This is a genomic window from Virgibacillus litoralis (genome assembly GCF_017873675.1).
Lineage (GTDB): Bacteria > Bacillota > Bacilli > Bacillales > Amphibacillaceae > Lentibacillus > Lentibacillus litoralis.
On sequence record NZ_JAGGKK010000008.1, the window covers coordinates 115,343 to 155,904 of the forward strand.

A 40,562-nucleotide genomic window follows, 5' to 3' on the forward strand; every position below is an offset into this window, starting at 1 on the left:
GACAATTTCATAAACGCCTAATGAATGGTTAAAGCGGCTATGTTCTGCTCCATGAAAAGTTAAATTGGTCGTTCCAAGCTGTTTAATCCGGCGTAAACGCTGAAATTCCGGTGCAGCAATTAAATCCCAGATCACACGATCCTTTACGTGAACATATCTATGGACGGGATCTTTAAATACTTTTTCTTCATTTAATTGTTCATCTTTGTACGCCATTTTTCCAACCCGTTTCTTTTCGACATTATTTATTTTATTATATAATGAATAACCTAAGGATAAAAGAGCCAATCTTTATGAGCAAAAGGAGAAAACTATGAAAAACTGGAAGGAAATCATCAGGCACAAGCAGTTTCGCTATCTCGATCATTCAAAAGAAAATTTTTTTGATCAAAAAGCTTATACAGCATTAACGTCGTTTGCAATTGATGATGTACTGGCGCTATCTGTCGGCGGAAAAAACACCGCTCCCGCAATAAGGTTATGGGTACACCCTGATACTGTTGTGTTAGGCATTCCCGATGCACGTATACCTTTTATTGAAGAAGGTGTGGAGCTGCTAAGCGAACAGGGATATCAAGTTGTTGTCCGAAATTCCGGAGGGTTAGCAGTCGCACTTGACGCAGGTGTTTTGAATATTTCGCTGATCCTGCCTGATGTAAAGCATATCTCTATTCATGATTGTTATGAGGCGATGGTCAGCTTTATCCAGTACATGCTACGTGATTTGACAAATGATATAGAAGCATATGAAATTGTCGGTTCCTATTGCCCTGGTGACTACGATTTAAGTATTGGGGGCAGAAAATTTGCCGGAATTTCGCAGCGTCGTGTAAAAGATGGAGCTTCCATTCAAATATACTTGGATGTAGAAGGAAAAGGCATTGAACGAGCAGCATTAATACGTGATTTTTATAGTGTGGGGATTAAAGGCGCTGAAACCAAGTTTTCCTATCCAGATGTTGATCCATCAACAATGGCTTCGCTAACAGAACTTCTAGGGGCAAAAATAAGTGTCGATGGAATGAAGGATCGTGTTTTGGAATCGCTCGAGCATTTTAGCAATATGATTGTAACGGATGAATTTTCTGCTGATGAACTGGAGGCTTTTAAAACAAGATACGAACAAATGGTCAAGCGGAATGAGAAAATAGCTGGGATGCAGTGATTTATCGACTGGAAAAGATCGTTTATCGACCGGGGATTTCATTTATCGACTGCAATAACTGTATATCAACTGGATATTCTGTTTATCAACCTGTATACCCATATATCAACCTGAAAGCTCATTTATCAACCAACCAGCATACGATATCAACTTAAAAAGGCTTACAGCAGATCTTCAACCTGCTGCAAGCCTTTATTTTGGTTTAAGAAACTATAAAATTTAAGTGCTGTGGTTAACTGGACTCCAGAATCAGCCACATCCAGCTTTAGCGCCTTTGTTTTTCCCATTACGCTTGTGCTGCTGTAATGATTGCCAGTTTATAAACATCGTCCGCGCTGCACCCTCGCGATAAATCATTCACCGGTTTGTTGAGCCCTTGCAGGACTGGACCTACTGCCTCAAACTCGCCTAGTCGTTGGGCTATTTTATACCCGATGTTTCCCGCTTCAAGACTTGGAAAAATAAACACATTCGCATCGCCGTTAAGAACGGAATCCGGAGCCTTTTTCGAAGCAACACTTGGAACAAATGCTGCATCAAACTGAAACTCACCATCGATTATGAGTGAAGGATTTTTTTCTTTTGCAAGATCCAATGCGTTAACAACTTTATCTGTTTCTTCCGACTTGGCCGATCCTTTTGTCGAAAAACTAAGCATCGCAATACGTGGATCTACATCAAACAATTCGGCAGTAACAGCACTCTCTACTGCTATCTCAGCCAGATCCTGACTGTCAGGGTTAATGTTGATTGCACAATCTGCAAACACATATTTTTCATCGTTACGAACCATGATAAATACGCCTGAGGTCTTGTTAATCCCATTCTTTGTTTTTATAATCTGTAATGCGGGTCTAACGGTATCTGCAGTTGAATGTGTCGCACCACTAACAAGTCCATCTGCCTGGTTCATGTATACAAGCATCGTTCCAAAATAATTCTCATCAAGCAAGATTTCACGTGCCTGTTCAGCGGTAACTTTTCCTTTACGACGTTCAACAAACGTTTCCACCATTAAATCAAATTCAGCAAAGTCTTTTGGTTCCATCAATTTACATGTAGCAATATCAACACCAATTTCTTCAGCTTTCTGTTTCATCTTGCTACGATCGCCTAATAAAACAGGTGTTAAAATACCAGCTGCACCAAGCTGGCTAGCCGCTGTCAGAATTCGTTCATCCATCCCCTCCGGAAAAACGATAGATTTGTCAGTTGTTTTTATTTTATCACTTAATTGATCAAAAAGATTACTCATGATTGAGCACCTCCTATTAGCGTTATGTTCTAGTTAAAATGATAATTGATTATCCAGTCTATTAAAAGAAATCACCCTTGATTTTTGCAGTAATTTTGACGGAGTGGTGACAAAACCTTATTCCATGATTATCGTTCCCTAATTATGATATAGTAAAAATATATGATGATTAATTTCAAATTGATGAAGGAGAGATATAGAATGGCAGCAGAAGCAGTTGAAACCTTGGATGGCTGGTATTGTTTGCATGATTTACGTACGATTGACTGGACATCCTGGAAATATGCATCCAGTGAAGAACGCGAATCAGCAATCCATGAATTTAAAAACCTACTTACCAAATGGGAAGCAGTTGAAAATGAAGAAAATGGAAGTCATGTTTTATATAAAGTTGTTGGCCAAAAAGCTGATTTAATGTTTATGTTTTTGCGTCCAACTATGAATGAACTGACTGATATTGAAACGGAATTTAATAAATCAAAATTTGCCGAGTTTCTACTTCCTGCCCATTCGTATGTATCAGTTGTTGAGCTTTCGAAATATGGCCCTCAGCATGCGGAGGATGATCCAAGAACACAGGAACGCCTGAAACCGATTCTGCCTAAATGGGAGCATATCAGTTTCTACCCGATGAACAAAAGTCGCGATGGCGAAGATAACTGGTATTCAGTTGATTTTAAAGATCGGGCAAAATTACTTTATGAACATAGTAAAACAGGTCGAAAATACGCAGGTAATATTAAGCAAATTATCACCGGTTCATTCGGTTTTGATGACTGGGAGTGGGGCGTAACCCTTTTTGCTCATGATCCATTACAGCTGAAAAAAATTGTTTACGAAATGCGCTTTGATGAAGTAAGTGCACGATTCGGTGAGTTCGGCGAATTTTTCGTTGGAAATCACTTGGCAAAAGATGATATTGACGCTTATTTACACGTATAGACTGGATGAAATTGTCTCGATACATTCGAGGCAATTTTTTTGTTTAATTGGAAGGTGAAACTTCAAATTCTTCAACCTAAAATAGACAGCTTTAACCACAACTCACACATACACATGTTAGGCTCATTCCTGCAAACTACAAAAATTCCTTTTAGGACAGTCATTATTCCGCCCATACTTACATACACATATTTAGTAGACCTAACCAGCACGAGTACAGAAACGTAGTGTGTTTGGTGTGGCTCTTATTCGATACAATCAAAAATAATGCGTGCTGAAGCTTATTTATACTTTCTTAACTTCCAAGCAAATTATTAGCGGAAAAAGGTACTATGCCCGCCAATGGAACAGAGAGAGATACAAAGCACATTGTTACTTTGCACCAACAGCATCAAAATGTCCAAAAGCATACTAATAGGAGGTTTTTTTATGAGTGAGAACGAGAGAAATGAGAATCAAGGCTTTACAAATTCCTACCAGCAATATCCTTACTATTACTATCCACAATTTTCTCCAGCTTATTATCCAGCTTATGACCCTAGACAAGTGCCTCAGAGTCCGCAAAACCAGCAAGCCCAACAAGCACAACAGGCACAACAGCAACAACAAGCTGATGGCATGGGGCAACTTGGTACTGGCCAACTTCCAATGGAGCAATCGTACATTGAAAATATTCTTCGGCTGAATGAGGGAAAAGCTGCTACTGTGTATATGACATTTGAAAATAATAGTCAATGGAATGCTAAAGTTTTTAGAGGAATTATTGAAGCAGCCGGAAGAGACCATATCATTTTAAGTGATCCTCAATCAGGAAAAAGGTATTTACTGTTAATGATATACCTTGACTATATAACTTTTGATGAGGAAATAAATTACTCATACCCGTTTGGAAATGGAGAATCAGTATACCCATCAAGATAAGCAACTGTTGAGCGTTAGAAAAACTTGGTATTAAACCAAGTTTTTCTATTATCAACAACTGGGGGAAGTTCAAATGAGACATCCTTATGAAAAATTCATTCGCCTTGAATTGATAACCCTTGTTTTAGTTGTGATAATTGGGCTTATTTCTATTTTTCAAGGTATTCTCATCATCATGCTGTTTAGCTTATATTTATTATCTATTAGTATTTTCTGTGAAGCGCTTATTGCTATGAACACTCATAATACTGCAGAGGGTGCGAAACAGTTTGTTAAAGGTGCTATGCTGATGCTTGTCACAACGATCCTTCTCTTCCAACTATAGATACTTCATAACAGCATACCCAAGCAGCACCCAGCCAACTAGAAATGCAACGCCTCCAATTGGTGTAATCATTGCAAAAGTTTTAATGCCGGTAGTTGAATAGATATATAGCGTTCCTGAGAATAATAGAATACCAACCAGGAACATCCAGCCTGCCCAGACCATGCCGCCGCTCTGTAATTTCGCTAACAGTAATCCAGTTATCAGTAGTGCCATTGTATGAAACATTTGATAGTTTACTGCTTTGTCCCACGTTTTTAATGCCTTTTCGGACAACTTCCCCTCAAGCCCATGTGCTCCGAAAGCTCCCAGGGCAACCGCCAGGAACCCGTTTATTGCTCCCAGAATTAAGAATAACTTCATATTTATGCCCCTCTCTTTTTCAGCAGTTAAGAAAGTATAAATACTTCCTTTCTGCATAAGTGCAACTAAGGCTTATCTATATAAAGGCTGCGATAAGCTAAGTTTTCTAATGTTGTTAAAAGTCGAATATAGAACTTCCATTTGCATCGTCACTATCTTCAATTTCACGATGTGTTGTGCTTTCTTTTCGACCATTATTGCTATGTCCGATCATCGCTTTCATTTCTTCCGTTGAAATCTCACTACTATTAGATTTTGGCTTTTCTTCCAATATTAGTTCACAAAGAAGCTGTACATTAGCAATATGTTTTTGCACCACAGCATTATCATTGTTTTTTTGCTGTGCTTGCGTTAATTCTTTCATCATTTTCTGAATGATTGTATCAGTTTCCACTGCCATGATGACCACTCCTTTTTTCAATCTGAACTCAATTAATTATAACACTTTCAGCAGAATTACAAAAAGCCTTGAATGCTATCTCCAAGACTTTTTGGGCTTAATCCGATATATCGTTCAAATGTTCATTATGTATGTTTAATGGAAAACACCTTAAGCATTCACCTGCTGTTGTTCCCTCGTATAGCGCTCATAAACCCATTGTAAAAACTCTACTTCGTTCTTATACAATCGCCTTCCAAGCTTTTCTTCCGTATCCTCCAGTAGATGCAAAAAGCTTTTCATAACGCTATATCCCCCCTATTGTGGTGCAACCGTATTTTTCCCCTTTTTTAATTGTACCGTTAATTATAAAGGTAATCAACAGAAAATTTGCTAAATTGTTTAATTTACTGATAAAATATCCCTATATTTTACCGTTTCAGGAATAATGATGGTAATTATTACCTATTATTCAAATTCTACACTAGGTAAGGGAGATAAACAAGAATAACAATAAACACCCAAATAACATCAACGAAGTGCCAATAGTACGCAAATATTGATTGTTTTTCTGTATAAAGTCCATATGGTATTTTCCTAGTGTATTGAATAAGCAGCAGTATCATCCAACATATGCCAAACATAACATGTGCTGCATGTAGTCCAACAAGTACATAAAACGATGAAAGGAAATTATTCACTCCAATGCTGTAACCTTCCTCTGCATATTTATAAAACTCATGAATTTCAAGACTTAAGAATAGTAGTCCGAGTAATAGTGTTACGCCAATGCCAACTACAATTTTAGCAGTTTGATGATGTTTTAAACCCTTTTCTGCTATTATCAATGTACCACTGCTGGATAATAGAAAAATCGATGACAGAATAACACTGTTTGCCTCGAATACTTCACTCGGCTCAGGCCCCCCAGAAGATGGCGTGAAGATCAAATATGTCGCAAATAATGTAGCGAACATAATGCTCTCGACAAATAAGTAAATGTAAAATCCGAACTGTCTATCCTTAAATAAAACCGCTTGCTGTTCATTCATGTGAATGTTCCTCCCTATAGTACGCTTTCCGTTCATCATTCAAAAAACGAACAATTAGTAAAAGGAAAGTGAAGGTACCTCCAATGACTGATATCCAATACCATGTATAAATCATGCCAATACTTATAACAAATAACGAAAATGCAAACAGTACTGGCAAAATAGTATTTACCGAAATAGGTGCTGGGCGTACATTAGCAGTTGTTCGTATTCTTCGTTTGTTAACTTTTGCATACCAATATGGATCAATTTCTCTCACAACCGGCATCGGTTCAAATGGATGTTCCGGTGAAGGAGACCTCACAGTCCATTCCAGCGTACGTCCGTTCCATGGATCATTACCAGTGTTTAAACCATATTTATGAGTTTTATAGATATTCCAACCGAGAAATAGCATACTGCTCCCCATTAAAAACGCGCCAATTGTACTTGTCAGATTTAAAAGGAATATTCCGTCACTCCATTGGTATGTGAAAACGCGGCGTGGCATCCCTTCCAGACCAGTAATATGCATCGGTAAAAAGGTTAAATGAAATCCAATCACAAATAGCCAGAAATGCCATTTACCCAGTTTGTCATCGAGTACTTTGCCAGTAATTTTTGGATACCAATAGTACAGACCAGCAAAAATACCTAAAATAGTACCTCCAATTATCGTATAGTGAAAGTGTGCCACAACAAAATGACTGTCATGGTACTGAAAATTCGCTGCTGCAACTGAGAGCATAACCCCTGTTACGCCACCCATAACGAAAGTAGGGATAAAACCAAGCGCAAAAAGCATTGGCGTGGTTACCCTGACAACACCACCTCGAATCGTAAAAAGCCAATTAAATATTTTAATTCCAGTTGGAACAGCAATAAGCATCGTCGTAATAGCAAAAAATGTATTAGCCATTGGTCCTAATCCTACGGTAAACATGTGATGTGCCCAAACCATAAAGCCAAGAAACCCTATTAAGGCAATCGACACGACCATCGCCGGATAGCCAAATATCCGTTTTTTCGAAAAAGTTGAAATGACGTCCGAGAAAATACCAAACGCAGGCAGGACAAGAATATACACCTCAGGATGACCAAAAATCCAAAATAGATGCTGCCAATAGACAGGTGAACCTTCATTACCAGAGAAGAATGCTGTACCAAACATCCGATCAAACATTAATAAGTATAGAGCAATCGACAGGACACCAAAGGCGATTAGCATTAAAAATGACGTGATTAAACTTGACCATGGAAAAAGGGGCATACGAGTAAGCTTCATACCAGGAGCACGGTTTCGTATAATGGTAACGATCATATTAATCGCAAAAAAAATCGTTCCAAGGCCCGATACCTGAAGACCAAACACATAGTAATCATTACCAACATCTGGTGTGAAAACTTCTGTAGAAAGAGGTGCATAACCAGTCCACCCAGCATTCGGGGCAGTATTAAAGAAAAATGACATATTAAATAAGATAGCACCAGCTAAAAACAGCCAGAAGCTAACCGCGTTCAAAAATGGAAATGCCAGGTCTCTGGCACCTATTTGTAACGGTACAGCGACATTCATAAGCCCGATTAATAATGGCATTGCCACAAAGAAAATCATCATTGTGCCGTGTGTTGTAAAGAGTTCATTATATTTATCGCCTTGAAATACCCAGAAATCATTATTTGGAACTGCTAACTGGGTACGAATTAACAATGAATCTATTCCAGCTCGAAGAAAAAATAGAATACCAAACAATATATAGAGCGTTCCTATTTTCCGATGATTTGTAGTACGCATGAATTGCCATATAATTGGCCATTTCTTTTTTTTAAAAACATATATCGTTAAAAATGCTCCCATGATAATCGTCAGAATCCATGCCGATATGACGTCTGATGGCAAAGAAAATAGTTGATTCAAAAATGGTATGGACATTTGTTACACCTCTATTCCGAATTCCATGCTGTCTTTTCGTTTATTTTTTCAGCCATTGATTATAAGATTCTTCAGAAACCACCTTTGTGGTAAAACGCATTTTAGCGTGTTGTGTCCCACAAAACTCAGCACACTTCCCTGCATATGTTCCGATTTCTGCATCTTTGATTTCATAAATGAGCTCTTTATTCGGCAGAACATCGGTCTTCCCTGCCAACTCTGGAACCCAGAAAGAATGTATAACATCTTTTGATTTTAAATGGAAAACAATCGTCTCTCCTTCTGGAATAACTAATTGATTAATTGTTTCCTTTCCATTTTCATACGTGAAAGTCCAAGCAAACTGTTGTGCGGTAACTTCAACATGTGTAGCTTTTTCCTGTGTTTCTACAGATTTATCAGGTGATTGTTCATATGTAATGGCAACTGTAGGAACAGCAAGTACCACAAGTAACAAAACTGGCAACACGGTCCAAGTTATTTCTAGCTTTTTATTTCCTTTTACATCATCTGGAATAGTCCCCCTATTTTTATCTGTTTCACGATATTTCCAGACAAACCTTGCAAACAATAAAACGACAACAGTCATAACAATCATCATTAGTGCAAAACTGAACACGATTAAGAACGCCTGATCATTTCCTGTCTCACTATTTGGGTTGAGTACAGTAATCTCACAGCCTGTTAATAATAGAAATATAGGTATTAATACTAATTTTTTCATCGGGATCATCAGCCTTCTGACAAGTTGTCATTTTAATGGACTATTATCCTTTCTTTTGTGGTATTAAACATTTACTTAGGGAAACCACTTTTATCCACCAAAAACATTGAAAACTTGGTTGTTCGCCAACCTTTTATTTTCGGACACAGCAGCCCTTATTTCACCTTTCATAATTCAACAATAAAGCAGTAAATCTAAACTATTTGTAAATGTACTAAGCCTGTTGATTTCCACTGCAGGCGGACGCTTTCCGTTCCAATCAACGATCGTAGTACTTTGATAAAACATTAGTTCGTAAAATGGCTCGGATAAATGATACTCACAAATATTTATGCATCTATCAAAAAAAGAGCAAATTCCTATTTGGAAAATGCCCTTTTGACAAAAAAAGCAGTTCAATTAAGAGTACGAATTTTACCCTCGTACTCCGAAACTGAACCACTTAACCTTCAGAAACCTGCTTTCATTCTATTCTTCATCCAGCTTTTCTTCTAATACTGAGATGCGTGCACGTAATTCGTTGATCTCTTCTTTAGTAGCTATACCAAGTTCCTTTGCCATATCTTGCGTTTGTTCAAATTGCTTCGTGCTCCATTCGTCTGTTTTCATTTCACCCTTTTCAACGAAGTTACGCATGACAGTCCTTGCTTGCTCCTGTGACAACTCATTTTTGTCAACGAGCTCCTGGAGTTTTCTATCAAGCTTTTCCTTCCCACTTACTGCTGCTCCAAGGCCTAACAAAAATCCTTTTCTTAAAATATCACTCATTCTATACACCCCCTACTGGCTTCTAATTATAAATTAATAGTGTTTTTTTAGCAGGTAAGAAAGTATAACACCTTTTCTTACTGCATAAGTGCAAACTAAAAAGCGTTACTAAAGATACTCCTGCAAAGGTGCCACCAATTATTTGCTGATTACTGAGCATATAATTATACAAGCACCTACCACAATCATCGCAAAAATAATTTTCTCTAGCAATAAATAGAAATGGTATATCAGCTTTATATGCTGCTCTTTATGCCATTGTTAATAGCTTTCCCTATTTTTCAGTCAGTCTAACATAGCCCCGGTAATGAAAGAATCGTCTTTGTTAGCTAAGTTTGGCAAAAATCCATCGTTTCAATAATTGTATCATAATTATTCATAATTAATCTTTAAATGTGTATCCTGATTTAACCCTCACCCAAAACATGTACAGTTCTGTCGATAAATTGATTTTTCTGCGCAACAAATGAGTCTTTATGCCTATACAGGTGAGAAAATAGTCGGTAAAATAGGCACAATTAACTATTCCTAATATTTTGAAAATTAGTAAAAGCTTGTTTATAATAGAAGTATGTAGTGAATTTCTACTATATAATACTATGAATCCAGGGAGGTTTTTTATGAAGAAGTTAGTAGCATTTATTTCAGCAAGCGCATTGATTTTATCGTTGGCAGCTCCAGCAGCAGCTAACGATGCATCAGGTCAGGCAGATGAAGTAACCAATTGGGACAAAGAACGTTATGGTGATACAGTAGATATTACGTCTCACCTGAACAAGTTGTCTGAGGATGAGGATTTCCAAAAAGAATCGGCACAGATCATCAGGGAATCTGCTAAAGAATTAAATGATGGTGAAGAAGATGACGGCTCAGCTCAAAATACTGATGGAAATTTCACCTATGATGGTGGAACCAAACTATTCTTAGATCGTGATCTTGCGTTTAAGAATTTTACTTTACGCAGTGTTGGTAATAATGTAGAGATTTGGGTTGCTAATGACCTTAGTTTTCCTGAAGGTGACCCTCGAGATCCACAAGTTGTCACACAAGAACAAGTAGACAAGTTACGTGACGAATTTGATTCGAATATATATTCGACCGTAACAGGTTTCTTTGGAACACCAGATTCGCTAGATGGAAGTAATTCACCATTACCTGGGATGGTTGGTCTGCCAGAGGGCTATTATCAATCAGAGGATGGCACCGATAAAGTAATCATGCTGGTGGATAATATTAAAGATGACAACTACACGGATCCTACCTATCCATTCTTTGTTGCAGGATTCTTCTGGCAAACATTAGAGATGTATATGGATCGTAACATAATTACAATCGATGCGAATAATTGGGAAGAACGATTAGAAGGTACATTCTTCTCCACCACCATTCATGAAATGCAACACTTGATCCATGCTGACAATGACCCTACTGAAACATCATGGCTGAACGAAGGATTCTCAACATTTTCCGAATACCTAGGCGGTTATGGCCATGATGCTGGATCAATCAATTTCCTGCTAGACCACCCAGAGAATTCATTAACAAGTTGGGATGACCATGTAAATGCTGAAACAGGTCCGGAAACAATTGCCGACTATGGATTAGTTTACTTATTTACCCTTTACAACTATGAACAATTTGGACAGGACTTCATTTTAGATGTTGCCAAAAGTCCATTGACTTCAATTGAAAGCTACAACCAGGCGTATCAGGACAACGGAATAGACGAAACATTCCAGAGTGTTTACGAGAAATTCGTGACAGCTGTTTTGATGGACGAACCTGATAATGTGAAAGGTAAAAAAGGTATTTATGGCTTCGACCTAATTGACTTACGTGAGCTTCCTGTTGATGACGAAGGAACTGAACGTGGCACAACGGTCAATTTTGAAAAAGCAAAACAATATGAGAAAGATGGTGTACCAGCATGGGGCGCTGACTATAAGGTATTAGATTTTGACAGTAAAATTAAGGATATCACTTTTAATGGCATTGACTTCTTACCAATGAAGTGGGAGACTGTTGCAGATCCTCTTGGTTCAGAGAACGATGTGTTCTGGGGTAATGAAGGACATGAAGCTGATCATAATTTAATTTTTGAGGCTGATTTGTCCAATGTATCTGAGGCAACACTTAATTTTGATCACTTTATGGACATTGAAGAACAGTGGGATTTCGGTGCTGTCCAGGTCTCCACTGACAATGGCCAGACATGGACTAGTCTTGCTAATGAAAACACCCGTTCCGACATAGTTGCTGAGGGCTATCCAAAAATTAAGGAAAACCTGCCTGGATTTACTGGACATTCTGAAGACTGGGAGCAAGAAAGCTTTGACCTTTCCGAATATGCTGGTCAGCAGGTTCACATCTCCTTCCGCTATTTAACAGATTGGGGATACAATGACACCGGATGGTTTGTTGACAATATCGCAATCCCGGAAATCGGTTTAAGTTTTGATGGCTCTAATACGGATGATTTCCTGTCGAAAGCAGAGCTAGCAGAAGACTACGTTAACTACTCCGTTACATTTGTCAATAAAGACAAGCATGGAAAATACAAAGTAAAACATGTAGATCCATTTAATGTTATGGAAGAAGATGCATTACAATTAAGACAATTATTCAAAAAGGGAACCAACTACATGACAACCTGGTATTCAGCACCTTCCGATCAAACAGACCCAGTTCCATTTGAATATGAGATTAAGTTAAAATCAAATAACGGGAAAAAATAACTCATACGAAAGGCTGATCATCCATCTGGATGATCAGCCTTTTGTCCTTCCTAGTCATATCTTTTCGAATACTTTATAATAGAAATATAAGATTTTCACTTAGGGGGATATCATGAAAAATAACTCGTATGAAATTAGCAACCATTTAAAATTTATTATCCCATCGCTTCTTGGAATATTCCTGTTTATGACTCCTGTTGGTACTGATGGTGGCATGACAATTCCGATTGCTGTTTTAGCTGATTGGATACAGGAATTACTTGGTAATCAGTTATCAGCGATCATGATGATAATTATTACGTTAACTGCAATCATGACCATTGTCGCCAGGTTGCTTGGTAAAGAAGCTTTTAGCAAGACACCATTTTTTCAACAGTTATTTCATGTAAGTACATTTTGGGTAATAACTCGTGTCCTTGCAGCCATTTTTGCAATCATGGTTTATTTCCGAATAGGTCCTGAAGCAATACATGGACCAGCTACGGGACAACTATTATTAGGTGACTTACTGCATGTACTTTTCGCTGTATTTTTATTTGCTGGCCTATTTCTGCCATTATTAATGAATTACGGTTTGTTAGACTTATTCGGTACATTGATGACTAAAATAATGCGTCCATTGTTTAAACTGCCAGGACGCGGGTCAATTGACTCCCTTGCATCATGGATCGGTGACGGCACAATTGGTGTACTTCTGACGAGTAAACAGTATGAGGAAGGATATTATACGAAGCGTGAAGCTGCCGTTATTGGTACCACGTTCTCGGTTGTTTCAATTACATTTACCTTGGTAGTTATTAGTGAAGTGGACCTAATGCATATGTTTATTCCGTTTTATTTAACAGTAATTGCAGCAGGGTTTGTTGCAGCACTAATCATGCCACGAATTCCGCCACTTTCCACAAAGGCAAATACGTATATTACAGAAGCTCAGGGCGGTATTGAAGAAGATATACCCGAGGGTTATAATACACTGACATTCGGCTATAAAAAAGCATTGGATCGCAGTAAAAAAGAAACAAGTATTACTAAATTCTTTAAAGAAGGCGGACAGAACATCCTCGATATGTGGATGGGAGTTGCACCTATCGTAATGGCATTCGGTTTAATTGCCTTAATTATCGCGGAATATACTCCAGTATTTACCTGGCTTGGGCTTCCGTTCATTCCATTATTGGAATTGATGCAAGTCCCATATGCTCAAGCAGCGTCTGAAACTATTCTAATTGGCTTTGCCGATATGTTTCTTCCTGCCATTATTGGATCTTCCATTGAAGCGGAAATAACCAGATTTATTATTGCGGCCTTATCGGTAACACAGCTAATTTACATGTCAGAGGTTGGTGGGCTTTTACTTGGCTCCAAAGTGCCTGTCTCATTTAAAGATTTATTTATCATCTTCCTTTTAAGAACACTGATAACATTGCCGATCATCACCTTAATAGCGCATATGTTATTTTAAAGAAAGGCTGAATTCTAAAAGTTCGTTGTTTTTGACAGAAAAGACATTAGAAAACTTGGCATTCGTTAAAGGGATTCTTATGAAAGCGTACTTTGCTTTCTTAGAACCCCTTATACTCTGGGGTGCAAGCCTTTGGGCGAATTGCCTTAGTTGCACTTATGCAGTAAGAAAGTAGTTATACTTTCTTAACTGCCAAGTAAACAACCCACCATTTCATAATGGTGGGTTGCTTTAATTTATAAATTAATAAAAGGGGGTATTATAGTATACGTTTTAACTAAATTTTTGTTTCGTTATTTCCGTAATTTTTTTGGTATCGAGTGAAGTATTTTTCGGTACTTCCTGATTCACTACCTCTTCCTCTGATTCCTTTTCGACAAGATTCATATCGTAGCCAAATTCCTCTGCCTTTTGCCGCATGAATTCATAGAAGCTTTGACTCTTGTTCGGCCCAACATGATATACACCTGTAACATCATTTTGAACCAATTCAACAACTACATTCGCCAGGTCATCAACATAAACAAACGTACGGATTAAATCATCCCGAAAAGCAATTCGTTTATCTGACCGAAGATGATAAGCTAATTTATCAGTTCGTTCGTCAAGTTTACCTATTTTATTCTCACCATAAATCGGCCCAGCGCGCAATATAGCATAATTGGTCAGTTCTTTCGTTATAAAACGTTCTGCCTTTACTTTTGCATTCGCATAGTTAGCCAGCAAATGGTCATCAGGCAATTTTGACATTGGATGATCCTCATTATATGGCCCTTTACCTTCTGCAAATACAAAATCCGATGAAATGTAAACTAGTTTTGTTTGTGGTGTGAGATGCGTTATTAAGTGCATAAGCCCTTGATCTACTAGTTCATGCTCATTTGGCCCACTCATCACTGACCATACTACCACATCGGGTTGAGCTTTTTTAAAGAAATCAGAAAATGACTCTGGCTGATTAATATCTAGTTTATATAAATCATCAAACATAGTCGGTTCTCTTAAGAATGTTCCTACCACTTCGATATCATGTTTATCTTTTAGCAACTGATATATCGAAGCGCCTGTGTAGCCACTTGCTCCAAATACACATACTTTCATCACTCTTCACCTTCCTTTTCCCATATACTTTGTCTTAAGCATGATGTTGGTGATCTTTATTTTCCGGTCGACTAAACAGCCTTTTCAATTTTGAAATGTTTCCTTCAATAATTGGTTGACTTACTACTTGGATTGGTTTGCTAGATAAAACAAGAACAATTGCCGCCGAAATAGCAGCCAAACCTACTAGATCCAGTACGTTATTTATCTCAAATAATCCTGCTTGCCTGAAAAATTGAATAAAAAACCCATGCAACAGATAGACATATAATGTTCTTGTGCCCAACTTTGTGAACTTATTATGAGCTTTAGGAATCCATGCTAATACGCTGATTGCCATAATAGCTGACGTAAGATATACGAGTAATCGTGCAAACAAGCCAAACTCTGGCTGACCTAAATCACTATACGATTTAGAAGCAAGCAGCCACCCTGAATTAAAATCAGGCGCAATATATATAGCTACTGCTACTGTTGCTATAATTGCAACAGATGCTATCTTTGCACTCTTATGCTTTATCCACATTACATGATTCTGTGTTAGCCAGTAACCTATCAAGAAAAATGGGAAAAATACGAATGTGCGAGATAAACTAAATGTGTGTCCAATTTCTCCAAAATAGCCAACTGCCAAGCCAATACTTATAGCAGTGATTACGCTTAGAACTGCTGGAATCTTTTTGAACCAATACAGCAATATATGCCAGCTGAATAAACTAAACAGAAACCATAATGACCAGTGCGGATAGAACATACCCGTCTGCCAGCCTTCTTTGCCAATGAAAAAGTAATAAACTGTATATAGTACCTGAAAAATAATATATGGTACTAATAACTTTTTAGCTAAATTCAATATATATTTCTTGTTCCCTGATCCTTTTGCGAAAAAACCTGCCAGGAAAATAAATGCTGGCATATGAAATGTGTAAATCCATAAATAAAATGAACTCATTCCCCGTGAATCATCCGTAAATGGCTGTATCATATGGCCAAATACGACGAGGAAAATTAAGAATACTTTCGCGTTATCAAAAAATGCATTTCGTTCCATGCTTCTCATCCCTTTTACGTTCATAATCATCCAACCCTATAATCTTTATACCCGTTTCAAAACAGTAATACGTTAGTAAACCAGTAATTTATTGAGGTTGTTATTGAATTGTAAACGGAATGAAAAAATGAAATATGAATGTTAGGAACTTGGTAAAGGGATTGCAACAAAAGACTGCTAAAAAGAAACATGCCCCTTCCTTATAGGATAGGTGACATGCTCGAATTATTTAGCCGCCTTTTTCTTTTGTGTTGACGATTTAGTCTTCTGTTCTGGTTTCTTTTTCGTCTTTTCTTTTGTCTTTTTTTGCTCACTTTCCTGAGTACGATCGAGTGAAGCCTGCAGTGCGTCCATTAAATTAGTTGCTTTCTCAGGCTTCGGCTTGTCTTTTGCAGTTGTAACTTCTTCCTGATTTTTCTTTTCCTCGATTAAATCTAATAAAGCGGAACGGTATTCATCTTTATATTTTTCTGGATCAAAGGTTGTCGTTAATTGATCAATTAGCATTTTGGCCGTATCCAGCTCTTTCTTTGGTGTATCGGCTTCTTCTGGAACATTTGGCACGTCCTGGACATTACGAACTTCATCTGGAAAATGAATTGTTTCCACTACAAGTGTGTTTTGATAAATACGGATAACCGCCAGCTGTTCTTTTGAGCGTATAATCATTTTTGCAATACCGATTTTCCCTGTGTCCTCAAGTGCAGAACGCAGCAGACTGTACGCCTTGCCTCCACCTTCACTCGGTGATAGGAAATAACTTTTTTCAAAATAGATTGGGTCTATTTCTTCTAATTTTACAAAGTCAACAATTTCTACGGCCTTATCAGCCTGTTCCTTCTTTAAGTTTTCCAGCTCTTCATCATCCAGAACAACAAATTTATTTTTGGCATATTCATATGCCTTTACAATTTCATCATTTTCAATCTCCCTATCACATACTGGACACGTACGTTCATACTTTATCGGAGATTGACATTCTTTATGAAGCTGTCGTAATTTCACGTCTTTATTTTCAGTCGCCGCATGCATCTTTACAGGGATGTTTACAAGTCCGAAGCTGATGGTTCCCTTCCACATCGTGTGCATTAGCATAACCTCCCTTTTTACCATAGTGTACCGCCATAGATTTTTTTTATCCTTTTGATATTTTTCTATTGTATGAGCAACATTAATATAAAGGAGTGTGTTAGCCGTGAATATAATGAAGCCAATTGCCAGTGAGCAAATTCCAACCGGGGCTGAATGGGTTTATGAAGTAAAGTATGATGGATTTCGTTGTGTTCTGCATTGGGAGAAAGAGACTATCCGTTTAATAAGCAGAAACGATACAGATCTTACTGTAAATTTCCCAGAAATCATTCAGGCTTGTCAGGCCAAGCAATCGTCAATTGAGGATTACCTTCCACTCCGAGTTGATGGTGAATTGGTTGTTTTGAATAATGAGTACCAGGCCAATTTTTCCTGGATTCAAAAGCGTGGACGTCTTAAAAAGAAAGAGCCAATTCAAAATGCTGCTGCAACTCGTCCAGCAAGCTTTATGGCGTTTGATTTACTGGAAAATGAGGGTAAATCACTAGTCAACGAAAAGTTTGCTGAACGCAAAAAAAAACTTGCTGTCATTTTTGACAAGGGACAGTTTGAGAGCCTGTTACGTTATGTACCTTTTACAAATGATGCAGATGAATTGTGGGCGAGGGTATTTGACTATAAAAGTGAAGGCATAGTCGCTAAACGTTTGAATAGCGTCTACGGAGATAAAAAGAAGCATAGTGATTGGTTTAAAATCAAAAACTGGCGTAAAATTAATGGGTTTTTAACTTTTTATAATACTGAAAATGACTATTTTACTGTTTGCGTTTTTGATCATGATGAAGTGCTTACTATCGGCAAATGTAAGCACGGACTGGATGATGAGGAATCTAATACTTTGAAGAAACTATTTCGTTCAAATGGGGCAAAAGAAGGCGACGGTTTTAGACTGCCTCCTGCAATATGTGCTGAGATTAATACGTTAGACTTATTTAAAAGTGAGTTACGGGAGCCTGAGTTTAATCAAATATTGCCAAATATGGATGCCTCCGATTGCACATTGGATAAGTTAAAGCTCGATATCACCTTACCTCCAAATACAGTTGAACTTACAAATACAGATAAAATTTTCTGGCCACAGACTAGTATGACAAAGGGAGATTTACTTATATACATAAGGGAAGTTTCTCCTTACATGCTGCCCTTTCTTAAAGATCGTCGTTTAACTGTTATCCGCTGTCCTGATGGGGTACATAAGGAATCTTTTTTTCAAAAACATCTACCTGATTACGCGCCATCCTTCATAACAAGTGTCTATGTAGAGGATGAGGAGTTCTTTATTTGCGACTCATTGAGTTCATTGCTGTGGTTTGCTAATCATGGAGCTGTCGAATTTCATATTCCATTTCAATCGGCTGACAATGACACCCCAACGGAAATAGCTTTCGACTTGGATCCACCTGACAGAGAGGCATTCCCACTAGCTATTAAGGCTGCCAATATACTGAAACAATTGCTTGATAACCTTGAATTAGTTTCATTTGTTAAAACATCTGGCGGAAAAGGGCTGCAAATACACATTCCTATCCCTATCGAAAGCATGACGTATGATCAGACAGGGGTTTTCACCCAAGCAATCGCCTGGACAATTGAAAAGGAACACCCTGAATTATTTACTACTGAACGACTCAAGAAAAACAGAGGAGACCGCCTGTATATTGATTATTTACAGCATGGCAAAGACAAAACATTAATTGCCCCCTATTCACCACGAAAAAGAGATGATGCAACAGTTTCAGCACCATTATTTTGGGAAGAAGTTAAGGAAGGACTCACGCCTGATTCGTTTACAATTGCTAATGTTGTTGAACGTGTGAAAAGGGACGGATGCCCGTTCGATGGTTATTTTGACGTGGGTAAAACCCAAGTAATGGATAAAATCTTGGGGCTTGTGGAGAGGTAATCCTGGTTGGAGTGTTGGCTCGCTCGAGTTTGGGGTGCTGTCGCTCGAGTTTGAGGTACTGTCGCTCGAGTTTGAGGTGCTGTCGCTCGAGTTTGGGGCGCTGTCGCTCGAGTTTGAGGTGTTGTCGCTCGAGTTTGAGCGCTGCTCGCTCGAGTTTGAGGTGCTGTCGCTCGAGTTTGGGCGCTGCTCGCTCGAGTTTGGGGCTGCTCGCTCGAGTTTGAGGTGCTGTCGCTCGAATTGCATGCCAAATCGCGCGAGTTGATCTACTTTTAAAGCAATAAAAATAGTCGCCCCAATCTGGAGCGACTCTTTTTAAAATTATAGTGATGTTTCTTGTTCGATTGCTGTTTTATCGTTAAAGGTTTTCAGGTTTAATTTTTTCATTATACGTGATGTTAAGGTACCTGAAAGCATCGAATCATTTACATTTAATGCGGTACGACCCATGTCGATTAGTGCTTCAATTGATATTAATAGTCCGGCTAATGCAACAGGAAGACCCATTGATGAAAGCACTATTAATGCGGCGAATGTTGCGCCACCACCTACACCTGCTACCCCAAATGAACTTATACCTATGATTAACACTAATTGCGTGATAAATCCTGGTGTAAACGGATCGATTCCAACTGATGGTGCAATCATAACAGCTAACATGGCTGGGTAGATTCCTGCACAACCATTTTGCCCAATCGTAGCACCAAAGGATGCAGACATATTGGCAATTCCGGAATCAACACCAAGTGAGTTTCGTTGCGCTTGAATGTTCAGCGGAATTGTCCCTGCACTTGAGCGTGAAGTAAATGCAAAACCAAGTACTGGCAACACTTTTCTCAAGTAAGTCATTGGATTCAATCCGAATACGCCTACCATAACAAGATGGATGATAAACATGACGGCTAATGCCACATATGAAGCAATAACAAACTTACCTAGTTCCATAATCCCAGCAACATCTGTGTTGGCTACTGTATTTGCCATTAATGCGAGTATACCAAATGGTGTTAAGCGTAAAACCAGTGTTACAATTCGCATAACCACTGCATATATCGAGTTCATTATATTCGTAAACATTTCTGCTTGTTCCGGATTTTTTCTTCGTAAACCGAGAACGGCGATACCGATTATTATCGAGAATATTACAACTGCAATTACAGATGTAGATCGTTGCTGCGTCATATCCAGGAATATATTTGACGGGATAAAGCTTAGAATTTTTTCAGGTGTAGACAGATCCTCTATATCACCTAATCTTGATTCCAGCATTGTTCCTCGATCGTTTTCTGCTTGACCTGCCTCAATTTCACTAGCATTCAAGTCAAATATTGCGGCACTTCCTATCCCTACAAGTGCTGCTATCATTGCGGTTCCCACTAAGATACCAATAATCCAACCTGCCATTTTCCCAAGTTCTGAACCTTTTTCCAAATTAATAATCGATTGAATAATTGAGACCATAACCAGAGGCACGACAATCATCATTAGTAAGCTAATATATCCCCTGCCTACAATATTATACCACTCGGTTGTCTGTGATAACACTTCCGACCCTGCACCGTATACAGCCTGTAAAATGGCACCTAATACGATACCAAGTCCCAAACCTGTGAACACACGTTTACTAAATGAAAAATGTTTCTTTTGCATGTAAATAAGAAGTCCAATGATTGCTGCTAATGCCGCGATGTTCACTAAAATATATGCTAAGTCCACGATAATTCCTCCTTTATCCTTTTTGTTTTTATTGTTCTTTATGCTTGTAGCATCATTATATGATGCCGCACATAAAAACGATACACACTAATATATATTATTCCTATCAAAATAGTATGTTTTAATACTATACAATTGGACGGAATAAATTGTCAAGAGATGAATTACTAGTGGTATCGACAAAAAAATAACAAGGCCACAAAATGCGACCTTGCTACGTTATATCTGCTTGTAATTCTATTTCAACATTACCTTTTAATGCACGTGAAATCATGCAGCTTGCTTCTGCTTTTTCAACTAATTTTTCCAGTTTATTATATTCATCCTGGCTCGCATTTTCCTGTAACGCAACTGTTGGCTTATGAATAATTTTTTTATACGTAATAACACCTTTTGTTACGTCAACAATGCCCTCTGATTCTAATCCCATTTCCTTTAATGGAAGTTTTGTTCGCTCAATCATAGCCGCTAATGTAATCAGATAGCACGTTGCAGCTGCACCTAATAGCATCTCGTCAGGGTTTGTCCCTACTCCAGGACCATCCATTTCAGGTGGTATAGATACTTTCGTTTGTAAATTCCCTGCTTCAATTGAACCTGTACTATTTCGTCCACCAGGCCAATCTGCTTTTAATTGAAAATGATGCTCAGCCATCGAATCACCTCAAGTTTAAAAAATATAACTTATTCCAGTTCCAACTATAACACCAATAATTATGATTAGCCACGCAGGTGTTTCCCAGAAATGGAGCAGTCCAAATAGGATTGCAGCAAGTCCAAAGTCAGCTCCGTTATTAATCGAGCTCGTAAAAAGAGGGGCATAGAGTGCTGCAAGTAAAATTCCAACCACACTTGCATTGACACCAGTTAGAATCCCTTGAAAACTTGAACGTTTACGTAATTCACTTAAAAAGGGAAGTGCGCTTCTTTAAAATAACCTAGATGTGCGACCGGGCCACCGAACGAAGTAAGTCCAAGCTTAAGCGATGCACCTAAGATTTCAATCAGTGAACGTTGCTTTTTCATATTAACCTTTCCTCCTACAAATTACTTCCTACTAAAATAACATATTTACCACATGAAGGCAGTTAAATTTACAAAAACTTTATTAGAAAACTTGGCATTCGTTAAAGGGATTGTTACAAAAGCGTATTTTGCTTTCTTAGAATCCCTTATACTTTGGAGTGCAAGCCTTAATATAGATAAGCCTTAGTTGCACTTATGCAGTAAGAAAGGATTTATACTTTCTTAACTGCCGAAAAAATCCCCACTAAATTAATAGTGGGGATTTCGCTTATTGCCGGTCCAATATTTCTTTTAAAACGCGTGCCTGATTGTATTGTTCATTTTTTGCTGCAAACAATAATGTCAGATTTTTGTTATGCTGTTTTGTTAAGTCTTTTAGTCTTTGGAGTTCCTCCTGCTGATCACCGTTCTCAAGTTCTTCTTTATATTTCTTTTTGAATGCTTCATATTTATCAGGGTCATGCCCAAACCATTTACGCAATTCATTCGACGGTCCAACTTCCTTCATCCAGTGATTAAGATGTGCATCTTCTTTTGACATTCCTCGTGGCCAGACTCGATCTACCAAGACACGTACACCATCATTTGTTTCAACTTTTTCATAAATTCGCTTTATTTGTACAGGCATTGAAATACTCCTTTATGAATTTAATCCTTTTCCTCTACCTCTTTCTTACCTGACATAAACCACCCAGCAGCTGCAATAGCAACTAACACTGCATAGAAAATCAGTTTCCAGATTGTAGAATGCGGGAAGTCGTGTGGAATCCAAGCAATGTCAGGATGGGCAAGTACAATTAATGCTAGTTTCACACCTACCCAACCGACAATAACAAATGCTGCTATTTCAAGGCCAGGCCGTTTATTCAGTAATTCAACAAATACATTTGCAGCGAATCGCATAATGATCAGACCAATCATACCACCGGCAAGCACTACAGCAAACTGCCCGCCGTCAAGGCTGCCAACGTTGGGCCAGCCTGTTGGTGGTAGAGCAACCGCAAGCGCTACCGCTGCCAGAATAGAATCTACCGCAAATGCAAGATCGGCAAATTCAACCTTTACCACAGTCATCCAGAAGCCACTGCCTTCTTCTTTTGGCTTCTTTTCTTCCTTATTAGACCAGAGCTTGTCATATAAATGCTTGATGGAAATGAATAGCAGGTATGCTGCGCCTAATGCTTGTACTTGCCATACATCAACTAGAAACGAAATAATAAATAATGAACCAAATCGTAAGACAAATGCCCCTGCAAGTCCATAAAATAATGCTTTTTTACGTTTTTTTGGCGGTAAATGTTTCACCATTATTGCTAATACTAATGCATTATCCGCAGCCAAGAGACCTTCAAGACCGATTAATATGACTAATACCCATAAATACTCAACTAATAACTGAATATCCAATTAAATCTCTCCTCAAAAAAATGGTCCTCACCAACAGGTAAGAACCAATTACAAAAGACCCTTACCTGTTAATGGTAAAGGTCTCGCTAACAACGCACGTTGCCAATTAAGCCGGAGATACTATCTCGAAATGACGGCTATAATTGTCCAGCTACTCCCCTTTAGGAATATTATATTACTTAAATTAAACCTTTTTATCCGTTAAATGTCAACTATTAGGTCAGTTCACTACTTTACCATTACATATATTGTTTCTTATACAATACCCGTATTGGCAAAAAGTATTCTTAAATTTTATCTATTACTTCATTCATATGTGACTTCAATGCAGCCAGGCGATCGCCGCTTTCCTGTTTACTCGACCCGCAAACACCAAAGTAACATTTAATCTTGGGTTCAGTTCCAGATGGTCGCAAGCAGACCCAGCTATCTTTTTCAAGCTTGAACTTCACTACGTTTTCTTGTGGCAGATCAATTTGTTCAGTCGATTGTTCACTTCCTAATATTGTCCGCTCGCCAGAATCATAGTCCTCAACCTGCTGAACCTGTAAACCTGCTATTTCAGTAAGCGGCTCTTTTCGAACAGTTTTCATAATAGCAGCGATTTTTTCGGAACCTTCTTTACCTTTTAACGTTAAAGAAGACATCCCTTCCAAGTAATACCCGTGTCTTTCATAGAGTTCATCTAACGCATCATGCAGCGTTTTCCCTTGTTTTTTCCAAAAATAAGCCATTTCACTTGCGAGTACAGCTGCCTGGACAGCGTCTTTATCGCGTGCAAAACTACTTATCAAATAGCCATAACTTTCTTCATAACCGAACACAAATGTTTCACCTGTTGCATCAAATTGGCGAATTTTTTCACCAATAAATTTAAACCCTGTTAATGTATCAATTGTCTTCACACCATAATAATCGGCAATTTCCCGACCTAGTTCTGAAGTAACAATTGTTTTTAACATACGTCCATTCGCAAGTAATGCCTGTTCACTATGTGAAAGGATATAGTCCAATAATAATGAACCCAGTTGGTTTCCGGTTAGAACATTATACTCCCCGTAATCATTTTTGACAGCGACACCTAGTCTATCTGCATCAGGATCTGTACCAATTAAAATATCCGCATTTGACTGTTTCCCTAGTTCAATTGCCATACTAAATGCCTGATGTTCTTCTGGGTTTGGTGAATCAACGGTTGAAAATTCCGGATCTGGTTCAGCTTGTTCTTTCACAACCTCCACCTGATTAAAGTTTAATTGCTGTAGACCTTTCATCACTAAATCATAAGCTGTTCCATGTAAGGGAGTGAATACAATTTGCAGGTCTTTATCCTGCTCTCGCTCATCCTCATTTAAATTGGAAATTTGCTCCAAGCATTCCAAATAAGCATTATCAATTTCACTGCCAATCCATGAAAGTAACTCTCTTTCTTTCAGCTCGCTCTCTTCCATGTACGGAATAGACAACTCATCATCGGCTTTTTGAATCGCAGCAGTGATGTCGCTTGCTTCATCTGGAGTAATCTGTCCCCCGTCCTCATTGTATACTTTAAACCCATTATATTCAGGCGGGTTATGACTAGCGGTGATCATCACTCCAGCGACTGCTCCAAGGTATCGCACAGCAAATGACAGCACTGGTGTCGGGTGCAATGTGCTAAATACGTGCGCCTTTATGCCGAATTCACCAAGTACCTTTGCTGTTTCGAGTGCAAATTCTTCAGACATATACCTGGAGTCATAGGAGACAACTACCCCTCGGTCTCTAACATTCACACAATTTACTTTTAAGTAATTAACAAGGCCATACACGGCTTTTCGAACTGTATAGATATTCATACGGTTTATACCAGGTCCCAGTACCCCGCGCATACCACCAGTACCGAAAGCTAATTCTTTATAAAACGCATCTTCTAACGATTTGTTATCCTTAATGTTTTCCAGCTCTTTTTTTAATGACGGTTCAAGATGCTGAAACGTTCTCCATTTTTCATATGCTGTTTTCCAATTATCCATAAGGTGTAATCCCCCTCTTCTAAACGAATACATTTGCTCAAATTCTAGCATACTTTGTGCCCATATTCTATTTCTCTATGAAAAATTACGTTTATTCGAAACTGCTTCAGGTGAAAATAATGAAGTAAGCTTCCTATTATTGCCATAAACAGTTAGAATAGAGAATAATGAATTTTAAAAAGAAAGTTGTGATAATGGTGCTCGACAAACGCTGGTTTCAACTATTAACTATGTTTATACTTATTTTTCTATTAATCTTACTTATTTCTGTTACCGATTTTATTTTCGATCCTATCTTTAAATATATGGGTGCTGTTGCTGTACCTATTGTAGGCGCTGGTATCCTATTTTATTTAACAAAACCTGTGATGCATTTTTTAGAGAAATATAAAATTAATCGTGTGTTTTCGATAATTATTGTATTTCTGCTCTTAATTATACTTGGGTTTTTAATTTCTACTTATATTGTACCAATTGCACAAAAACAATTCTCAAATCTGATTGATAATATACCTAAAATGGTTTCTGGTGCCGAGGATATCATAACATACTGGCAAGCAAACCAAAATCTGATACCTCCAGAAGTAAATAATACCATCGATAATTTTATGTCAAACATACAATCACACATAGAATCTGCCATGTCATTTATTTTTGGTTTTGTCGGTCAGCTAATTGGATTTGTTTTTGCATTAGTGCTTGTACCGTTCTTCTTGTTTTTCATGTTAAAGGATGGCGAAAGGTTCGCACCATTTATGACGCAAATCTTTGAAAAGAAAAAGGCTGAAAACATTCGTGCATTAATGCACAAAATCGATGATGCTTTGACTTCATATATCCAAGGTCAATTGATTGTCAGCTTTTGTATTGGTGTCTTATTATTCATAGGGTATTTAATAATTCACCTGGAATATGCGTTAACACTAGCACTATTTGGTATGATCATGTGTGTTATCCCGTTTCTCGGGCCATTTCTTGCTGTTATTCCGGCTATCATCGTTGGCTTTTTTCAGGACCCAATGATGGCAGTATGGGTAACAGTTGTAATGATTATTGCACAGCAAATCGAAGGTAACTTTGTGTCGCCGAATGTAATGGGACGTGCATTAAAGCTGCATCCATTAACGGTTATTACCTTAATCCTAGCTGCTGGAAGCATTGCAGGTTTTCTGGGAATTCTTTTTGCAGTACCGTTTTACGCAGTTGTAAAGACCATCATTGTTCACTTTTATAAAACATATCAGGAATCCAAAGTTAATCAGGATGACGCATTAATTTAATTAGGTTTATTTATATATTAAAAAGTAGCATGAATACTTCATGCTACTTTTTTTAGGCTCTTCTAGTAATTTATTGTTGTTTAAGACACAAAACCTATAAGTTAGTTACAAAAATTTACGAATGGTGCCTATTGTTAAATGTATACACAACTGAGGAGCCTACTTCATAATAACCAATCTTTTTATAAATATTGTTAGAAGTTGAATTGGCTAGATCCGTGTATAAACTGCAAAACTGAAAGCCATCTTCCAGCAGTTTTTCTGTTAATTTCGCTACAGCAGCAGTTGCATATCCATTTCTTTTCCATTCATCTGGAGTAAACACAGCATTAAGTGTTGCACCGTTCTTCGTTTTCCTTGACCGATTAACCATGGAAACAGGTTTGCCGTCTACCATCCAGAAATAGAGCGTCCTATTACAAATAAACGATTGAGCCATCTGGTCAGCATCTTCCTCAGAGATATTTTCACTTGCTGCTACACCAAATTGGATTAGCCAATTTTTCACGAGAGGACGATCTTGGGGTTTAGCTTGATGCAGCTGCCCTTTTGTCTCTGGAATTATATTCACTTGATCAATCTGATATATTAATTGCCTCATATTGATAGTAGCATGTGTATGCGTCAGCCTTTCCCATTCATTCCTAAAAATTTCTGTTTCCTCAGTCGGACCCAATACTCCTGGAACACTTACTCTACTCTCCCAAAGAAATGCTGCGACCTTACGAATAACATTATTATGTACATAGTCGATGTCAGCAAGTATCCAGTTATTCGTTGAAGTCTGCATAAATGCATATATCAGTTCACCATCCTCTTCGACTAAACCTAAATGGAATCCTTTTTTATAGGAATCGCTATCATTGGTAAGCCGGTCGAGAATCCCGAGCATTAAGTTATTTGAAGCTTCTCTTTCCAACAGAAACGACTCAACATTATTATTATAATTTTCAAGAGATAATTCAAACTTAACATCCAAATTGAGAGCCTCCTTTATATAGACAATATTAAATTAATTTCTTGTTTTGTAAACACCATTTCAGCTAGACTGATAATGGGGAGTGATATTTATGATTAAAAAAGAAATAGAAGCGGAAATCGCAGAATTGAAGTCTGACTATATCCGTATTCAAGGGGATCTTGAAAAAGCAACATCTTTTGGCGTAAATACTTCGAAGGGTGAAAAGCAACTGATTCAAATAGAGAAACAATTAGCTGCGTTTAATCGTAAGTTGGAAGAAGCGGAATAAATAAACAGGGCTGTCAGCATGGTTATTGACAGCCCTGTTTTTTAGTTTACTATTATTCGACATAAAACGGGAAGTGACAGGCACCACTACTACTACTTTCCGTTTCCGTTGCGTTGGTTTTCGAGTCGTTCGCGTATTTTTTTGATTTCTTTTACTGGTGGGGTCAGACTGACTACGATATCTCCGTTTTCTGGTGTCACTCTCATTTCTTCTGAGTAAAACTTAATTTGACCAGATGGCTTAATGATATACAAGAGAATTGTCTCATCCTCTTTTTCTTCTAAATACTGTTTATATTTATATTGATCGGTAATTGCAGTCTGCCGAAATTTATAATGGCTTGAGATTTTGTTAGTTAGTTCCTCTTTTGATACATCCTCTTTAAACAGTATTCTTCCACCAACCTTATCAACAGTGCTGTTCACATCGCTATCAACCAGATTATAAGGACTGATTTTAAATACATTCGTACGACCATATTCTGGTATAAACGTTGTACATACAAGTGCATTATACGAATGGAAGTCAGTCGCTGCAATCAAGTAATCATAAGGAATTGTATCTAAATGATATTCCGTTTGCTCTGACAGCATTTCTCCATGATAAAAGGCAATTCCTGCTTCACGGGCTAATTTTAACCGTTCCCATGATGAATCCACAATAAGGACTGGCGCTTTCTGTTCCTTAAGTGATTTAGCTAAATTTATCGTAAACTTATTACTGCCCACAATTAACGTACCAGGCCTTCCCTCCATTGAAAGATGGAGCTTTCTGGCCGTCCAACGTATTGTAAATCCATGTGCTACAACGGTGAAAAATACTAATGCAAATGTGAGAGTCGTAATAATGGACGCATCCTCATATCCTGCTTCACCCAAAATAGAAGCAAAATAACTAGAAACTGTCAGTGCAACAATTCCCCTTGGAGCAATCCAGCCCAGCAGTAATTTTTCATTTAATGACAAATCTGTGCCAATTGTTGATAGGAAAATTGAAATTGGACGAACCACGAACATCATTAATATCACGTATCCAATAATGTGTGGGTCGAACACTTTAAGTAACGTTTCTACTTGCAATGAAGCGGTAAGCATAATAAAAATTGCTGAAATTAATAATATCGATATGTTTTCCTTAAAGTGACGCATGTCTGCGACTGAACTTATTCCGATATTTGCCAGGGTCATACCCATAGCTGTGACAGCGAGTAATCCTGTTTCATGCATAACCTCATCAGCTAATGTAAAACAAAATATAACGACGATAAACACAGCCGGTGATTTTAAAAACTCCGGAATATTTCCCGTTTCGAACATCCAACCCATTCCACGGCCACATGCCCAACCTAATATTGCAGCAAATACAGATGCTGCAAAGAATAACAGCAGTGCTGAACCATCAGGATTAGTTGAAGTCAGAAAAGCAATAATCTCAAAGGCAAACACTGCGAGCAGTGCACCAATTGGATCAACAATAATGCCTTCCCATTTAAGAATTTTTGCTGGCCTTGGTTTCAGTTTTGACTGGCGCAATAGTGGCATAATAACAGTCGGACCTGTCACAATGAACAAACCGCCAATAACAAATGCGACAGCCCACGATAAGCCGGCAATATAATGAGCAGTCAACGATCCAAGAATCCAAGCAATAAATGCTCCCGCAGTTGAAATGCGAAATACCGGTCGTCCCAGGCCGCGAATTTCCTTGAAACTCAAGTTCAAACTTCCCTCGAAAAGGATAATTGCTACAGCTACAGAAATAATTGGTTTATATAAATCTCCAAAGTCTTGTTCAGGGTTCATAAATCCAAATACCGGACCTACCAGTAAGCCAGTAATGGACATTACTACAATTGCTGGCATTCGATAGCGCCATGCAACCCATTGAGACCCAATCCCTAAAAGACCTATGAGCATAATTTCAGAAAGTATAGATGCAACCATATCAGACCCCCTAACTTAAATTTTCGATTAGAATACTTAGCATTCGTTAAAGGGATTCTTTTGAAAGCGTACTGTGCTTTCTTAAAATCCTTTATACATTTGAGTGCAAACCTTAATATAGATAAGCCTTAGTTGCACTTATGCATTTCTTCTGCTAACAAAGTCAATAATAAGTTATTCTAAATGGGTAACGATTGAATGTAAACAATTTTAATTCGACAGCTTGCGATATTACAGTTATCAGCTAATACAAATCAGGCTTCACAGAAATGTAAGAACTCTCTTCTTTAATACATTGACAGCGGTTACTTACCTTGTTAAAATTTATTTTGCTTTAAACGATTTTTTTGAATTTTTTTCTCCTCAGTTTTTTGATAATTACATAATTTAAGTAAACTTTTTGTCAGGCATAACTAACAACATCGCAGCAGAAGGGAACGAAAAATATGAATAAAGATACTTTTATCATAGGATTTATGTTATTTGCGTTATTTTTTGGAGCGGGAAATCTAATATACCCACCAACATTGGGAATTGACTCTGGCACATCTTATTGGGCAGCCATTGCCGGGTTTGTAATAACCGGGGTAGGCTTACCGATACTTGCCGTAACCGCTATTTCGTTCGTAAAAAACGATGCTAGAGAACTTGCTGATCGTGTCCATCCTCTTTTTGGGATTATTTTCACGTCTGTTGTTTATTTAGCAATTGGACCATTCTTTGGAATACCACGTGCTTCAACCGTAGCATATGAAATGAGTGTAGAGCCCTTCACTAACGCTTCAACGCTTTCTTTATTCCTATTTACTACTATTTTCTTTTTATTAGTATATATTGTTAGCCGAAATCCATCCAAAATGGTTGACCGAATTGGACAATATTTAACACCTATTTTATTGATTGCTATTATTGCTTTATGTGTCGGCGGGTTCTTATTATTAGACAGCTCAACGACAGGACCTACTGAAAAGTATGCAGTATCACCCTTCTTTACCGGCTTTGTCGAAGGTTATCTGACGATGGATGCAATCGCTGCCTTGGCATTTGGTATTATCGTTGTTAATGCCTTTAAGGAACGTGGCATTTCGTCGCAAAAAGAACTTGTGAAATCTACGTTAAAAGCAGGAATCGTCACTGGAATTGGACTTGTAACAGTTTATGGTTCGATTGGCTGGATCGGTACCAAGATGGCAACTAATGGAAACTATACCAACGGTGGTGACATTTTATCAAGTGCTGCGAATGTTATGTTTGGCAGTTTCGGTGCTTTACTGCTTGGAATTATCGTTGCCTTAGCATGCTTCACAACTTCAGTCGGTCTTGTTGTCGCTTGTGGGCAATTTTTCACAAAAGTAACCCGTTTTTCTTACAATTGGATTATTTTACTTGTAACGGTTGCAAGTTACCTGGCTGCAAATCAGGGTTTAAATACTATTATTAGTGTCTCTGTTCCAGTACTTGTGTTTATTTATCCAATTGCTATAGTGCTTATTTTATTAACTTTTATGCAAAAATTATTTAATGGCGCTGAATCGGTATACCGCGGAGCGATTCTTTTTACGGGGATTGTCTCATTGTATGATGGCTTGGCTGCGTTTGGAATACAAATGCCAGCTGTTACATCTGCTATGGAAATTCTGCCATTTTTCGAACTTGGACTAGGATGGCTCATCCCAGCAATAATCGGCGGGATAATCGGATACCTATTCAAAGGCAACCTGGAACCCTCCTACTCAAGCTAAGAGCTAACAAATGTTAGCTCTTTTTTACACCAAAAATATGTTAATATAAATTAAGCAAAGGGGAATAAACATGATGATTGAACAAGAAGAAAAAGTCCTGCAAACATATTTTGGCTATGAAACATTCCGGCCGGGACAAAAACAAACAATTGATAAGATTACTTCAAAACAAAATACATTAGCTGTTATGCCAACTGGTGGTGGTAAGTCGTTATGCTATCAGATTCCTGGTCTAACACTGGATGGAACAGCTATTATTATTTCACCACTTATTTCACTCATGAAGGATCAGGTGGATGCACTTCAATCTCTGGGAATTGCTGCAACGTACATAAATAGTTCACTTTCTGCAAGTGAACAACAGACTCGACTGAAAGATACCGAAGCAGGTCGATATAAATTCGTATATGTTGCACCGGAGCGCTTCGAATCTTCTTTTTTCGTATCTGTTATAAAACGAATTAAGCTAGCGTTAATTGCTTTTGATGAGGCACATTGTATTTCGCAATGGGGACATGACTTCAGACCTAGTTACCGCTCAATCGTCCCCAACTTAAAACGATTATCTAATATCCCGGTAATGGTTGGTTTAACCGCAACAGCGACCGAAGAAGTTATTTCAGATATTCAGTCGTTATTAAATATAGAAAATGAACATGTTGTTAACACTGGTTTTGAACGGGAAAACCTAGCGTTCCATATCGTTAAAGGCAAGGATAAACCGACTTATATTCGATCTTTCTTGGACGAACATCAAGATGAATCTGGGATCATTTATGCAGCTACACGAAAACAGACAGATGCATTATATGACCAATTAACCAAAAGAGGTATTTCCGTGGCTAAATACCACGCTGGATTATCTGAAGTCGAGCGCAAAGAGGCACAAGCAGCCTTTATCCATGATGAAAAAACAATCATGATCGCAACAAATGCGTTTGGGATGGGTATCGACAAATCCAATGTGCGCTTTGTTATCCATTACGCGATGCCGATGACAATTGAATCGTATTACCAGGAAGCAGGAAGAGCTGGTCGTGATGGCGAGCATAGTGATTGTATTCTGCTATTCTCTCCGCAAGATATCCAGCTGCAGAAATTCCTGATTGAACAATCGCTGATGGATGATGAGGCAAAGCAGAGTGAATACCGCAAGCTGCAGGCGATGATCAACTATTGCCATACACATAGCTGTTTAACATCTTTTATTCTTGATTATTTCAATGATAATCCCTCGAATCAAACATGTGGCCGCTGCAGTAATTGTCTTCACCGACAGGAACGGACTGATATAACAGAAGAAGCTCAAATGATTCTGTCTTGTGTAAAGCGAATGGGTGAACGTTTTGGTGTCGGAATGACTGCCAAAGTTCTAAAAGGATCGAAGGATAAAAAAATAAATGACTTTCGATTAAATAAGATTTCCACTTATGGAATATTATCTGCCTACACAGAAAAAGAATTAACTGAATGGATCCATTTTTTAATTGCTGAACAAATACTCGCAACAGAAGAAGGCAAATTCCCAACAATAAAATTAAATCAGAATTCGGTTGAGGTCTTAAAAGGGAGTCAAACAGTGTGGATGTACACTGCACCGATTCCTGCTGGTGAGGAAGCAGATTATCAGGAAGAATTGTTTACCTTGCTGCGAGAATTGCGCAAGAAAATGGCTGACGAGAAAGGCGTCCCACCATACGTCTTGTTTTCAGATGCAACATTAAAGGAACTAAGCCGTTATTTTCCGGAAACAAAGGAAGATATGCTTTCCATTAAAGGTGTCGGTGAAAAAAAATATGACCAATTTGGTGCTGACTTTCTTGCTGTTGTTAAGGCATGGCGCCGTGACAATCCAAACGTGACAAAAGCTGTGCCTATATCCGGGGGCGGATCTACTGCTCCCAAAAAGGCTAAGCAGGCTGATGACCGCCCAAGTCACATTATTAGTTACACGATGTTTCAGGCTGGTAAGCAGATAAAGGACATCGCTGTTATCCGGGAATTATCCAAGCAAACGATTGAAGGTCATATTTTCAAGGCATTTAAAGATGGATATCCCATCGCATGGGAAATATTTTTTAACAGTGATGAAGAAGAAACAGTCATGCAAGCCCGTAATGAATTAGATGACCCCAAACTAAAGGCTTTAAAAGAATCATTACCAGAAGGATATGATTATACGAAAATTAAAGCAGTACTTGTAAAAAACAATCTTGCATGAGTGGGGGTTTCTCCCGATTAATACCGAGCTTCTCTCGAAATGGTTGCGACTCTACTTCACTAATACAATCGAACCAAAAGTATAAAAAGTGGCATGTAATTTTTAATTTTTACATGCCACTTTTTGTGATTGAGAAACGATTATTTTAATAGAAGTTCTAGTACCGGCGTTGGTCACAGGACGTGACCGGTTATAGCCGGTGACAAGCTGGAGTCTTCGTATATTTCCTTCGCTGGATTATGCTCACTTATTCCTAAATATTAACTAATGTTATATAAAAACAGGAGAAATTGGCACAATAGCCAACTCCTCCTGAATTACTTAGTCACCCTTGATATTCAATGCCCATGTTCCATTACGGAATACAGGTTCTGTTGTGCCATCTTCCAGCACGCCATCAATATCAAGTTCTTCTGAACCAATCATGAAATCAACGTGCGTTAAACTATCATTTACACCATGTTTATCAAGCTGTTCGTCGTTCATGTCAGCCCCACCCTTAAGATTTGTAGGATATGCTTTTCCTAGAGCGATGTGACAAGATGCATTTTCATCAAATAACGTGTTATAGAAGATTAGGCCTGATTGTGATACTGGTGACTCATGTGGTACAAGTGCCACCTCGCCCAATCTGCGCGCACCCTCATCTGTATCCAACAAATGTTTGAGTGTGTCTTCACCTTGTTCTGCCTTGTAATCAACAACTTTTCCGTCTTTAAACGTCAGACTGAAATTATCAATCAGGCTTCCACCATGATTCAATGGCTTTGTACTTGAAACTGTTCCATTAACGCCATATTTATGTGGCATGGAAAATACTTCTTCCGTTGGCATGTTAGGGTTGAAAGTAGTGCCCTGTTCAGATACTGCAGATCCGCCTTTCCAGATATGGCCATCTGGTAGTTCCAGTTCCAAATCAGTCCCCGGTGCTTTATAGATAAGCTTTTTATATGTTTTCTTATTTAATATTTCACGTGCTGTTTTTAGTGTTTCATTATGTGCTTCCCATGCAGCAACTGGGTCATCCTGATCAACGCGAACGATTTTAACAATCGCATCCCAAAGACTTTCAATTGCCTTATCCTGTGATTTATCAGGGAAGATCTTTTGAGCCCAGTCGCCTGTTGGTATCGATATTATTGACCAAGTGATTCGGTCATTCATCGTATATTGGCGGAAATTCTTCATCGCCTGTGCTGCTGCTTTGTTTGCCTTAGCTACACGTGATGAGTCAATATCCTTCAGTAAGTCAGGGTTTGTTGAACGAATTGACAATACCGCCGCACCATCCTCAGCAAACGTATCATGTAATTTTACACGCCACTCAGGGAAATCGGCAATCACTTCTTCTGGTGCATTTTCGTATTTTAACAAGGTTAATTCATCATCTACCCAATTAATATGTACATTCTTTGCGCCCATTTCATACGCTTTACGAGCAACAATTTTTGTGAAATCAGCTCCTTCAATAGGCGCATTTATCATCAACGCTTGATTTTCCTGCAAATTAACCCCTGTACGTAAAGCTAATTCAGCATACTTTTCCTTTGTTTGTTGATCTACCATACTTTTACCTCCAAAATAATAATATTTCGTGTACCGTTATTATTTCACAAATCTAAATAATTACCAAATGATACAGACAGGTATTTCGAATCATGTTCAATTTACGCAACCCCTGTTATATGTTATTATATAAATAGGTTACTATTTGTAATCAAATTATTTCGTCAGAGAGGTGATCTGCATGAGTGATTTATGTCCGCGTTTTGAAAATGCAATGGAAATTATCAGTAAACGCTGGGTTGGCCTAATATTATTTGAGCTGCTAGAAGGCACAAAGCGTTTTTCCGAAATGGAAGCGGATTTGCCAATTAGTGGGAGGTTGCTCTCTGATCGACTGAAATTGCTAGAACAAAAAGAAATTATTGAACGTAATATATACTCGGAATTTCCAGTCCGAATTGAATATTCATTATCCGAAAAAGGGAAAGCCTTAGAACCGGTTATTCAGGAAATTCAGCATTGGGCTGATGACTGGGTATCTATGGAAGATATCGATGAAAGCAAAGTATAATATAATTGAGGAGCCTGATGATTAGGGCTCCTTTTTAACTGTCCAGCGTACTATAAAATTTAAGTGCTGTGGATATCTGAACTCCCGAATCAGCCACGTCCAGCTCCAGCGCTTTTGTTCTTTCTAAAATTTCTTCCGTTTCCCTTTCATAAAACTCAACATAACATATGCTGCAACCCGGCTTGTCATATTACGAAAGTCAATGGTTGGGTCAATTTCAACGATATCCATTGTGTTAACTTTTTTGTTTTCAGATGCAAATAACACCCCCTCCAGAAGTGTTTTACTGTCCATGCCACCAGGGCCAATTGCTGGGCAACCTGGTGCAAATGCCTGATCCAAAACATCCATATCAACCGACATATATATTTCATCCACTTTTCCGGCAAGCCTTTCTATTTCTTTTTCTAAAATAGCTTTTATTCCATATTGGTGCACATCGTTCATTGTATAAACTGTTACCCCGTTCGCATCAGCATAATCTTGATATGCTTTGGCATTGGTGAAATCACGAATACCAATTTGTACAAGACTTTCACCCTCAATTATCCTATCATCAAGCAAGCGGCGAAATGGTGTTCCGTTTGTTGGACCACCATCTTCTGTATTGCGCAAGTCATGGTGTGCATCAAACTGGATAACGCCGACTGTCCTGTTTTCGGCATATGCCTTGATTGATGAATAACTGATGGAGTGGTCCCCACCAAGTATCATCCAATAATTTGCTGCACTTGTTGAATAGACATCTGACAATCCCTCATATATTCGGTGCTGGTTGCCCTTGATATCCGTCGGGTCCATATAAATATCACCAAAATCAATTATCGGATCAGTTAATTCAATTTCAGCCTCAGCAGAATAGGTTGTGTAGCTTTGCAATGCTGACCGAATTGCGCCTGGTGCCTGCGATGCTCCTGAATGACTTATCGATGGTTTGGATAATGGGACACCTACAATCGAAAAATCATGATTCATCCCTTTTCGCCATGGCGTTAATAATTCTTTAGCTTTTGTTGTATGTCGATCCTTAAAAATAGCTTCACCAGCAGGTTTCACATGACGTAAACTCATCGTATCTCCCCTCTTTTATATAAAACCTCACCGTTTTTAATTACTGTATTTGCATGGTTAACCCCATAGTGATACGGAATGTACATATAATTAGGGGCATCCCAGATAACCAGATCACCCATGCGACCGGTAGCAATCGTTCCAGCTTCATGACCCCGGCCAATCGCATGTGCTGCATTAACTGTCACTGCATGCCATATTTCAGTTGGTGTTAGCTTTAATTTTAACGCTGCAATAGACATTATTAACTGCAGATTCTCTGTTACCGAGCTTCCTGGGTTAAAGTCTGTAGAAACAGCTATAGCCGCTCCCTCATCAATCATTTCCCGGGCACGAGGGTACGTATCTTTTCCTAAATAAAAAACAGTTCCAGGAAGGATTACACCAATTGTATTCGATGAAGCTAACTGTTTTATCCCATTGTCAGACGCAACAGCCAAATGTTCTCCGCTAATTGCTCCAACCTCGACAGCAAGTTCGGTTCCACCTAATTGATCAATTTCATCGGCATGTATTTTTAAGCCAAAACCCTTTTCTTTCGCCTTTTTCAAATAGCGGCGCGACTGTTCAACAGAAAAGACACCTGTTTCGGTAAAAATATCTACAAATTCGGCCAGATTCTTTTCTTTTATTTCATCAAAAAGTTCACTCATTAGACCTAAAAATGCTTCAGGGTCTTCTTTATATTCTGGTGGAATGGCATGAGCACCTAGGAATGTCGAAACAATATCGAGCGGATGCTTTACGTTGGCTTCCTTAGTTACGTGCAATTGTTTAAGTTCTGTTTGTTTATCAAGTCCATAGCCGCTTTTCGCCTCAACCGTAGTTATTCCATGCATAGCCATTCGATCCAAATGAAATAGCGCCTTTTTAAGCAGGTCATCATATGAGGCTTCCCGCGTTGCATTTACTGTTGATAAGATACCTCCGCCCTGCTTTAAAATCTCTAAGTAAGGAACACCTTGCTGCTTTAATGCCATTTCTTCTTCACGGGACCCGCCGAAAACCAGATGAGTGTGAGGCTCGACAAGTCCTGGTGTAACAAGTTTTCCGTCTGCATCGATTGTTTTATCAGCATGAATGTTAACCGCCTTTTCTGCTGAACCAATCCAGACAATTTTACCGTTTTCAGTCGCAACGGCAGCCCCTTCCATTACCGTTAAGTCATTCATGTCGCTACCTTTGACAGGTCCTTTTTTATCCATCGTTAATAGCTGACCAATGTTTGTAATAAGTGTATCTACTTTCATAATAAATAGCGCCCCCTACTTTTTAATCGGAATTGTAATGTCATGATCTTCTGCAAATCGCTGCGCTTTTTCATAGCCTGCATCAGCATGGCGGATAATGCCCATTCCTGGATCAGTTGTTAATACCCGTTCCAACCGTTCTTTGGCCAAGTCAGTCCCGTCTGCTACAGCGACCATGCCTGCGTGCAGCGAGTAACCCATACCTACACCACCGCCATGATGAAATGATATCCATGAACCACCGGCAGCTGTGTTAATTAAGGCGTTCAAAACAGCCCAATCAGCAACAGCGTCACTGCCATCCTTCATACCTTCTGTTTCGCGGTTTGGTGATGCAACAGATCCACAGTCCAAATGATCACGGCCGATAACGACTGGTGCTTTCAATTCACCATTTCGGACCAATTCATTAATTGCGAGTCCCATTTTTGCCCGTTCTCCATAACCTAACCAGCAAATACGTGAAGGCAATCCCTGAAAGGCAACTTGCTCCTGTGCCATATCTATCCAGCGAATAAGCCCCTCGTTTTCTGGGAACAGTTCTTTGATCAATTGATCGGTACGGTAAATATCTTCCGGATCGCCTGATAATGCTGCCCATCTGAAGGGTCCCTTACCTTCACTAAAGAGTGGCCGGATATATGCGGGTACGAAGCCTGGAAAATTAAAGGCCTCTGCAATCCCCTCATCTTTAGCAACCTGGCGAATGTTATTTCCGTAATCAAACACAATTGATCCATTTTGCTGATAGTCAAGCATTGCTTCCACGTGTTTAGCCATATTTTGTTTTGCTAGTTTGATATAGTTGGCAGGGTCATTTTTGCGTAGCACAGCCGCTTCCTCGACATTATAACCAGTTGGAATATAGCCATTTAACGGATCATGTGCTGAAGTTTGGTCTGTCACGACATCGATTTGAATATCCTTTGTCAAAAGCTCATGGTGAACTTCTGCAGCATTTCCCAATAGTCCGATTGATAAGGGCTTTCCTTTCTGTTTAGCGTCTTTTGCCAGTTTAATTGCTTCTTCAAGATTATCGGTCATTACATCACAATATTTTGTCTTAATCCGTTTTTCGATATGGCTCTTATCTACTTCGACAGCGATAACAACCCCTTCATTCATCGTGACAGCAAGAGGCTGTGCACCCCCCATTCCGCCAAGTCCTGCCGTTAATGTGATCGTATGTTTCAATGAACCATCGAAATGTTTTTTAGCGAGTGCCGCAAATGTTTCATAGGTTCCTTGCAAAATCCCTTGTGTACCAATATAGATCCAGCTACCTGCTGTCATTTGCCCGTACATCATTAACCCTTGTTTATCAAGCTCATGAAAATGATCCCATGTTGCCCACTTTGGAACTAATACTGAATTGGAAAGAAGCACACGTGGTGCATGTTTATGTGTTTTAAAAACGCCAACAGGCTTACCGGACTGAACCAGCATTGTTTCATCATTTTCCAAATTGCGAAGTGTGTTAACTATGGCATCAAACGCTTCCCAATTTCGTGCAGCCTTACCAATACCGCCATAGACTACAAGCTCATCCGGGTTTTCCGCCACCTCCGGATCAAGATTGTTGTACAGCATCCGTAATGCAGCCTCCTGCTCCCAGCCTTTACATTCCAGTTCTAAACCTTTTTTCGCCGTCACTTTACTCATGTAAAACCCCTCCTTTATGTTTTACTTCACTTTCCTCATCATTTTTCAGCCAGTTTGCTAGTCTTTCAATGTCCGTTGCGAATACTCTGTCCTTCGTAATACTAGGAACTAGATTACGTGCTTTTTTATAAAATTCACGCGTTTGCGATGCCATACTATCTATACCTCGAAACTCAACTGCCTGCATGGCACAAATAAGTTCAATCGCAATAACATGACGGGTGTTTTGCAGCATCTGAAGTGCGTGCCGTGCAGCAATCGTCCCCATACTCACATGGTCCTCCTGGTTAGCTGAAGACGGAATTGAATCAACACTTGCCGGATGTGCGAGCGTTTTATTTTCCGAAACGAGCGACGCAGCACTATATTGCAAAATCATCGCTCCTGATTCCAAACCTGGATTTGGGCTTAGAAAAGGTGGCAGATCATTTAACTGTGGATTCACCAGTCTTTCAATGCGGCGCTCTGCGATATTAGCAGTCTCAGCAATTCCAAGTTTTAGAAAGTCCATCGCAAAAGCAATCGGCTGTCCGTGAAAATTCCCGCCAGAAATCACTTTATTTTCATCTGAAAAAATGAGCGGATTAGGTAGTGACCCCCAAAAGTTAGAGTTTTGATTATGCAACTGTTTGGCTGGTTTGAGTTCGGTATTCCACTGGACTTAAACCAGCCAATTTTTCTTTTATGCGTTCGTGATTGTAATAATCGATGTACCTCTCGATTTCCTTCTTTAATTCAGTATAAGAAACCAAGGG

The 40,562-nt window shown here is 38.7% G+C and carries 38 protein-coding genes and 1 pseudogene (1 of these 39 cut by a window edge); 12 read left to right on the forward strand and 27 right to left on the reverse strand.

The window, feature by feature from the left end; all coding sequences use genetic code 11:
* Positions 1-216, reverse strand: the 5' end (the start) of a protein-coding gene (locus J2Z82_RS08875; RefSeq protein ID WP_209480443.1) for an HD domain-containing protein. 1,104 nt of this gene lie to the left of the window's left edge; only the first 216 of its 1,320 coding nucleotides appear in the window; its start codon is at positions 214-216; its stop codon lies off the left edge, out of view.
* A 97-nt stretch (positions 217-313) separates the two neighbouring features.
* On the opposite strand from J2Z82_RS08875, the gene J2Z82_RS08880 reads away from it, so the two are divergent.
* Positions 314-1,165 (forward strand): lipoate--protein ligase family protein, encoded by an 852-nt coding sequence (locus tag J2Z82_RS08880; RefSeq protein ID WP_209480444.1) that lies wholly within the window; start codon positions 314-316, stop codon positions 1,163-1,165.
* 161 nt (positions 1,166-1,326) lie between these two features.
* Here J2Z82_RS08880 and J2Z82_RS19590 read toward each other — a convergent pair whose 3' ends face one another.
* Together J2Z82_RS19590 and pta are read right to left on the reverse strand one after the other, a co-directional pair.
* Positions 1,327-1,452: a hypothetical protein gene (locus J2Z82_RS19590; RefSeq protein WP_280922986.1), complete on the reverse strand. Its 126-nt coding sequence runs from the start codon at positions 1,450-1,452 to the stop codon at positions 1,327-1,329.
* A complete protein-coding gene (pta, locus tag J2Z82_RS08885; RefSeq protein WP_209480445.1) occupies positions 1,452-2,420 on the reverse strand; it encodes a phosphate acetyltransferase in 969 nt (322 codons plus the stop codon). Before pta ends, J2Z82_RS19590 begins: the two co-directional genes overlap by 1 nt.
* 201 nt (positions 2,421-2,621) lie before the next feature.
* On the opposite strand from pta, the gene hemQ reads away from it, so the two are divergent.
* From hemQ to J2Z82_RS08900, 3 genes are all read left to right on the forward strand, one after another.
* Positions 2,622-3,362: a hydrogen peroxide-dependent heme synthase gene (gene hemQ, locus J2Z82_RS08890; RefSeq protein ID WP_209480446.1), complete on the forward strand. Its 741-nt coding sequence runs from the start codon at positions 2,622-2,624 to the stop codon at positions 3,360-3,362.
* 429 nt (positions 3,363-3,791) lie between these two features.
* Positions 3,792-4,283, forward strand: a complete 492-nt coding sequence (gene gerQ / locus J2Z82_RS08895) for a spore coat protein GerQ (RefSeq protein ID WP_209480447.1) — start codon at positions 3,792-3,794, stop codon at positions 4,281-4,283.
* 73 nt (positions 4,284-4,356) lie between these two features.
* Positions 4,357-4,608, forward strand: coding sequence for a hypothetical protein (locus tag J2Z82_RS08900; protein WP_209480448.1), 252 nt, complete (start codon positions 4,357-4,359; stop codon positions 4,606-4,608).
* Here J2Z82_RS08900 and J2Z82_RS08905 read toward each other — a convergent pair.
* The 7 genes from J2Z82_RS08905 to J2Z82_RS08930 all read right to left on the reverse strand — a co-directional run bounded on the left by J2Z82_RS08905 (position 4,603) and on the right by J2Z82_RS08930 (position 9,806).
* A complete protein-coding gene (locus tag J2Z82_RS08905) occupies positions 4,603-4,971 on the reverse strand; it encodes a DUF423 domain-containing protein (RefSeq protein WP_209480449.1) in 369 nt (122 codons plus the stop codon). The genes J2Z82_RS08900 and J2Z82_RS08905 overlap by 6 nt on opposite strands.
* A gap of 115 nt (positions 4,972-5,086) precedes the next feature.
* Positions 5,087-5,371 (reverse strand): YwdI family protein, encoded by a 285-nt coding sequence (locus J2Z82_RS08910; RefSeq protein ID WP_209480450.1) that lies wholly within the window; start codon positions 5,369-5,371, stop codon positions 5,087-5,089.
* A 150-nt stretch (positions 5,372-5,521) separates the two neighbouring features.
* On the reverse strand, positions 5,522-5,653 hold the full coding sequence (locus tag J2Z82_RS19595; RefSeq protein ID WP_280922987.1) for a hypothetical protein: 132 nt from the start codon (positions 5,651-5,653) through the stop codon (positions 5,522-5,524).
* Between the two features lie 176 nt (positions 5,654-5,829).
* A complete protein-coding gene (locus J2Z82_RS08915) occupies positions 5,830-6,402 on the reverse strand; it encodes a cytochrome c oxidase subunit 3 (protein WP_209480451.1) in 573 nt (190 codons plus the stop codon).
* Positions 6,395-8,314: a cytochrome c oxidase subunit I gene (locus tag J2Z82_RS08920; RefSeq protein WP_209480452.1), complete on the reverse strand. Its 1,920-nt coding sequence runs from the start codon at positions 8,312-8,314 to the stop codon at positions 6,395-6,397. Before J2Z82_RS08920 ends, J2Z82_RS08915 begins: the two co-directional genes overlap by 8 nt.
* A gap of 40 nt (positions 8,315-8,354) precedes the next feature.
* Entirely contained in the window at positions 8,355-9,038 is a 684-nt protein-coding gene (coxB, locus tag J2Z82_RS08925) for a cytochrome c oxidase subunit II (protein ID WP_209480453.1), read from the reverse strand.
* Positions 9,039-9,506: 468 nt separating this feature from the next.
* Positions 9,507-9,806 (reverse strand): phasin family protein, encoded by a 300-nt coding sequence (locus tag J2Z82_RS08930; RefSeq protein WP_209480454.1) that lies wholly within the window; start codon positions 9,804-9,806, stop codon positions 9,507-9,509.
* Between the two features lie 620 nt (positions 9,807-10,426).
* On the opposite strand from J2Z82_RS08930, the gene J2Z82_RS08935 reads away from it, so the two are divergent.
* Both J2Z82_RS08935 and J2Z82_RS08940 read left to right on the forward strand, forming a co-directional pair.
* Positions 10,427-12,541: a choice-of-anchor J domain-containing protein gene (locus J2Z82_RS08935; protein WP_209480455.1), complete on the forward strand. Its 2,115-nt coding sequence runs from the start codon at positions 10,427-10,429 to the stop codon at positions 12,539-12,541.
* Between the two features lie 112 nt (positions 12,542-12,653).
* On the forward strand, positions 12,654-14,003 hold the full coding sequence (locus J2Z82_RS08940) for a YjiH family protein (RefSeq protein WP_209480456.1): 1,350 nt from the start codon (positions 12,654-12,656) through the stop codon (positions 14,001-14,003).
* Positions 14,004-14,276: 273 nt separating this feature from the next.
* Here the strand turns inward: J2Z82_RS08940 and J2Z82_RS08945 are convergent, their stop codons facing one another.
* The 3 genes from J2Z82_RS08945 to ku all read right to left on the reverse strand — a co-directional run bounded on the left by J2Z82_RS08945 (position 14,277) and on the right by ku (position 17,244).
* Positions 14,277-15,104, reverse strand: coding sequence for a sugar nucleotide-binding protein (locus J2Z82_RS08945; RefSeq protein WP_209480479.1), 828 nt, complete (start codon positions 15,102-15,104; stop codon positions 14,277-14,279).
* Positions 15,105-15,138: 34 nt separating this feature from the next.
* Positions 15,139-16,155 carry an acyltransferase family protein gene (locus tag J2Z82_RS08950; protein ID WP_209480457.1) on the reverse strand — a complete coding sequence of 339 codons (1,017 nt, stop codon included), beginning with the start codon at positions 16,153-16,155 and terminating at the stop codon, positions 15,139-15,141.
* A gap of 225 nt (positions 16,156-16,380) precedes the next feature.
* The gene (ku, locus tag J2Z82_RS08955; RefSeq protein WP_209480458.1) at positions 16,381-17,244 is read right to left on the reverse strand and encodes a non-homologous end joining protein Ku; all 864 of its coding nucleotides are present in this window, start codon (positions 17,242-17,244) and stop codon (positions 16,381-16,383) included.
* 115 nt (positions 17,245-17,359) lie between these two features.
* Here ku and J2Z82_RS08960 point away from each other — a divergent pair, with 115 nt between their 5' ends.
* Positions 17,360-19,150: a DNA ligase D gene (locus tag J2Z82_RS08960; RefSeq protein WP_245251313.1), complete on the forward strand. Its 1,791-nt coding sequence runs from the start codon at positions 17,360-17,362 to the stop codon at positions 19,148-19,150.
* A gap of 318 nt (positions 19,151-19,468) precedes the next feature.
* Here the strand turns inward: J2Z82_RS08960 and J2Z82_RS08965 are convergent, their stop codons facing one another.
* From J2Z82_RS08965 to J2Z82_RS08990, 6 genes are all read right to left on the reverse strand, one after another.
* Positions 19,469-20,863: an L-cystine transporter gene (locus tag J2Z82_RS08965; protein ID WP_209480460.1), complete on the reverse strand. Its 1,395-nt coding sequence runs from the start codon at positions 20,861-20,863 to the stop codon at positions 19,469-19,471.
* A gap of 214 nt (positions 20,864-21,077) precedes the next feature.
* Positions 21,078-21,518: an OsmC family protein gene (locus J2Z82_RS08970; protein WP_209480461.1), complete on the reverse strand. Its 441-nt coding sequence runs from the start codon at positions 21,516-21,518 to the stop codon at positions 21,078-21,080.
* A 15-nt stretch (positions 21,519-21,533) separates the two neighbouring features.
* Positions 21,534-21,737 (reverse strand): hypothetical protein, encoded by a 204-nt coding sequence (locus J2Z82_RS08975; RefSeq protein WP_209480480.1) that lies wholly within the window; start codon positions 21,735-21,737, stop codon positions 21,534-21,536.
* Positions 21,738-22,157: 420 nt separating this feature from the next.
* Positions 22,158-22,517: a DUF488 domain-containing protein gene (locus J2Z82_RS08980; RefSeq protein WP_209480462.1), complete on the reverse strand. Its 360-nt coding sequence runs from the start codon at positions 22,515-22,517 to the stop codon at positions 22,158-22,160.
* Between the two features lie 20 nt (positions 22,518-22,537).
* Positions 22,538-23,296: a TerC family protein gene (locus tag J2Z82_RS08985; protein WP_209480463.1), complete on the reverse strand. Its 759-nt coding sequence runs from the start codon at positions 23,294-23,296 to the stop codon at positions 22,538-22,540.
* Positions 23,297-23,583: 287 nt separating this feature from the next.
* Positions 23,584-25,311 carry a phospho-sugar mutase gene (locus J2Z82_RS08990; RefSeq protein ID WP_209480464.1) on the reverse strand — a complete coding sequence of 576 codons (1,728 nt, stop codon included), beginning with the start codon at positions 25,309-25,311 and terminating at the stop codon, positions 23,584-23,586.
* A 167-nt stretch (positions 25,312-25,478) separates the two neighbouring features.
* Here J2Z82_RS08990 and J2Z82_RS08995 point away from each other — a divergent pair, with 167 nt between their 5' ends.
* The gene (locus J2Z82_RS08995) at positions 25,479-26,591 is read left to right on the forward strand and encodes an AI-2E family transporter (protein ID WP_245251297.1); all 1,113 of its coding nucleotides are present in this window, start codon (positions 25,479-25,481) and stop codon (positions 26,589-26,591) included.
* A gap of 115 nt (positions 26,592-26,706) precedes the next feature.
* Here the strand turns inward: J2Z82_RS08995 and J2Z82_RS09000 are convergent, their stop codons facing one another.
* Complete coding sequence (locus tag J2Z82_RS09000) at positions 26,707-27,570, reverse strand: GNAT family N-acetyltransferase (RefSeq protein ID WP_209480465.1); 864 nt, start codon at positions 27,568-27,570, stop codon at positions 26,707-26,709.
* A 91-nt stretch (positions 27,571-27,661) separates the two neighbouring features.
* Here J2Z82_RS09000 and J2Z82_RS09005 point away from each other — a divergent pair, with 91 nt between their 5' ends.
* Entirely contained in the window at positions 27,662-27,841 is a 180-nt protein-coding gene (locus J2Z82_RS09005) for an SE1832 family protein (RefSeq protein ID WP_209480466.1), read from the forward strand.
* A 92-nt stretch (positions 27,842-27,933) separates the two neighbouring features.
* Here J2Z82_RS09005 and J2Z82_RS09010 read toward each other — a convergent pair whose 3' ends face one another.
* On the reverse strand, positions 27,934-29,784 hold the full coding sequence (locus J2Z82_RS09010; protein WP_209480467.1) for a cation:proton antiporter: 1,851 nt from the start codon (positions 29,782-29,784) through the stop codon (positions 27,934-27,936).
* A gap of 446 nt (positions 29,785-30,230) precedes the next feature.
* Here J2Z82_RS09010 and brnQ point away from each other — a divergent pair, with 446 nt between their 5' ends.
* Together brnQ and recQ are read left to right on the forward strand one after the other, a co-directional pair.
* Positions 30,231-31,526 (forward strand): branched-chain amino acid transport system II carrier protein, encoded by a 1,296-nt coding sequence (gene brnQ, locus J2Z82_RS09015; RefSeq protein WP_209480468.1) that lies wholly within the window; start codon positions 30,231-30,233, stop codon positions 31,524-31,526.
* Between the two features lie 73 nt (positions 31,527-31,599).
* Complete coding sequence (recQ, locus tag J2Z82_RS09020) at positions 31,600-33,747, forward strand: DNA helicase RecQ (RefSeq protein WP_209480482.1); 2,148 nt, start codon at positions 31,600-31,602, stop codon at positions 33,745-33,747.
* A gap of 321 nt (positions 33,748-34,068) precedes the next feature.
* Here the strand turns inward: recQ and J2Z82_RS09025 are convergent, their stop codons facing one another.
* A complete protein-coding gene (locus J2Z82_RS09025; RefSeq protein WP_209480469.1) occupies positions 34,069-35,313 on the reverse strand; it encodes an aminopeptidase in 1,245 nt (414 codons plus the stop codon).
* Between the two features lie 181 nt (positions 35,314-35,494).
* Here J2Z82_RS09025 and J2Z82_RS09030 point away from each other — a divergent pair, with 181 nt between their 5' ends.
* Positions 35,495-35,824, forward strand: coding sequence for a winged helix-turn-helix transcriptional regulator (locus tag J2Z82_RS09030; RefSeq protein WP_245251298.1), 330 nt, complete (start codon positions 35,495-35,497; stop codon positions 35,822-35,824).
* A gap of 123 nt (positions 35,825-35,947) precedes the next feature.
* On the opposite strand, the gene hutG is transcribed toward J2Z82_RS09030, so the two are convergent.
* From hutG to J2Z82_RS09055, 5 genes and pseudogenes are all read right to left on the reverse strand, one after another.
* Positions 35,948-36,895 carry a formimidoylglutamase gene (hutG, locus tag J2Z82_RS09035; protein ID WP_209480470.1) on the reverse strand — a complete coding sequence of 316 codons (948 nt, stop codon included), beginning with the start codon at positions 36,893-36,895 and terminating at the stop codon, positions 35,948-35,950.
* Positions 36,892-38,145, reverse strand: a complete 1,254-nt coding sequence (hutI, locus tag J2Z82_RS09040) for an imidazolonepropionase (protein ID WP_209480471.1) — start codon at positions 38,143-38,145, stop codon at positions 36,892-36,894. The genes hutG and hutI overlap by 4 nt, the downstream gene beginning before the upstream one ends.
* Before the next feature lie 15 nt (positions 38,146-38,160).
* Positions 38,161-39,807: a urocanate hydratase gene (hutU, locus tag J2Z82_RS09045; protein WP_209480472.1), complete on the reverse strand. Its 1,647-nt coding sequence runs from the start codon at positions 39,805-39,807 to the stop codon at positions 38,161-38,163.
* Positions 39,800-40,393 (reverse strand): annotated as a pseudogene (locus J2Z82_RS09050) (aromatic amino acid lyase); the annotation flags it as partial. The pseudogene J2Z82_RS09050 and the gene hutU, both read right to left, overlap by 8 nt.
* A 31-nt stretch (positions 40,394-40,424) precedes the next feature.
* Positions 40,425-40,562 (reverse strand): IS3 family transposase (locus tag J2Z82_RS09055; RefSeq protein WP_245251162.1); only part of this gene is annotated, 138 nt, incomplete at its 5' end.

Excerpts from the sequence above, each read along its gene's own strand:
- J2Z82_RS08880 (WP_209480444.1), top strand. The coding sequence starts at position 314 with ATGAAAAACTGGAAGGAAATCATCAGGCACAAGCAGTTTCGCTATCTC.
- J2Z82_RS19590 (WP_280922986.1), bottom strand. The coding sequence starts at position 1,452 with ATGGGAAAAACAAAGGCGCTAAAGCTGGATGTGGCTGATTCTGGAGTC.
- pta (WP_209480445.1), bottom strand. The coding sequence starts at position 2,420 with ATGAGTAATCTTTTTGATCAATTAAGTGATAAAATAAAAACAACTGAC.
- hemQ (WP_209480446.1), top strand. The coding sequence starts at position 2,622 with ATGGCAGCAGAAGCAGTTGAAACCTTGGATGGCTGGTATTGTTTGCAT.
- gerQ (WP_209480447.1), top strand. The coding sequence starts at position 3,792 with ATGAGTGAGAACGAGAGAAATGAGAATCAAGGCTTTACAAATTCCTAC.
- J2Z82_RS08900 (WP_209480448.1), top strand. The coding sequence starts at position 4,357 with ATGAGACATCCTTATGAAAAATTCATTCGCCTTGAATTGATAACCCTT.
- J2Z82_RS08905 (WP_209480449.1), bottom strand. The coding sequence starts at position 4,971 with ATGAAGTTATTCTTAATTCTGGGAGCAATAAACGGGTTCCTGGCGGTT.
- J2Z82_RS08910 (WP_209480450.1), bottom strand. The coding sequence starts at position 5,371 with ATGGCAGTGGAAACTGATACAATCATTCAGAAAATGATGAAAGAATTA.
- J2Z82_RS19595 (WP_280922987.1), bottom strand. The coding sequence starts at position 5,653 with ATGAAAAGCTTTTTGCATCTACTGGAGGATACGGAAGAAAAGCTTGGA.
- J2Z82_RS08915 (WP_209480451.1), bottom strand. The coding sequence starts at position 6,402 with ATGAATGAACAGCAAGCGGTTTTATTTAAGGATAGACAGTTCGGATTT.
- J2Z82_RS08920 (WP_209480452.1), bottom strand. The coding sequence starts at position 8,314 with ATGTCCATACCATTTTTGAATCAACTATTTTCTTTGCCATCAGACGTC.
- coxB (WP_209480453.1), bottom strand. The coding sequence starts at position 9,038 with ATGAAAAAATTAGTATTAATACCTATATTTCTATTATTAACAGGCTGT.
- J2Z82_RS08930 (WP_209480454.1), bottom strand. The coding sequence starts at position 9,806 with ATGAGTGATATTTTAAGAAAAGGATTTTTGTTAGGCCTTGGAGCAGCA.
- J2Z82_RS08935 (WP_209480455.1), top strand. The coding sequence starts at position 10,427 with ATGAAGAAGTTAGTAGCATTTATTTCAGCAAGCGCATTGATTTTATCG.
- J2Z82_RS08940 (WP_209480456.1), top strand. The coding sequence starts at position 12,654 with ATGAAAAATAACTCGTATGAAATTAGCAACCATTTAAAATTTATTATC.
- J2Z82_RS08945 (WP_209480479.1), bottom strand. The coding sequence starts at position 15,104 with ATGAAAGTATGTGTATTTGGAGCAAGTGGCTACACAGGCGCTTCGATA.
- J2Z82_RS08950 (WP_209480457.1), bottom strand. The coding sequence starts at position 16,155 with ATGGAACGAAATGCATTTTTTGATAACGCGAAAGTATTCTTAATTTTC.
- ku (WP_209480458.1), bottom strand. The coding sequence starts at position 17,244 with ATGCACACGATGTGGAAGGGAACCATCAGCTTCGGACTTGTAAACATC.
- J2Z82_RS08960 (WP_245251313.1), top strand. The coding sequence starts at position 17,360 with ATGAAGCCAATTGCCAGTGAGCAAATTCCAACCGGGGCTGAATGGGTT.
- J2Z82_RS08970 (WP_209480461.1), bottom strand. The coding sequence starts at position 21,518 with ATGGCTGAGCATCATTTTCAATTAAAAGCAGATTGGCCTGGTGGACGA.
- J2Z82_RS08980 (WP_209480462.1), bottom strand. The coding sequence starts at position 22,517 with ATGCCTGTACAAATAAAGCGAATTTATGAAAAAGTTGAAACAAATGAT.
- J2Z82_RS08990 (WP_209480464.1), bottom strand. The coding sequence starts at position 25,311 with ATGGATAATTGGAAAACAGCATATGAAAAATGGAGAACGTTTCAGCAT.
- J2Z82_RS08995 (WP_245251297.1), top strand. The coding sequence starts at position 25,479 with ATGAATTTTAAAAAGAAAGTTGTGATAATGGTGCTCGACAAACGCTGG.
- J2Z82_RS09005 (WP_209480466.1), top strand. The coding sequence starts at position 27,662 with ATGATTAAAAAAGAAATAGAAGCGGAAATCGCAGAATTGAAGTCTGAC.
- J2Z82_RS09010 (WP_209480467.1), bottom strand. The coding sequence starts at position 29,784 with ATGGTTGCATCTATACTTTCTGAAATTATGCTCATAGGTCTTTTAGGG.
- brnQ (WP_209480468.1), top strand. The coding sequence starts at position 30,231 with ATGAATAAAGATACTTTTATCATAGGATTTATGTTATTTGCGTTATTT.
- recQ (WP_209480482.1), top strand. The coding sequence starts at position 31,600 with ATGATTGAACAAGAAGAAAAAGTCCTGCAAACATATTTTGGCTATGAA.
- J2Z82_RS09025 (WP_209480469.1), bottom strand. The coding sequence starts at position 35,313 with ATGGTAGATCAACAAACAAAGGAAAAGTATGCTGAATTAGCTTTACGT.
- J2Z82_RS09030 (WP_245251298.1), top strand. The coding sequence starts at position 35,495 with ATGAGTGATTTATGTCCGCGTTTTGAAAATGCAATGGAAATTATCAGT.
- hutG (WP_209480470.1), bottom strand. The coding sequence starts at position 36,895 with ATGAGTTTACGTCATGTGAAACCTGCTGGTGAAGCTATTTTTAAGGAT.
- hutI (WP_209480471.1), bottom strand. The coding sequence starts at position 38,145 with ATGAAAGTAGATACACTTATTACAAACATTGGTCAGCTATTAACGATG.
- hutU (WP_209480472.1), bottom strand. The coding sequence starts at position 39,807 with ATGAGTAAAGTGACGGCGAAAAAAGGTTTAGAACTGGAATGTAAAGGC.